This is a genomic window from Streptomyces sp. NPDC008092 (assembly GCF_042957285.1).
In the GTDB taxonomy this organism is placed as follows: Bacteria; Actinomycetota; Actinomycetes; order Streptomycetales; family Streptomycetaceae; genus Streptomyces.
Genome location: NZ_JBIBHY010000013.1, coordinates 173015 through 230002, shown reverse-complemented (window position 1 = coordinate 230002; position 56988 = coordinate 173015). Strand labels below are relative to the sequence as shown.

Below are 56988 nucleotides of genomic sequence, written 5' to 3'. Positions count from 1 at the left end.
TGCCCAGCCGGTTGTGCAGGGCGTTGTAGCCGACCTCGGTGACGGGCCCGAGCCCGAGGTTGAGGGAGCCGCCGCAGAGCCAGCTGGGGACGGCGGTGCCCAGCTGGTACTTGGCCTGGAAGCCGAGCGCCTGGCGCAGCCGCTCGCCGACGTCCGTGCCGTACAGGTCGGTGCCCTGGATCCGGCTGGTCTCGGCGACGTGCGAGATCGCGGAGATGCCGTACCCGGTGTGCGTGAAGTCCCGGCAGGTCTCCTGGGTGAGGCCGGTGACGAAGGTGGACTGGCCCTGCCAGTAGGAGACGATCTTGGCGGTGGTGTCGAGGTTCTGGCTCGGCACGGTCTTGGGCACCGACCCGTCGGAGGCCAGGTAGACGTAGGCGGCGGTGCGGGTGCGGAACTTCGCCATGGCCGTGTCGTACGACGTCTTGTCCTCCAGGAAGACGGAGATGCCGACGGCGGCCTCCATCATCGACAGCTCCCAGTTGCCGTTGGAGTTGGAGCCCTTGATGACGGTGGGGAGGTAGACGTTGCGCAGCATGGTGGCGAAGCGGGCCTCGTTCGACCAGGTGCCGGTGTACGTGTACCGGATGATCTCGGCGGCCTTGGGCCAGGAGGAGCCCGCCCAGCCGGTCTGCAGGGGCGCGTTGCTGTTGGTGTGGCTGGTGATGGTGGCCGACCAGGCGTCCATGATCTGGATGGCCTTCTGGGCGTACCGGGCGTCCTTGGTGATGTACCAGGCGAGCGCGTCGGTGTAGGCGGCGATCGCGTCCTCGCGCTCGTCGGTGCAGCCGTAGTTGGGGTTCGAGTACGAGCCGCACTCGACCGTCGCCCAGGGTGTGGGGGTGCGGTTCAGGTCGGCGTACTTGCTCGCCAGCATCTGGTCGTAGGCCGACTTCCAGGGCTGGGCGCCGGCCAGCACCTCGGTGCGGGCGAAGTCGAGCTGGGCCTTGGAGACGGTGACCCCGGGGTGCACGAAGGTGCTGGGGGCGGAGTGGGCGGCGGGGGCCGTGAAGACGCCCAGGAGCAGGGCACCCGCGGCCGCGAGCAGGGGGATGCGACGCACAGCGACTCCGTTCTTGTATGTGAACGTTGAGCGCCTCTGTGAACGTAGGCGTGAATCGAGACCGTAGGTACGGACCAGACTTCCGTCAAGGTGTGAAGTAAGCGGGAGTCATTCACACCGGAGCACCCGGGCATGTGAAAGGGCCGCACCCCGGTGTGGGGTACGGCCCTCGTCGCCTGCCTGTTCCGCTAGCGGACCTCGGTGATCTCCGGTCCGCGCTGGAGCTGGCCCATGCCGCCGGAGAAGCGCGAGGACTCCTCCTGCTGGACGCCCTCGGGGACCATCTGGGCATCGTTGGGCAGCTTCAGGACGATCGGGTCGCGGGGCGCCATCGGGCCCTCGCCACGGACCACGACGGTGTCCCGGAAGATCTGCTCCAGGAGGCCGGCCGCCTGCGGCTGGACCGCGCCCTGCCCGGAGATCACCCCGCGCAGGAACCAGCGCGGACCGTCCACACCGACGAACCGCACGACCTGGAAGCCGCCGGTGCCGTCCGGCAGCTGCACCGGCACCTGGGCGCGCAGCTCCCAGCCCAGCGGACCCTCGACCTCGTCGACGATGCCGCCCTGCTGCGTGATGCCGGTCGCGATCTCCTCGCGGACCTCGCCCCAGATGCCCTCGCGCTTGGGCGCGGCGAAGGCCTGCAGCTGGATGGCGCTGTCGCGCAGCACGACGGTCGCCGCGACGATCGCGTCGCCCGCGACCTCGACCCTCAGCTCCATGCCGTCCACGCCGGGCACGAACAGACCGCCCAGGTCCACCCGGCCCTCGCCGGCCTCACGCACCTCGGTGTCGTCCCACGGCCCGTCGGGCCGGGGCTCCGGCTCCAGACGAACGCGCTCGCGCTCGCCCTCTTCCTCGTCCGCCTCGGTGTCGACGCTGTCGACGACCTGCTCGGCCTCGCCGGCCGCGTCCTCGGCGGCACCCTTCTTCTTGCGACGTCCGAACACGTCACTGTCCTTCCCGGTCGGATACGACCGAAGCGTATCGATTCCCACCCGTCCGACCGCCCTCGGCGGCCTGACCGCTTGTGCCGCTCACATCGCCCACCGCGGCATGACCGCCGGTGGACCCGAAGCCCCCCTCGGCCCGCGCCGAGCCGGGAAGTTCCGCCACCTCCTGGAAGCGGACCCTCTCGACCTGCTGGACGACCAGTTGGGCGATCCGGTCGAAGCGCTCGAACCGCACCGCCTCGCGCGGGTCGAGATTCACCACGATCACCTTGATCTCCCCACGGTACCCGGCATCAATCGTCCCCGGGGCATTCACAAGGGCCACACCGCACCGGGCGGCGAGCCCCGAACGAGGGTGCACGAAGGCCGCGTACCCCTCCGGGAGGGCGATCGACACTCCCGTCGGCAGCACGGCCCGTTCTCCCGGCGCCAGCTCGCACGCCTGTGTGGTGCGCAGATCGGCCCCGGCATCACCGGGGTGCTCGTACGCCGGAAGCGGTACGTCGGGGTCGACGCGGCGCACGAGGACGCCGAGCGGGCCGGCCGTGCGGGCCGGGGCCAGGGGGTCTGCGGGGTTCACGGATTCACCTCGAAGGCGCGGGCGCGCCGGGCCTGGTCGGGGTCCTTCATGGCGGCCTGGATCTCTTCCTCGCGGCCGTTGTCGACGAAGTGCTCGACCGGGACCTCGATGAAGAGGGCGTCGGCGCGGACGGCTACGGGCCCCGTGGGGCCGTCCATGCGTCCGGTGGCGGTCGAGTAGATCTTCCGGCCGGCCACGGCGACCACCTCGGCCTCCAGGTGGAGCGTGGTGCCCACGGGCACGGGCCGCACGAAGTCGGTCTCCAGCCGTCCCGTCACGGCGATCTTCCGCAGCAGCCAGTTGAGCGAGCCCAGCGTCTCGTCCAGGGCGGAGGCGAGCACGCCGCCGTGCGCGAGGCCCGGGGCGCCCTGGTGGGCGGGGCGCACGGTGAACTCGGCGGCGAGGGAGACGCCCTCGCCGGCGCGTACCTCCAGGTGCAGCCCGTGGGACTGCCCGTGCCCACACCCGAAACAGTGTTCGTAGTGTGCACCGATGAGCTCACCGGGCGCGGGCGCGTCGGGGTGCCGCTCCGGTTTCCGGGCACTGGCAGGGGGCTGAAGAGCTGCGGAACTACCACTCACAGGCGCAGACCTTACCCGCGCGTCCAGTGAATCCGGACACCGTGCCAAGCTTGGCTCCATGCAGCTCTCCGCCACCCCGTACGAAGAACGCCTCACCGCCCCCCGGTCCTGGTGGTTCATCAGCTTCCTGGTCGGCGTCTCGTTCGCCCTGATCCTGCTGCCGTTCGGCACCCTGCCGATGCTGGGCGGCCTGGTCGGCGGCACCGCGGCGGCAGCGGTGGTGGCCAGCTCGTACGGTTCCCCGCGGATCCGGGTCGTCGGCGACTCGCTGATCGCGGGCGAGGCGAAGATCCCGGTGTCGGCCCTGGGCCCGGCGGAGATCCTGGACCCGGACGAGGCGCGCGCCTGGCGCACGCACAAGGCCGACGTCCGCGCCTTCCTCCTGCTGCGCTCCTACATCCCGAGGGCCCTCCGCGTGGAGGTCACGGACCCGGCCGACCCCACCCCGTACCTGTACCTGTCGACCCGGGAGCCGGAGGCCCTGGCGGCGGCGATCGAGGCGGCGAAGACCAGCACGAAGGCCTGAGCGGGTCGGGCTGCGCCCGCTCCGGTCTCGGCAGCACCCCAGAGGGGCGCGGGGCGCTCCGCCCGCGCACCCGGAACGCCCGTCAGCCCCCGAAGTCCTCCGGCAGCTCCGCGATCGGCAGCGGCTCCGCCGGCTTCTCCAGCGGCGGCAGCTCCGGCAGTTCCTCCCACGGCACCTGGATCTTTCTCAGGTCCGTCCGGATCCGCGCCGCGAGCTTTCTGGTGTCCCGGCGGTTCATGACCGCCCCCACCGCGGCGCCCACCATGAACGGCATCAGGTTCGGCAGGTCCCGCACCATCCGCTTCATGATCTGCTGGCGCAGCTCGCGCTTCATGTGCCCGCCGAGGGCGTTGTTGATCGTCGACGGCTTCATCACGTCGATGCCGCGCTCCCCCGACCAGGAGGACAGATACGCGGTGCTGCGGTCCTTCAGGTTCCCCGGCGGGCGCACGCCGTAGACCTCGTGGAGCTCGGCGATCATCTTCAGCTCGATCGCCGCGACCCCGGTGATCTCCGCGGCCAGCTCGGTCGGCATCGCCGGCGGCACCGGCAGCATCGCCGCAGCCCCGACTCCGGCCCCGACCGCCGAGGTCGCGCCGGCCGCGCCCGCCACCAGTTTGTCGGCGAGCTGCTCGGGCCCGAGGCCCGGGAACTGCCGGCGCAGGGTCGCGAGGTCGCGTACGGGGACACGCGGGGCGATCTCGATGATCCGGTCCGCCAGGTACCCCAGCCCCGCTTTCGCCCGGCTGCCGCCCTTACGGGCGCCTTCCCGGGCCATGTCCACGGCCCTGTCCCGGATGGCCGCGACCCGTCGCCTGGCGACGGGCGCGGACCGGTCCGTCGGCGCCGGGAGGTCACCCCGGCCGGCCGCCGGTTCGAGCGAGGCTCCCGGGTCGGGTGAGCCCCGCTCGGCATCACGCGCGCGCGGGCCGTCGGACGGCCCGGAGTCCGCTCCCGGCAAAGGGAAACGGCGCTTCCGAGGTGGGGTCGAGCCAGTCATGCCCGACCCGTCCTCAGTCGCAGTCGCGGCAGATCGGCTGACCGTTCTTCTCCCGGGCCAGCTGGCTGCGGTGATGCACCAGGAAGCAGCTCATGCAGGTGAACTCGTCCTGCTGCTTGGGCAGCACCCGGACGGCCAGCTCCTCGTTCGAGAGGTCCGCTCCGGGCAGCTCCAGGCCTTCTGCGGCCTCGAACTCGTCGACGTCCACCGAGGACGTTGACTTGTCGTTCCGCCGGGCCTTCAGCTCTTCAAGACTGTCCGAGTCGACGTCGTCGTCGGTCTTGCGTGGAGTGTCGTAATCGGTTGCCATGTCGCTCTCCCCCTCTGGGTGTCTGCGGTGTCTCCAGCGCACGTAACGCGTGAGAGGCCGGACTTGTGCCCGACCCGAGGCGGAGATTTTGCCTCACATCAAGGTCTGTTACTCAATCGACACCCAACCGGACCCCCCAAGAGTGATCAGGTTGAATGGCGATGGGGACCGTACACGGTCCTGCCGAGGCACTTCAAAGGCGCCTCACCCTGTACTTCCCGTGATCAAGACCCCTGAAAACAGGGATTTTCCCGGCTTTATTCCCCTAGCCATGATCACGCAGAGTAGATGGCCGGAAATCCGCCCTTGTGATCGATCACACAGAGGGGAATGTGCCGCGCCGCTGGAAAATTCAGCGCAAAGCGAACATCCCCCGCGTGTGTCGCGATCTTGTAACGGCGTCAGACCGGCAACGTGACCCGCATCACGAGTCCTCCGCCCTCTCGCGGCTGGGCCACGATGTGCCCGCCGTGCGCCCGGGCCACGGACCGCACGATGGACAGGCCGAGGCCCACACCCTTGTCGCTGCCCGTTCGCTCGGTACGGAGCCGTCTGAAGGGCTCGAAGAGGTTGTCGATCTCGTACGCCGGGACCACCGGACCGGTGTTCGCCACGTAGAGCACCGCCTGCCCGTGCTGGATCTCGGTGTTGACCTCCACCCAGCCGTCCTCGGGCACGTTGTAGCGGACCGCGTTCTGCAGCAGGTTCAGGGCGATCCGCTCCAGGAGCACGCCGTTGCCCTGGACCACGGCCGGTTTCCGTACGCCCCGGATCGTCACGCCCTTGGCCTCCGCCTCGGCGTGCACCTGGTCGACGGCCTGGGAGGCCACCTCGGCCAGGTCGACCGGTTTGCGCTCGACGATCTGGTTGTCGCTGCGGGCGAGCAGCAGCAGGCCCTCCACGAGCTGCTCGCTGCGCTCGTTGGTGGCCAGCAGAGTCCTGCCGAGCTGTTGCAGCTCCACGGGCGCGCCCGGGTCCGAGAGGTGCACCTCCAGGAGCGTGCGGTTGATCGCCAGGGGCGTGCGCAGTTCGTGCGAGGCGTTGCCGACGAAGCGCTGCTGGGCGGTGAAGGCCCGTTGCAACCGCTCCAGCATGTCGTCGAAGGTGTCCGCGAGTTCCTTGAGCTCGTCGTCCGGGCCGTCCAGCTCGATCCGGCGGGACAGGTCCGAGCCGGCCACCGCGCGGGCGGTGCGGGTGATCCGGCCGAGCGGGGACAGCACCCGGCCGGCCATCGCGTAGCCGAACGCGAAGGCGATCACGGCCAGGCCCAGCAGAGCGAGGAGCGAACGGCTGAGCAGGTTGTCCAGGGCCACCTGGCGCTGGTGGTCCACGCACTGGGCGATGGCGTTGTTGAAGTCCTGCAGCGACACGGTGTTGGAGTTGGCCGTGGCGGCCATGTTGATCGCCGGACAGTTGTCGCTGGAGACCTGCAGCCCGTCATACTTGACGATCTTGAACAGCGGCTGGTTGCCGGTACTGATCGCCTGGGCGGCCAGCAGATAGATGATCGACAGCAGCAGGATGCCGGCGATCAGGAACATGCCGCCGTACAGCAGGGTGAGCCGTATCCGGATGGTCGGGCGCAGCCACGGCAGGACCGGCTGCTGCCTTCTCGGGTCCCAGGTGGGCTTGGGCGGTGCCTGCGGGGGTGCGGGAGTGGTCGCCACGGTCATCAGATCCGGTAGCCCGAGCCGGGAACGGTGACGATCACCGGGGGTTCGCCCAGCTTGCGGCGCAGCGTCATGACGGTCACGCGCACGACGTTGGTGAAGGGGTCGGTGTTCTCGTCCCACGCCTTCTCCAGGAGCTGCTCGGCGGAGACCACCGCGCCCTCGCTGCGCATCAGCACCTCCAGCACCGCGAACTCCTTCGGCGCCAGCTGGACCTCCTTGCCGTCGCGGAAGACCTCGCGGCGGTTCGGGTCCAGCTTGATGCCGGCGCGCTCCAGGACGGGCGGCAGCGGCACGCTGGTGCGGCGGCCCAGGGCGCGCACGCGCGCGATGAGCTCGCTGAAGGCGAAGGGCTTGGGAAGGTAGTCGTCGGCGCCGATCTCCAGGCCCTCGACGCGGTCGCTGACGTCACCGGAGGCGGTCAGCATCAGCACGCGGGTGGGCATGCCGAGCTCGACGATCCGGCGGCAGACGTCGTCGCCGTGCACGAGGGGGAGGTCGCGGTCGAGGACGACCACGTCGTAGTCGTTGACGCCGATGCGCTCCAGGGCGGCCGCACCGTCGTACACGACGTCGACGGCCATGGCCTCCCGGCGCAGTCCGGTGGCCACCGCATCGGCGAGCAGTTGCTCGTCCTCGACGACGAGTACGCGCACGTCGCTTGTCCTTCCTCTGTCCACCCGCGTAGCGCGCACCGGCGCACCCGGGCAGGGGGTCTCCGTGGGATGTGTGACCTCCATCCTGCCCTTTTCGGCCATAAGTCGGCAGTAAGACGGGGGCTGGACAGCCGGATCCGAGGCGGCCGGGCGGGAATGCGGGATTTTCTCCTGCGGTTGAGGTTTCCACGGAGAGGAGCGGGGGGAGGACGGCATGTACACCCCGCGATCACGCTCTGCATGTGCCGCAGCACCATGCGGTACGTACACCGCCGCTACAGCAGAGTGGACGATGGGGGTGTCCGGCACCGTCGCCGCCCGGCCGGGCAGCGCTGGGCACCCGCGAGAGACGTGATCGCCCCTTCCGAACGGCACACCCCCGTGCCACCGACCCACGACCCAGGACGAGGGGGCGCAGCATGGACGCATTCACCGCAGGACTTCTGCAGCGCATAAAGGCGACCGAGTCCGACATCACCCGGGCTCGTGACGAGGGTGACGACTTCCTCGTCGAAGTGGAGCAGGCCGAGCTCGACGACCTGCGCCGCCTCGCAGCCGAACACGGTGTGGAAGTCGGCGCGACCAGCGTCTGACAGTCCCGCAGCACCGCAGCACGAGAACAGGGCCCCGGCGAATCCAGCGCCGGGGCCCTGCTCGTACCTGATCCTTTCCCACCGCAACCGCGTTCGATTCCTCTCGGCCGGCAAGGCACGAGATCTTTTTCCCGAGACCGGCTGCGAGCGCCGGGACCTCTCGGACCCGGGTGTTCCGACAGCGCCCCTACGGCGTGCCCCCTCGGCCCCGGCGTACGGCGTTCCTCAGTCGTGCCAGGCTCCGAAGTCCTCCAGGAGGCGCTGGAGGGGCTCGAAGACGCCCGGGGTGCCGGCGACCGTCAGGGCGCGTGCGGGGCGCTCTCCGGGGCGGCCACCGGTCAGGGCGCCGGCCTCCCGGGCGATGAGGTCGCCCGCGCCCCAGTCCCAGGCGTTGAGGCCGCGCTCGTAGTAGCCGTCCAGCCGGCCGCAGGCCACGTCGCACAGGTCGATCGCGGCCGACCCGCTGCGGCGGATGTCGCGCAGCAGGGGGATCAGCCGGGCCGCGACCTCGGCCTGGTGGGTGCGGACGGCGGTGACGTAGTTGAAGCCGGTCGACACCAGCGCCTGGTCCAGCGGCGGCGCCGGGCGGCAGCGCAGCTCCCGCTCCCCGTCCCACGCCCCGGTCGCCCAGGCCCCGCCGCCGCGCACCGCGTGGTACGTCTCGCCGCGCATCGGGGCCGCCACGACGCCGACCACGGTCTCCCCGTCCTGCTCGGCGGCGATGGAGACCGCCCAGGTCGGCAGCCCGTACAAGTAGTTCACGGTGCCGTCGAGGGGGTCGATCACCCAGCGGACGCCGCTGGTCCCCTCCGACGACGCGCCCTCCTCGCCGAGGAAGCCGTCGTCGGGGCGGTGCCCGGCGATCAGGTCGGTGATCAGTTTCTCCGCCGCGATGTCCATCTCGGTCACCACGTCGATCGGGCTGGACTTGGTCCGGGCCACGGCGAGGTCGGCCGGACGGCCGTCCCGCAGCAGTTCGCCCGCGCGGGCGGCCGCCTCCCGGGCGAGGTCCAGCAGGTCCGTGTGCAGGGCGTCGGTCACGGGGCTCCTCACGCGTAGGGGCTGTCGGCACCGGCCGCGGCCGGGCGGGGGGCGCGGGCCGGGCAGCAGCCGACCGGGCAGAGGTCGTGGCTCGCGCCGAGTGCGCCCAGGGCGCACGGCGTGATCTCCCGTCCGCTCTCCGCGGCGGCGCGCTCCAGGACCAGCTCGCGGATCGCGGCGGCGAACCGCGGGTCGTCCCCGACGGTCGCGGACCGGCGGACCGGCAGACCCAGCTCCGCGGCCTTCGCCGTGGCCTCCGTGTCGAGGTCGTAGAGGACCTCCATGTGGTCGGAGACGAACCCGATGGGGGCCATGACGACCGCCGGGACCCCGGCGCCGTGCAGCGCCTCCAGGTGGTCGCAGATGTCCGGCTCCAGCCACGGGATGTGCGGGGCGCCGGAGCGGGACTGGTAGACGAGCCGCCAGGGGTGGTCGGTCCCGGTGCGCTCCCGGACCGCGTCCGCGATCAGCTCGGCCACGTCCAGGTGCTCCTCGACGTACGCGCCGCCCTCGCCGTGCGTCTCGGCCGGGCCCGAGGTGTCGGCGCTCGCGGTCGGGATGGAGTGGGTGGTGAAGGCGATGTGGGCGCCCGCGCGGACGTCGTCGGGGAGGTCGGCGAGGGATGCAAGCACCCCGTCGATCATCGGGTCCAGGAAGCCGGGGTGGTTGAAGTAGTGCCGCAGCTTGTCGACCTTCGGGAGTTCGAGGCCCTCGGCCTCCAGCGCGGCCAGCGAGTCGGCGAGGTTCTCGCGGTACTGGCGGCAGCCCGAGTAGGAGGCGTAGGCGCTGGTGGCGAGGACCAGGATGCGGCGGCGGCCGTCGGCGACCATCTCGCGCAGGGTGTCCGTCAGGTACGGCGCCCAGTTGCGGTTGCCCCAGTAGACCGGCAGGTCGAGGCCGTGCTCGGCGAAGTCCTTGCGCAGGGCGTCCAGCAGGGCGCGGTTCTGGTCGTTGATCGGGCTGACCCCGCCGAACAGGAAGTAGTGCTGCCCGACTTCCTTGAGACGTTCCTTCGGGATACCGCGCCCGCGCGTCACGTTCTCCAGGAACGGAACCACGTCGTCCGGGCCTTCCGGGCCGCCGAAGGAGAGCAGGAGCAGGGCGTCGTAGGGGGTGGCTTCGAGCGCGTCTGACATGTGCCGATCCTGCCACCCGGCACTGACGGCCCGGAAACAGGAGCGTGAAGAGTCGGATTCGGGAGGTTTATCCCCGGTACCGGACGGGTGCAGGACAGCGACCTCACTCGTAAGCTGTATCAGCCGCAGTCACGCCTTACTCGCACATCCGTCGGAGACCCCCGTGCCCAGCCCCTATCGCGCTCTGTTCGCCGCCCCCGGCAGCAAGGGCTTCTCCGCCGCGGGCTTCGTCGGCCGGATGCCGTTGTCCATGATGGGCATCGGCGTGGTCACGATGATCTCCCAGCTCAGCGGCCGGTACGGGCTCGCGGGCGCGCTGTCGGCCACCATGGCGCTGTCCGCCGCCGCGATCGGGCCGCAGGTGTCCCGGCTGGTCGACCGGCACGGCCAGCGCCGCGTCCTGCGCCCCGCGACCCTGCTCGCGCTCGCCGCGGCGGCCGGGCTGCTGCTGGCCGCGCACTTCGGATGGCCGGACTGGGTGCTGTTCGTGTGCGCCGCCGGGATCGGCGCGGTGCCGAGCCTGGGCGCGATGATCCGGGCCCGCTGGGCAGCCCTCTACCGGGGCACCCCGCAGCTGCACACCGCCTACTCGTTCGAGTCCGTCGTCGACGAGGTGTGCTTCATCTTCGGGCCGATCCTCTCCATCGGCCTGTCCACGACCTGGTTCCCGGAGGCGGGCCCGCTGCTCGCCGCCGGCTTCCTCGCCGCCGGCGTCTTCTGGCTGACCGCCCAGCGGGCCACCGAGCCCGAGCCGCACCCGCGTGACCACCACGGCGGCGGCTCCGCGCTGCGCGCGCCCGGCCTCCAGGTGCTGGTGGCGACCTTCGTGGCCACCGGAGCCATCTTCGGGGCGGTCGACGTGGTGACCGTCGCCTTCGCCGACGAACGCGGCCACAAGGCCGCTTCCAGCATCGTCCTGGCCCTGTATGCGGCGGGTTCCTGCGTGGCCGGGGCTGTCTTCGGGCTCATGCGGTTCGGGGGGAAGCCGGAACGCCGGTGGCTGCTGGGCATATGCGCGATGGCCGTGAGTATGATCCCCCTCCTACTGGTCGGAAACTTGCCGCTTCTGGCCGTGGCGCTGTTCGTTGCGGGCCTGTCCATCGCACCGACGATGATCACGACGATGTCCCTCATCGAAAAGCACGTACCTCGCGCGAAACTCACCGAGGGCATGACCTGGGTGAGCACCGGCCTCGCGGTCGGGGTGGCGCTCGGCTCCTCGGTCGCCGGCTGGGTGATCGACGCGGCCGGCGCCCGTGCCGGGTACGGGGTTCCGGCCGTGTCCGGAGCCGTCGCGGTCGCGGTCGGTTTCCTCGGGTACCGCCGGCTCAGCAGGCCGGTCACGGGTCGGGGAGGCACCGTTGAGCAGTACAGCGAGCGGGAAGAGCGGCACGTGGCGTAACTGGGGAGGGAATGTCACCGTCCGCCCCGCGCGGGAGGTCGTGCCCGCCTCCGTGGACGAGCTGGCGGCGGCCGTACGGCAGGCGGCGGAGGACGGCCTGAAGGTGAAGGCGGTCGGCAGCGGCCACTCCTTCACCTCGATCGCCGCGACCGACGGTGTCTCGATCCGCCCTCAACTGCTCACGGGCATACGCGACATCGACCGCAAGGCCATGACCGTCACGGTCGAGGCCGGTACCCCGCTCAAGAGACTCAATATGGCCCTGGCCCGTGAGGGCCTGTCGCTGACCAACATGGGCGACATCATGGAGCAGACGGTCTCCGGGGCCACCAGCACCGGCACCCACGGCACCGGCCGCGAGTCGGCCTCGCTCGCCGCACAGATCAGGGAACTCGAACTGGTCACCGCCGACGGCTCGGTGCTCACCTGTTCGGAGAAGGAGAACCCCGAGGTCTTCGCGGCGGCGCGGGTCGGTCTCGGTGCCCTGGGCATCGTCACCGCGATCACGTTCGCGGTGGAGCCGGTCTTCCTGCTCGCCGCGCGCGAGGAGCCGATGCCCCTGGACCGGGTTCTCGCCGAGTTCGACCAGCTCTGGACCGAGAACGAACACTTCGAGTTCTACTGGTTCCCGCACACCGGCAACACCAACACCAAGCGCAACAACCGCAGCGCGGGCCCGCCGCAGCCGGTGGGGCAGCTGGCCGGCTGGTTCGAGGACGAGTTCCTCTCCAACGGGGTCTTCCACGCCGCGCAGCTGTTCGGCCGCGCGGTGCCCGCCGTCGTCCCGACGGTCGCCCGGATCTCCAGCACGGCACTGTCCGCCCGGTCCTACACGGACATTCCGTACAAGGTCTTCACATCCCCGCGCCGGGTGCGGTTCGTGGAGATGGAGTACGCGGTGCCCCGCGAGGCATTGGTGGACACGCTGCGGGAACTCAGGGCGATGGTCGACCGTTCCGGTCTCAGGGTGAACTTCCCGGTCGAGGTCCGCACCGCCCCCGCCGACGACATCGCCCTGTCCACCGCGTCCGCCCGGGACAGCGCCTACATCGCCGTGCACATGTTCCGGGGCACGCCGTACCAGGCGTACTTCACCGCCGCCGAGCGCATCTTCACCGCGCACGAGGGGCGTCCGCACTGGGGCAAGGTGCACACCCGGGACGCGGACTACTTCGCCGAGGTCTACCCGCGCTTCGGCGAGTTCACTGCGCTGCGGGACCGGCTCGATCCGGACCGGCTGTTCCAGAACGACTATCTGCGGAGGGTTCTGGGGCAGTAGCCGCGGAGTCACCGGCGGAGGCGCCGGGCGTGGGGGCCGTGCTCGGCTCCGCGCTCGCGGACCCGCTCGGTGACGGTGCCGGGCCGGCGGTCCCGTCGCTCCCGGGGGTACCGGACGCCCCCGGGGAGGACGACGGCGACGGAGTGGTCGAAGTGGCCGTACCGGCACCGGAGTTCGCACCGGAGGAACCCGAAGTCCCCGGAGAATCCGTGGTGTCGGAGGAGCCGGAGCCGCCGGACGAACCCGAAGACCTGGCGTCACCGGTGACCGCGCCGCCGACCGTCGTGCCGGAGCTGCCGCTGAAGCTGTTGCCGGAGACGAGTTCCCAGGCCGTGACGCCGGCCATGGTGACCGCGAACACCAGGGCGGCCGCGACCAGCGGGCGGCGCCGGGTCCGCACCCGGGCGCGGTAGACGGTGCCCTCGGTGAACGCGCCGGGCTCCGGGGGCGCTTGCTCCCGGGGGCGCGCGGTTCTGGACGCGGTCACCGTCGCGTCGCGGAACTGTTCGCCGGTGCGGCTGAAGAAGTGCTGGAACACCGAGCCGCCGCAGGTGGCGATCACACTGACGACTCCGGCGCCGAGGATCGTCCCGTACACCCCGAAGTAGGAAGCGAGTTTGGCGGCCACCACCGCGGCCACCGCGCCGCCCGCGACCTGGGGCACGCTGAGGTCGATCCGCTTCGAACTTCCCTTCACCTCCTCCCCCGTACTGGTCTCGTCACCGGAACCGGGCCTTTCACGCATTACCGAACCTTGCCTGCCCTTCCCGTACTTGTTCGATCGACTGCACAAGAAAGGGACGTACGGACGAAACCATTAGTTCCGTTTCTGAGGATTGCGTGAAGTACGCCACGTTCAAGATCGCCCGATACGGGCAAACAACGGCCGGGGAGCGGTTGTTGCCAGAAGTTGGGCGGCGCGCCAATCCACGCACGTGGCCCGAATGGAGTACTGTTGCGAGCCCTGGGCCCGGTCTCCCGCCAGGGCGTCCGAGGCCTTGCAGGACCGCCGGGAGGGGGCTAGTTGCACAGGGTGACGGAGTTGGTCACTTAGCGTTGCGAATAGGTAACCGTGCCATAACGGCGGTGCAGGGCCCGTGCCCGACACGCCGGGCAACTCGGCAAGGTTGTGGCAGGCTGCACCCGGGCAGGCCACACTCGACTAGCGGAAGCAGCGACGCACGTGACGTCGGCAGGCACCACCCGGGAGGTCCCCATGCCCGAACTGCGTGTCGTGGCCGTCTCCAATGACGGCACACGGCTGGTGCTCAAGGCTGCCGACTCTACGGAGTACACCCTTCCGATCGACGAACGGCTCCGTGCCGCCGTACGCGGCGACCGGCCCCGGCTCGGCCAGATCGAGATCGAGGTCGAGAGCCATCTCCGGCCCCGAGACATCCAGGCGCGGATACGAGCGGGCGCGACGGCCGAAGAGGTCGCGCAGCTCGCCGGGATCCCCGTCGACCGGGTGCGGCGCTTCGAGGGTCCGGTACTGGCCGAGCGCGCCTTCATGGCCGAGCGGGCCCGCAAGACGCCGGTCCGCAGGCCCGGCGAGAACTCCGGGCCGCTGCTCGGCGAGGCCGTGCAGGAGCGGCTGGTGCTGCGCGGCGCCGAGAAGGACACCGTGCAGTGGGACTCCTGGCGCCGCGACGACGGCACCTGGGAAGTCCTGCTCGTCTACCGGGTCGCGGGCGAACCGCACTCGGCGAGCTGGACCTACGACCCGCCCAGGCGGCTCGTCCAGGCGGTCGACGACGAGGCGCGCTCGCTGATCGGCGAGTCCGAGGACCTCGCCGTACCGGAGCCCAGCTTTCCGTTCGTGCCGCGCATCGCACGGCTGCCGCGCGACCGGCCGCTGGACCGTTCCGGCGACCGGGACCGCGAGCGGCCGAGCCTGCCCGCGCAGTCGTCCGATCCGGTCGAGGAGACGGCCGGCGAACGGGACTCCCTGACCAGCCTGCTGGAGGCGGTGCCGAGCTTCCGGGGCGACATGGTGGTCCCGGAGCGCCCGGTGGAGGTCCCGGAGGAGCCCGCTCCGGAACCGGCCGCGGAGGAGCCCCCGGCCCCGGCAGCCTCGGCCGGCTCCGCCTACGCGGACGTCCTCATGCCCCGCTCCGTCGGCAGCCACCGCGACCGGCTGATCGGTGCCACCGACCGCCAGGCCGAGGCCGACGGCGTCCGCCCCGGCCGCCGTGCCGCCGTGCCGAGCTGGGACGAGATCGTCTTCGGGACACGGCGCAAGAAGCAGGAGTAGAACCGGAACAGGCAGCGGAAGGCGGGGGCGCGCGTGCGTGCCCCCGCCTTCCGCTGCGCCTGCGCTACTGCGGGTCGGGGCCGACCGCCACCGGACGGGACGGGTCGGCGGACCACTCCGACCACGAACCGACGTACAGCGCCGCCGGGACGCCCGCGACGGCCAGCGCCAGCACCTCGTGGGCGCCGGAGACGCCCGAGCCGCAGTACACGCCCACCTCGGCCCCCTCCGAGGCACCCAGGCCCTTGAAGCGGTCACGGAGTTCGGCGGCGGGCAGGAAGCGGCCGTCCGGACCGACGTTCTCGGTGGTCGGCGCCGACACGGCGCCCGGGATGTGGCCGCCGACCCGGTCGATCGGCTCCACCTCACCCCGGTACCGCTCCCCCGCGCGGGCGTCGAACAGCACACCCGAGCGAGCCAGCGCCGCCGCCCCGTCCGCGTCGAGCAACTGCCCGGCACCCGGGGCCGGTTCGAAGTCACCCTCGGCCGGCTCGGTCACGTCCGCCGAAAGAGCACCCGTCCAGGACGGCAACCCGCCGTCGAGGACCCGCACGTCCGGGTGACCCGTCCAGCGCAGCAGCCACCAGGCACGGGCCGCCGCCCAGCCCTGTCCGCCGTCGTAGACGACGACCGGCCGGCCCGCCGACACCCCCGCGCGCCGCATCGCCGCACCGAAGACGGCCAGGTCGGGCAGGGGATGCCGGCCGTTCCCGCCGGGCGGCGAGGCGAGTTCGCCGTCCAGGTGCACGTAGACGGCGCCCGGCAGATGCCCGGCCGCGTAGGCCGCCCGGCCGTCGAACGGCGGGGTGCCGGGCGGGGTCAGCTGCCAGCGGACGTCGAGCAGGACGGGCGGATTCGGCCCGGTCAGGTCGTCGGCGAGTTCGGTTGCGTCGATGATGGCTTCCATGGCCCCATCCTTACGCCAGGGGTGGCCGCATCGTCCAGGTACGACTACTCTGCTCGGCCGGACAGGCTCGATCACCGGGCGTACGGGATCGGGCACATGCTGTACGGCTGATGGACACCCGACGGCAATCGGCCGGAAACGGGCGAGAAACGGCAGACCAGGCATCCTCGCGGCGGAGCCGCCCCACGGGCGTGGACGCAGGTCACCACGGAGGGTGCCGGGAACGGCACGGGGCGTGCCCGCGGCTGCGGCGCAGCCGGTCCGGAGAGCGGAAGCGACACGGCCACCGCGAGGGGCCGAGGAGAGAGTGACGATGACCGAGGTACGGGGATCGGCGGGCGCGAACGGCGGCACGCACGCTCGGCGCGCGCCCGGCACCCCCTGCTGGGTGAGTCTGATGGTGCACGGCTTGACCGCGACCGAGGAGTTCTACGGAACCCTGTTCGGCTGGGAGTTCGAGCCCGGCCCCCAGCAGCTCGGCCCGTATGTCCGGGCGCTGCTCGACGGGCAGGAGGTGGCGGGCATCGGGCAGCTGTCGCCGGACCTGCATCTGCCGATCGCCTGGACGCCGTACTTCGCCTCGGACGACGTGGACCTGACGGCCGAGACGGCCCGGCTGTGCGGCGGCACGGTGGGCGTCGGCCCGCTGGACGCGGCCGAGGCCGGGCGGATGGCCATCGCCTCCGACCCCTCGGGCGCGGTGTTCGGGATCTGGCAGGGATCGGCCCACCTCGGCACGGCCCTGACCGGCGTCCCGGGCACACCGGTCTGGGACGAGCTGCTCACCTTCGAGACGTCGAGCGTCGCCAAGTTCTACGAGACGGTGTTCGGTTACGAGGAGGAGCCGGTGGTGTCCGCCGACTTCGACTACGTGACCCTGCACGTCGGGGGCCGTCCGGTGGCCGGCATCCACGGTGTCGGCCTCGCGCTGCCCCGGGACCGGGGGCCGCACTGGCTGACGTACTTCGAGGTGGCCGACGCGGACGCGACCCTGCGGGAGGTCGCCGAGCTGGGCGGGCAGGTGCTGAAGCCGGCCCGGGACAGCGCGCACGGGCGGGTCGCGACGGTGGCCGACCCGGAGGGCGCGGTCTTCTCGGTGATCCAGAGCCCGCGCTGAGCCGTCGCCGGCGTGGGACGGCGCAAGGCAACCCGTCCCACGCCACGGCGTCGCCGGCCAGTGCGCACGGCACGCGCCGACGCCGATCCGTACGGTCCGCGGGTCGCGGTCGCCGGGGGCAGGCCGCCTCAAGTCGCGCGTGCGGATGCGGGATCGGCAAGGCGTCCCGGATCGAACCCTGGGAACGGGCGGGCGGTCGGCGGGATCAGCTGGTGACGCCGCCGTCGACGACGAGGTCGTGGCCGACGACGAAGCTCGACTCGTCGGACGCCAGCCACAGCACCGCGTTGACGATCTCGTCGGTCGTCGCGACGCGGGCGATCGGCACCGTCGTGGCCAGCCGGGCCGCCCGGTCGGCGGCGGTCTCCCCGGGCCGCAGCGACATGCCGGTGTCCGTGGCACCGGGGCTCACCGCGTTGATGCGTACGTTGTCCCTGATGTGGTCCAGGGCGGCGACCCGGGTGAGGGTGCTCACGGCGGCCTTGGACGCGGCGTAGGCGGCCATGCCGGGGCGGCGCCCGTGGTACCCGATGTTGGACGCGGTGTTGACGATGACGCCGCCGCCGTGCGCCCGCATGTGCCTGATCTGCTGCTGCATGCCGAGCAGGACGCCGGTCAGGTTGACGTCCAGTACGGACTGCCACGCCGACAGGTCCAGGTCGGCGACCGGGGCGGGCCTGCCGAAGACGCCCGCGTTGTTGTGCGCGACGTGCAGGCCGCCGTAGCGCTCCACCGTGGTGCGCACCAGGCGTTCCATGTCCTCGGGCCGGGTGACGTCGGCGACCACGGCGCCGGCCGTGCCGCCGTCCTCGCCGACGAGCCGCACGGTCTCCTCGACGGACTCCGGCCGGGCGCCGGCGGCGACCACGGTGGCGCCCTCCCGGGCGAAGGCCCTGGCACTGGCCCGGCCGATGCCGGCTCCGGCCCCGGTGACGATGACGACCTTGTCCTTGAAACGGGCGGTCATGGGGGGTGCTCCTTGGTACCTGTCGTCGTGGACGGGAAATCAGGGCGCCCGCACGGCAGACGTTCCACGGCCGGCGTCCCGCGCTGTGCGCGCCGCTCGTGCGCGCACGCGCCCCGGCCCGATCCTTCCGCGGCGACCCCGGCGGACGACAGGTGATCAGACCACACATCCGGCCGGGAACCGGGGTGACCCGACCACCGCCCCTGCCCACTCTCCGGGGCGGGCGCGGACCGCGGTTGCCGCCGCGGATCCCCATGCTTAGGCTCTCTAAGGAGCTGCTTGCCTGATCACGGGGGAACATGGTGGAGGGACCGGTGCCGGCCACGTCGCCGGATGCGATGTCCGTGCTGGAACTGCTCGCCGAAGGGGCCCCGGCAGCGCGGTTCGACGAACTGCTGCGCACCGCCCGGCGCGAGGAACTGCCCGGCGACACCCTGGCGGAACTCGACCACGCCGTCCGCCTGGCCTCGTCCGTCCAGGCCCGGATCGGCCACGCGCAGCAGCGGGAGGCCGGGCTCGCCGCGCTCGTCGACACCGCCCACGACCTCACCCTGGTGCACGGCGTGGACGCGCTGCTGCACGAGATCGCCCGACGGGCACGCCGGCTGCTGAACGTCGACATGGCCTTCGTCGGACTGCGCAACGCGGGCGACGAGGGCGGGGCCTCCTCCATCCGCGCGGCGGAGGGCGGGACCACCGCGCGCGGCGTGGGCCTGGAGACCGCCGGCGACCGGGGCCTCGGCGGTCTCGTCCAGCGGAGCGGGGCGCCCGCCTGGAGCCCCGACTACCTGACCGACACGGCCGTTCCGCACTCCCCCGACATCGACGCCGTCGTACGGGCCGAAGGTCTGCACGCCGTCCTGGCGGTTCCGCTCGGCCACGGCACCGCGGTCTTCGGCACCCTCTACGGCGCCGACCGGAAGGTGCGGTACTTCACGCCGGACGAGATCAGCCTCCTGCGGTCGCTCGGCAAGCTCGCGGGCGTCGCCCTCGAACGCGTGCGGCTCCTGGAGGAGACCCGCGCCGAGGTGACCGAGCTGGCACGGGACACCTCCCGTGCCAGGAGCAGCCTCGACGTGCAGCACCGCGTCGAGGCCGCCTACATCCGTCTGATCGACCTGGTGCTCGGCGGCTGCGACCCGCAGACCCTCGCCGAGGCGGCGGTCCGGGAGCTGTCGGGGGCGCTGGTCGTCAGGGACTGCGTCGGACGCGAGGTCGTCGTGACCGGCACACCGCCCGGACTCGCCGAGGACGACGTGCTCAGGTGGACCTACGACGCACACGCCGCCGGCGGTCCAGTGCCGATGTCCGGGGGCGGCTGGGCCGCGCCGGTCACGGCGGGCGGCGAGAACCTCGGGACCGTGCTGCTGGTCCCCGACGAACCCCTCACGGACGGCTTCGGCGTGCGCTTGCTCCAGCTCACCGCGCGGGCGGTCGCCCTCATCCTGTTGCTGCAGCGCACCTCGACGGTGGCCCACGACCAGATCCGTGACGAGCTGCTGGACGAGCTGCTCGGCGACGTCGGGCCGCAGCCGCGCCGGCTGGTCGCGCAGGCCCGCCGGCTCGGCCTCTCCCTCGGCGATCCGCATGTGATGGTGGTGGCCAGGCCCGAGGGAGGTCCGGCCGGCCGGGCCGCCGCGTGGGCGTCGTCGTACGCCCATCGCGCGTCCGGACTCGCGAGGTTCCGGGACGGCCGGGTGACCCTGCTGCTCCCCGGCGAGGACCCGCTCGCCGCGGCCACCGCCGTGTCCGCTGAGCTGACGCCCGTCGTCGGGCATCCCGTCACGGTCGGGGCGGCCGGGCCGGTATCGGACCCGGTGCACGTGGCACGGGCCCACCGCGAGGCCCTCAGCTGCCTGGAGGCGCTCGTCGAACTGGGCAACCCGGGCGGTGTCGCCACCCCGCAGCAGATGGGCTTCCTCGGCGTCCTGCTCTCCGAGACCCACGGCATCGGCGACTACGTCGAGGCCGTGATCGGTCCCGTACTGGACTACGACACGCGGCGCTTCACCGACCTGACCGGGACCCTCGACGCGTACTTCGCGTCCTCCGCCAGCCCGACGCGCGCGGCGGCCGGCCTGCATGTCCATCCCAACACGGTGTCCAGACGGCTGGAGCGCATCGCCGAACTCCTCGGAGCCGACTGGCTGGAACCCGAACGGGCACTGGAGATCCAGCTCGCCCTGCGGCTGCACCGGACCCGGCGCACCTTGCGGCACCGGCAGGTGACCTCCGGGGCGGCGAGCCCATGAGGGACTCGGACCGGCCTGCTTGAGGTGCAGGGGTGCAGGTCCGTCCGCAGCATGGCCGCCCAGCGCCCGCGGGCGTCACCTCGTCAAACCGAGGGAACCGGCAGGACGTCAGGGGACAGCACGCCGGCCTGGGCCGAAGCGCTGGTCATCCGGCGGAGGTGGTGTCTGCGGCACAGCACCTCGTAACCGATCTCCTCCGCCGGGCGGTTGACGTCGCCCACGACCACCTGGGCACCCTCGACCACCATCGCTCCGCCCACCGTGCGGGCGTTGTGCGTCGCCCGGGCCCCGCACCAGCACAGCGCCTCCACCTGGAGGGTCTCGATCCGGTCGGCCAGCTCGATCAGGCGCTGCGAACCCGGGAACAGCTTGGTACGGAAGTCCGTGGTGATCCCGAAGGCGAAGACGTCCAGCCCGAGATCGTCGACCACCCGGGCCAGCTGGTCGATCTGCCCAGGCGCGAGGAACTGGGCCTCGTCCACGATCACGTAGTCCACCTTGCCGCCCCGGGACAGCTGCTCGACCAGATAGGTGTACATGTCCATGCCCTCGGCCGCCTCGACCGCCTCGGTCACCAGTCCCAGCCGCGAGGACAGCTTGCCCTCCCCGGCCCGGTCGTCGCGCGTGAAGATGACACCCCTCAGTCCCCGGGCCGACCGGTTGTGCGCGATCTGCAGCGCCAGCGTCGACTTCCCGCAGTCCATCGTTCCGGAGAAGAACACCAGCTCGGGCATGGGGAGTTGAACACCTTTCGATCAGTGGTGGGGCAGGACGGGGCGGAACGTCAGGAGCGTACTTCGAGCAGCGGCACGAGCTGCTCGGCGGGGGTCATCGAGCCGTGGTTGCCGACCATCGCCGACTCCTTGGGCTCCCGCTCGGAGGCGATGATCAGGACGTCGTCGTGCGCGGCCGCGACCACGTCGCCGATCCGCTCGTACACCCGCGCCTCGAACCGGTCCGGCGGGCCGAACCAGCCCGCCGCGATCGCCTCGTCCCGCGAGGCCACCCAGAACTGCTCACCGAGCACCTCACGCCAGCAGGTCAGGACGTCGTTCGCGGCGCCGGGCACCGCGTAGACGTGCCGGGCCCGGCCCTCGCCGCCGAGCAGGGCGACGCCTGCCTTCAGCTCCCAGTCCTCGTCGAAGTCGATGCGGTGCTGTTCGTCGAACGGGATGTCGACCATGCCGTGGTCGGCGGTGACGTACAGCGCGCTGCGCGCCGGGAGCTGCTCGGCGAGCCGCTGCACCAGCCGGTCGACGTGCATGAGCTGGCCGCGCCAGGTGTCGGAGTCCACGCCGTAGCGGTGCCCGGCGCCGTCCAGTTCGGCGTAGTACGTGTACACCAGGGCACGGTCGGCGGCGGCGAGCTGCTCCGCCGCGAGGTCCATCCGCTCCTCGCCGGTCAGCCGCCCGTGAAACGTTCCGCCGCTGAGCGCGACCTTGGTGAGCGGGGTGTGCTGGAAGGTCGGGGAGGAGACCTGGGCGGCGTGCACCCCGGCGTCGGCGGCGAGCTGGAAGACGGTGGGGTACGGCTGCCAGGCGAACGGGTCCGACCAGGGCTGCCAGCGGAGCTGGTTCATCAGCTGGCCGGTGGCCGGGTTGCGGACCGTGTAGCCGGGCAGGCCGTGGGCGCCCGGGGGCAGGCCGGTGCCGACGGAGGCGAGGGAGGTCGCGGTGGTGGCCGGGTAGCCGGCGGTGATCGGCCGTCCCGTGCCGCCGCGCGAGCTGCCGAGCAGCGAGGTCAGGTAGGGCGCCTCGTCCGGGTGGGCCTTGATCTGCTCCCAGCCGAGCCCGTCGATCAGGAAGACGCAGTTGCGGTCGGCGGGCGTCAGCTCCGTGATCGACGCGGTCATGCCGGGTACGGCCATGCCGGCGGCCAGGGTGGGCAGCAGGTCGGCGAGGGAACCGCTGCCGTACTCGGGCAGCGGCGCGGAGCCGAGGGCGAGGGGTTCCGGATGGTCCCAGGCGGCGTACGCCATCAGTGCGCGACGTCCGCGGTCGCCTCGGAGATGGCCTGGGCGAAGGCGAGCGCCTGGCGCACCGTCTCCGGGCCGTCCCCTGCCTCGCTGACCCGCAGGCTGAGGTCGTCGGCGGTGGAGTTGCCGGTGTAGCCGTGGTCGGCCTCGCAGTTGGGGTCGCCGCAGGCGGCGGGCTCCAGGTCGATGCGGGAGACGGCGCCCCAGCCGATGGTCAGCACGATCTCGCGGGGCGGGGTGCCCGGCGTGTACTGCTCCGGGTTGGCCACGACCCGGCTCACCACGACCGACGAGATCCGGCCGAGCTTGACCGACTCGGTGGAGGTGGTGGCGTACGGCGTCGGGGAGGTGCTGTCGGCGGCCTGCTCGTCGGTGTGGCTGACGATGAAGCGGTTGCCGGTGAGGACGAGCACGGTCACGTGCCGCCGCACCTCGTTCTGGTCGAACGTCGTCTCCTGGTGGACCAGGTACGACCGGATCGGCTCGCCGCCGATGGCGGCCTCCACCGCCTCGGCCACGAGGGCCGGGTAGTAGCCGCTGCGCTCGATCGCGACACGCAGCCCCTGGGTCGTCGTACTGGTCTTGGCCATGGCGTCCATCCTAATCCGTGGTCAAGGGGACCCGGGCCAGTCGTGCGCGGCCGCGTCCGGCGCCGCCGCCGTCGCGCACGGCCGTGTCGAACGCCGCCGGGGCGTGCGGGTGTTCGTCCCGGCCGGCGGGCGGGTCAGTAGGCGGGCAGGGTGCGGGGGCCCAGATCGTCGCGGGCCGGCGGTGGCGCGAGGCGCACAGTGGCCCCCAGGACGCTCACGCCCTGCCGGGCGACGACGACCGGCTCCAGGGTGACCGCGACGACCTCGGGGTGGTCGTCGACCAGCCGGGAGACCCTGAGCAGCAGCTCCTCCAGGGCGGGCGTGTCGACGGGGGCCGAGCCGCGCCAGCCGAACAGCAGGGGCGCGGTCCGGATCGACCGCACCAGTGAGGTGGCGTCCCGGTCGGTGACCGGAACCAGCCGGTGCGCCATGTCGCCGAGCAGCTGCGAGGCGGCCCCGGCGAGACCGAAGGACACCACGGCCCCGGCGGCCGGGTCGATCACGGCGCGTACGACGGTGTCGACACCCCGCGGCGCCATCCGCTGCACCACCGGCCGCAGCTCCTCGGGCGGCCCGTACAGCTCGCTCAACTCGTCGTACGCCCGGCGCAGTTGCTCTTCGTCGGCCAGGTCGAGCCGTACACCGCCCAGGTCGGCGCGGTGGCGCAGGTGGGGGGCGGTGGCCTTGAGGGCGACGGGGTAGCCGAGGGCGCGGGCGGCGTCGGCGGCGGCCTCGGGGGTGGGGGCGGGCAGTGCGCGGTGCACGCCGATGCCGTACTTGCCGAGGAGCCGGCAGGTCTCCTCCACGCCGATGGTGAGCCCCTCGCCGCGTTCGAGCAGCGCGCCGATCAGCTCGGCGGCGCCCCGCTCGTCGATGTCGTCGTACCCGGGCACCTTCCCTGGCTCGGCGGCCTCTCGCTGCCACTGCGCGTACTTCACAGCCTCGGCGAGCGCCCGGACGGCCCGCTCGGCGGCGGGGTAGGCGGGGATGAGGCGGGAGCAGGGGCGCGAGGTCCGGGGGGCGGGGGGCTTCGCCTGCACCTCGGTGGGCGGGCGTTCCGCAGGGCGGACCGGGTGGGCACCGCCACCGGTGCCGGGTGCCGTCGCACTCGCGGCAGGCGCGGTACGGCCCGCGGCCGAAAGCGCCTCGGCCAGCCCCCCGAGCTCCACGTGCACCACGAGCACCGGCTTCCCCGGAACCTCTTCGGCCGCCGACCGCAGCGCCTCCGCCAGCTCCGCGTCCCCCACCGCCCCCTCCCCGATCGTCGGAATCGCCGTGACGACCACCGCGTCGCACGACTCGTCGGCCAGCGCCTGCGCCAGCGCCCGGTGGAAGTCCCCCGCGGTCGCCCGCGTGGTCAGGTCCAGCGGCCGGGCCGGCCGCAGGCCCTCGGCCAGGCACCGGTCGTACGTCAGCAGCCCGAGCGACTCCGAGTTGCCGAGGATCGCCACCCGCGGCCCGGCCGGCAGCGGCTGCCGGGCGAGCAGCAGCCCCGCGTCGACCAGTTCGGTGATCGTGTCGACGCGGATCACCCCGGCCTGCCTGAGCAGGGCGGACACCGTGGCGTGCGGCAGCCGCGTCGCCCGCACCGCGTGGCCGGGCGGCGCCTGCCCGGCGCCCTGCACCACGACCAGCGGCTTCGCCGCCCCCGTCCGCCGCGCGAGGCGGGTGAACTTGCGCGGGTTGCCGATGGACTCCAGGTACATGAGGACGACGTCGGTCTCGGGGTCGTCGTACCAGTACTGGAGGACGTCGTTGCCGGAGACGTCCGCGCGGTTGCCGGAGGAGACGAAGGTGGAGACGCCCGTGGTGCCGGTCACCCCGCCGCCGCGCCGGTGCAGCCGGGAGAGCAGGGCGATGCCGATGGCGCCGGACTGGGCGAACAGGCCGATGCGGCCGGGACGGGGCATCTCGGGTGCGAGGGAGGCGTTCAGCCGGACGCCGTCCGCGGTGTTGATGACCCCGAAGGCGTTGGGGCCGATGATGCGCATGCCGTACGTGCGCGCCTGCCGGACCAGCGCACGCTGGCGCTCACGGCCGTCGGGGCCGCTCTCCGCGTACCCGGCGGCGAGGACGACGAGCCCCTGGACGCCGTGCTCGCCGCACTCGGTGACGACCTCGGGGACATGCTCGGCGGGTACGGCGACGACCGCGAGGTCGACAGAGCCGTCGATGTCGCGCACGGAGCGGTGCGCGGGCACCCCGTCGACCTCCTTGAGATCGTCCGGGAAGGCCCGGTTCACGGCGTGCAGGGAGCCGGTGAAACCGGCGTCCCGGAGGTTGCCGAGGACGCTGCGGCCGACCCCGCCGGGCGTGCGGCCGACCCCGATCACGGCCACCGAACCGGGAGCCAGCAGCCGTCGTACCGAACGGGCCTCCGCGCGCTGCTCGCGGGCGCGCTGCACGGCGAGGGAGCGGTCCGTGGGCTCCAGGTCGAACTCCAGGCGGACGACACCGTCCTCGAAGCTGCGCTGCTGGGTGTAGCCCGCGTCCATGAACACCTTGATCATCTTGGTGTTGGCGGGCAGCACCTCGGCGGCGAAGCGGCGGATCCCGCGCTCGCGCGCCACGGCCGCGATGTGTTCGAGGAGGGCGGAGGCCACCCCCCGGCCCTGGTGGGCGTCCTGGACGAGGAAGGCGACCTCGGCCTCGTCGGCGGGCGCGGAGGCGGGCGTCCCGCCGGGGCCAATGCGGTCATAGCGTACGGTTGCGATGAACTCGCCGCCGATGGTGGCCGCGAGCCCCACCCTGTCCACAAAGTCGTGGTGCGTGAAGCGGTGGACGTCCTTGGCGGAGAGCCTGGGGTAGGGCGCGAAGAAGCGGTAGTACTTCGACTCGTCCGAGACCTGCTCGTAGAAGCTGACCAGGCGCTCGGCGTCATCGACGGTGATGGGCCGGACGCGCGCGGTACCCCCGTCGCGCAGCACCACGTCAGCTTCCCAGTGGGACGGGTACTCGTGCCGGTCCTGCGGGTCCGCCGGGGTCTGCATGGGCCCCAGAGTACGGCTCGCGTCCGGCAACGGTGCGAGGCAGTCTGTGGAGGACGTACGTCGGACCGAGGCCGCGGTCCGGCGACACACCCGGAGGGATCCATGTCCACTCCGGGCATGCTTCACGATATGGGAAACTGGTCTAGACAACCCTGAACACCGAAGGGCAGCATCACATGGCTGAGCGCCGCGTCAACGTCGGCTGGGCCGAGGGCCTCCACGCCCGCCCCGCTTCCATCTTCGTCCGAGCCGCCACGGCCGCAGGCGTCCCGGTGACGATCGCCAAGGCCGGGGGCAACCCCGTCAACGCGGCCTCCATGCTGGCTGTCCTGGGGCTGGGCGCCCAGGGCGGCGAGGAGATCGTCCTCGCCTCCGACGCCGAGGGTGCGGACGCCGCCCTCGACCGCCTGGCCAAGCTGGTCGCCGAGGGTCTCGAGGAGCTCCCCGAGACCGTCTGAGCGCCCGGCGCCCGCACGTCCGGGGCCGCGCCACTCCCACCGGGGGCGGCGCGGCCCCGCCGTTTCCCCGCCGCCCGGCCGCACCGTCTCAGCGCCGCCCGTACCGGGCCGCCCGTCATGTGCCGCAATTCCATGACGGCCGCACATGACTTCACGACCGGGCCGCGCATCCCTTTACGGCGGCCCGCCCCTGACTTTGTGAAGAACTCCGGCGCCCGGCTTTACCGCGGGCACACACGGAGAGCGCGACCGCGAATTCCCGGCGCGCGTGAATTCGGGCAGCAAAAATACGCCCCGCCGAATAACACCTCTTTGTATACGGCGCGCGTGTTAATGCCGCAGGCCCGACATGTTTACGGGATGTTGCGAAGTCCTCACACCGTTCGCCCGTTCGGCGGCGCCGGGAAATCGCAGCCGGTGGGAGACCGTGGAGCGCTCGGTGTGCAGGGCCGTGATCGCCCGGGCGCGGTCGCCGTCGCCGCGCGCCACCGCGTCCACGATGGCGCCGTGCTCCGCCCAGGACTCCACGGGGTTGGCGGGCGTCTCCACGGTGTACATCCAGGCGATCTTGTGGCGCAGCTGGGTGAGCGTCGAGGTCAGGGCGTGGCTGCCGGAGGCCTGCGCAAGGGTCTCGTGGAACCAGCCGCCCAGGGAGCGCAGGTCCTCGCTGTTGCCCCGCCTGGCCCGCTCCTGCCCCAGCCTGACCAGTCCGCGCAGCACCTTGAGGTGGGCCTCGGTGCGGCGCTGGGCGGCCCGGGAGGCGCCCAGCGGCTCCAGGAGCATGCGCATCTCCAGCAGGTCGGCGGCCTCCTGCTCGGTCGGTTCGGCGACGCAGGCGCCCGCGTGCCGGCGCGTCACCACGAAGCCCTCGGCCTCCAGGGTGCGCAGGGCCTCACGGACGGGGACGCGTGAGACCCCGTAGCGGCGGGCCAGGAGTTCCTCGGTGAGCCGGCTGCCGCGCTCGTAGACACCCGCGACGATGTCGTCCCGGATCGCCGTGCATACCGAGTGCGCCGGAATACGCATGACCGACCTCCGCCTTAATCCCCGTGAAACGCCGCCGAGTGGCGCTCGTTCCGTGACTCTATTGCAATGAGCCGCAATTTCCGACGGGGGGCCGGAATCCAGGGATATATTTTGGACAGTGGGGGCACGAAAACGACGAAAGCCCCGGCGGTGGGCCGGGGCTTCCGAAGATCTCACGGGTTGTCGTCGCCGGGCCGCCAGCGTGTTGCCCCGCCGGGTTCGCCCTGGTGGTCGGGTGCGGGTGCGTCGTGGCTGGTCGCGCAGTTCCCCGCGCCCCTTTCAGGGACGTTACGCGCAGCGCCCCTTCAGGGGCACGGGGAACTGCGCGAGCAACCCCCACGCACCCGCACCCGGCACAGCACGCTCGGCCCGTCGGTCTCGGCGCCGGACCCGCGTCCAGCTCCGTCAGACGTTCACGCCGTGCTTGCGGAGGTAGGCGACCGGGTCGACGTCGGAGCCGTACTCGGGGGTCGTACGGGCCTCGAAGTGGAGGTGCGGTCCCGTCGTGTTGCCCGTCGAGCCGGAGAGGCCGATCTGCTGGCCCGGGGTGACCTTCTGGCCCACCGAGACGCCGATGGACGAGAGGTGGCCGTACTGGGTGTACATGCCGTCGGCCATCTTGATGACGATCTCGTTGCCGTACGCCCCGCCCCAGCCGGTGGAGACGACCGTGCCGGTGCCGACCGCGTGCACGACCGTGCCGCCGGCGGCGTGGAAGTCAATGCCGGTGTGGGCGCCGGAGGACCACAGGGAGCCGCCGGTCTTGTAGCCGGTGGAGACGTAGGAGTCGCTGATCGGCGCGACGAAGGTGTTGAGGCGCTTACGCTCGGCCGCGCGGGCGGCGCGCACCTCGGCCGCGCGCTCCTTCTTCGCCTCGGCGGCGGCCTCCTTGCGGGCGGCCTCCTCGGCGGCCTTGCGGTCGGCGGCGGCCTGCTGCGCGGCCGCCTGGGCGTCGATCTGCTCGGCGACGGAGTCGCTGATCGTGATGACCGGGGTGAGGCCGGTCTGCTCGACGGAGTTCTCGGCGGCGAGCGCCGGAGCGGCCGAGACGGTGCTGATGACACCCGTGGTGGTGAGGGCCGCGATACCGGCGGCCTGCGCGGTGGTGCGCTTCACCCGGCCGGGACGACGGTGCTTCCCGGAGGCGCACATGAACGCCATGTAGTGGCTGGTCCTTTCCTTCCCTCTCGCCTACCGGGTTAGCTGACGGGTTCGGAGCAGGAAGGTCTCCTACGGGCCCCCTCGCGACACGCGCGGGCACCCGATTCACCCCAGGGACTGCGTGGGTCCCCGGCTCCCCTGGCTCGCGCCGTACGGGGACTCGGCGATGGCTGTCCGGTGCCGCGGACGCGGCGCGATGCCTGACGGACAGCCCGGAAGAACCTACGAGGACCCGCCTTCGATGCTCAAACGGATCACTGCTTTTGTCGCGTATCCCACAGGGCAGACAGGCAACCTCCGCCCCAATTCGGACATTCCAGAGCCCTGGTGGCCGGGAGGTCACCAGGGCTCCGCACACGCGCGTGCCGCTACTCCGCGGCGACGACCGTGACTTCGCCGATCCCGAGCGCCTCCACGGGCTCCTTGATCTGCGCCGCGTCCCCGACGAGGACGGTCACCAGGCGGTCCACCGGGAAGGCGTTCACGACCGCCGCGGTGGCCTCCACGGTGCCGGTGGCGGCCAGTTGCCGGTACAGCGTGGCCTGGAAGTCGTCGGGCAGGTACTGCTCGACCTGGTCGGCCAGGGTGCCCGCGACGGCCGCCGCCGTCTCGTACTTGAGCGGCGCCACCCCGACGAGGTTCTGCACGGCCACGTCGCGCTCGGCGTCCGTGAGGCCCTGGGCGGCGAGCGTGCGCAGCACCGTCCACAGGTCCGACAGCGCCGGGCCGGTGTTCGGGGTGTCCACGGAGCCGCTGATGGCGAGCATCGAGATCCCGGTGCCGTCGGGGGCGGACCGCAGGACCTGCCCGAAGGAGCGGACGCCGTAGGTGTAGCCCTTCTCCTCGCGCAGGACGCGGTCCAGGCGGGAGGTGAGGGTGCCGCCCAGGCAGTAGGTGCCGAGCACCTGGGCCGGCCAGACGCGGTCGTGCCGGTCGGAGCCCACCCGGCCGATGAGCAACTGGGTCTGGACGGCGCCCGGACGGTCCACGATGACGACCCGGCCGGTGTCGTCGGCGGTCACGGTCGGGACCGGGCGAGGCTGCCCGGTGGCGGCCCGCCAGGCGCCCAGGGTCTCGCCGAGCAGCTCGTCCAGGTCGATGCCGGTCAGGTCGCCGACGACGACCGCGGTGGCCGTGGCGGGGCGGACGTGCCGGTCGTAGAAGGCCCGTACGGCGGCCGCGTCGATCTTCTCGACGGTGTCCTCGGTGCCCTGGCGCGGGCGGGAGATCCGCGTGGCGGCCGGGAAGAGCTCCTTGTAGAGCTGCTTGGCGGCCCGGCGGCTGGGGTTGGCCAGCTCGTGCGGGATCTCGTCGAGGCGGTTGCGGACCAGCCGTTCGACCTCGCTGTCGGCGAAGGCGGGCGCCCTGAGCGCGTCGGACAGCAGCCCGAGGCCCTTGGCGAGCCGGGAGGCCGGGACCTCCAGGCTGATCCGGACGCCGGGGTGGTCGGCGTGCGCGTCCAGGGTGGCGCCGGCCCGCTCCAGCTCGGCGGCGTACTCCTCGGCGGAGTGCTTGTCGGTGCCCTCGGAGAAGGCGCGCGCCATGATGGTGGCCACGCCGTCCAGACCGGCCGGCTCGGCGTCCAGGGGCGCGTCCAGGAGCACCTCGACGGCGACGACCTGCTGGCCGGGGCGGTGGCAGCGCAGCACGGTCAGGCCGTTGTCCAGGGTGGCGCGCTCGGGGGCCGGGAAGGCCCAGGGCTTGGCCTCGCCCGGCTGCGGCTGGGGGTGGAAGTCCATGGTGGCGAGTTCGGTCACTTGGCCGTCTCCTCGTTCTCGTTGCCGGCCTCTACGGTGGCTTCCTGCTCCGGGTCCTCGCCGCGCCCCGCCTCCTGGGTGTGCTCCGCGGACTCCGCGGACAGCGGCTCGTAGACGAGCACCGCGCGGTTGTCGGGGCGCAGGCGGGCCTTGGCGACCTCCTGGACCTCCTCCGGGGTGACCGTCAGGACGCGCTGGACGGCGGTCAGGGCGAGCTGCGGGTCGCCGAACAGGACGGCGAAGCGGCACAGTTCGTCCGCGCGGCCCGCGACGGTGCCGAGCCGGTCCAGCCACTCGCGCTCCAACTGGGCCTGGGCGCGCTCCATCTCCTCGGGCGTCGGGCCCTCCTCGGCGAACCGGGCGAGCTCCTCGTCGATGGCGGCCTCGATGACCGGCACCTCGACGTCACCGGAGGTCTTCACGTCCAGCCAGCCCAGGGAGGGCGCCCCGGCCAGCCGCAGCAGGCCGAAGCCGGCCGCGACGGCCGTACGGTCGCGCCGCACCAGGCGGTTGTAGAGGCGGGAGGACTCGCCGCCGCCGAGGACGGTGAGCGCCAGGTCGGCCGCGTCGGACACGCGCGTGCCGTCCTCCGGGAGCCGGTAGGCGGCCATCAGCGCCCGTGCGGGGACCTCCTCCACGACGACCTCGCGCAGCTGCCCGCCCATGATGTCGGGCAGCGAGCCGTCGCGCGGAGCCGGCTTGCCGTCGTGCGCCGGGATGGAACCGAAGTACTTCTCGACCCAGGCGAGCGTCTGCTCCGGATCGATGTCGCCGACGACCGAAAGAACGGCGTTGTTGGGCGCGTAGTAGGTGCGGAAGAACGCGCGCGCGTCCTCCAGGGTGGCCGCGTCCAGGTCCGCCATCGAGCCGATCGGCGTGTGGTGGTAGGGGTGGCCCTCCGGGTAGGCGAGCGCGGTCAGCTTCTCGAAGGCCGTGCCGTAGGGGACGTTGTCGTAGCGCTGGCGGCGCTCGTTCTTGACGACGTCGCGCTGGTTCTCCATCGACTCGTCGTCCAGGGCGGCGAGCAGCGAGCCCATCCGGTCGGCCTCCAGCCAGAGGGCGAGCTCCAGCTGGTGGGCGGGCATGGTCTCGAAGTAGTTGGTGCGCTCGAAGCTCGTGGTGCCGTTGAGCGAGCCGCCGGCGCCCTGGACGAGCTCGAAGTGGCCGTTGCCCTTCACCTGCGCGGAGCCCTGGAACATCAGGTGCTCGAAAAGGTGAGCCAGGCCGGTACGGCCCTTGACTTCGTGCCGGGAACCGACGTCGTACCAGAGGCAGACCGCCGCGACCGGGGTCAGGTGGTCCTCGGAGAGCACCACGCGCAGACCGTTGGCCAAGCGGTGCTCGGTCGCTGCCAGGCCTCCGGAGCCTGTCTCGGCCGTGGTCGTGTGACCCATGGGCATGTACGTCCCTTCGCTCGCGGAAGCGGTCCCGAACCGCGGTTTTTCTACCGGTCCTGCCACTGTATGCAAGCGTGCGGGGGCCGGGCGAAGTTCCCGCACGACGTACGCCCACAGCGGATCGTGCGGGCGGATCGCGTAGCCTGCGTCCGACCGCCTCGAATGTCTCCGGGCCGCGCTCAGGGCGGCTCACGGGCACCGGGGCGGGCCGCGGAGACCGGGTCCTGGCCCGGGTTGTCAGTACCGCGGTCCACAATGGTCCGCGTCAGATCCCGTTCACGCATGAGCAAGGAGCCGGCAGCGATGGCCCGCCGCAGCACGAAGACCCCGCCGCCCGACGACTCGTTCGAGGAGAGGATCCTCGACATCGACGTCGTGGACGAGATGCGCGGCTCCTACCTTGAGTACGCGTACTCGGTCATCTACTCGCGCGCCCTGCCGGACGCCCGCGACGGCCTCAAGCCGGTGCACCGCCGCATCGTCTACCAGATGAACGAGATGGGGCTGCGTCCCGAGCGCGGCTACGTGAAGTGCGCGCGCGTGGTCGGCGAGGTCATGGGCAAGTTGCACCCGCACGGCGACTCGTCGATCTACGACGCGCTGGTGCGCATGGCCCAGCCGTTCTCGATGCGGGTCCCACTGGTCGACGGCCACGGCAACTTCGGCTCGCTGGGCAACGACGACCCGCCGGCCGCCATGCGGTACACCGAGTGCCGGATGGCCGAGGCGACCAGCCTGATGACCGAGTCGATCGACGAGGACACGGTCGACTTCGCGCCCAACTACGACGGCCAGGAGCAGGAGCCGGTGGCACTGCCCGCCGCGTTCCCGAACCTGCTGGTCAACGGCTCGTCGGGGATCGCCGTCGGCATGGCGACGAACATGCCGCCGCACAACCTCGGCGAGGTCATCGCGGCCGCCCGCCACCTGATCCGCTATCCGAACGCGGACCTGGACACGCTGATGAAGCACGTCCCGGGCCCCGACCTGCCCACCGGCGGCCGGATCGTCGGCCTGGAGGGCGTCCGGGACGCGTACGAGACGGGCCGCGGCACCTTCAAGATCCGGGCCACGGTGACGGTGGAGACGGTGACGGCCCGCCGCAAGGGCCTGGTCATCACCGAACTGCCCTTCACGGTCGGCCCCGAGAAGGTCATCGCCAAGATCAAGGACCTGGTCAACGCCAAGAAGCTGCAGGGCATCGCCGACGTCAAGGACCTCACCGACCGCGAGCACGGGCTGCGCCTGGTCGTCGAGATCAAGAACGGCTTCGTGCCGGAGGCGGTCCTGGAGCAGCTCTACAAGCTGACGCCGATGGAGGAGTCCTTCGGCATCAACAACGTGGCCCTGGTGGACGGCCAGCCGCTCACCCTGGGCCTCAAGGAGCTGCTGGAGGTCTACCTCGACCACCGCTTCGACGTGGTCCGCCGCCGCAGTGAGTTCCGCCGCACCAAGCGCCGCGACCGCCTCCACCTGGTCGAGGGCCTGCTCACCGCCCTCGTCGACATCGACGAGGTCATCCGGCTGATCCGCTCCAGCGAGAACAGCGCGGAGGCCAAGCAGCGCCTCATGGAGCGCTTCTCGCTGTCGGAGATCCAGACGCAGTACATCCTCGACACGCCGCTGCGTCGCCTCACCAAGTACGACCGCATCGAGCTGGAGGCGGAGAAGGAGAAGCTCACCGCGGAGATCGCCGAGCTGACCCGGATCCTGGAGTCGGACGCGGAGCTGCGCAAGCTGGTCTCGGCCGAACTGGCCGCGGTCGCCAAGAAGTTCGGCACCGAGCGGCGCACGGTCCTGCTGGAGGCGTCCGGCGCCCCGGCGGCCGTGGTGCCGCTCCAGGTCGCCGACGACCCGTGCCGGGTGCTGCTGTCCTCGACCGGCCTGCTGGCGCGCACCACGAACGGCGAGCCGTTCCCGGCGGACACCGACGGCGGGCGCGCCAAGCACGACGTCATCGTCTCGGCGGTCCCCGCGACCGCGCGCGGTGAGATCGGCGCGGTCACCTCGACGGGCCGCCTGCTGCGGATCAACGTCGTCGACCTGCCCCAGCTCCCCCGGACGGCGACCGCCCCGAACCTGGCCGGCGGCGCCCCCCTCTCCGAGTTCCTCTCCCTGGAGGACGGCGAGTCGGTGGTCTGCCTGACCACCCTGGACGAGTCCTCGCCGGGTCTCGCCCTCGGCACCGAGCAGGGCGTGGTCAAGCGTGTGGTGCCCGACTACCCGTCCAACAAGGACGAGTTGGAGGTCATCACCCTCAAGGAGGGCGACCGGATCGTCGGCGCGATGGAGCTGCGCACCGGCGAGGAGGACCTGGTCTTCGTCACGGACGACGCGCAGCTGCTGCGCTACCAGGCCTCCCAGGTGCGGCCGCAGGGCCGGCCGGCGGGCGGTATGGCGGGCATCAAGCTCACCGAGGGCGCGAAGGTCATCTCCTTCACCGCGGTCGACCCGGCGGCCGACGCGGTGGTCTTCACGGTGGCCGGCTCGCGCGGCACCCTCGACGACTCGGTGCAGACGACGGCCAAGCTGACCCCGTTCGACCAGTACCCCCGCAAGGGCCGGGCCACCGGCGGCGTGCGCTGCCAGCGGTTCCTGAAGGGCGAGGACTGCCTGTCCTTCGCCTGGGCGGGCCCGGTCCCGGCGAAGGCGGCCCAGAAGAACGGCACCCCGGTCGACCTCCCGGAGATCGACCCGCGCCGCGACGGCTCCGGCGTGTCGCTGACGAAGACGGTGTCGGTGGTGGCGGGCCCGGTCTAGGCCCCGTACCCGTCGTACAGGTCGCCGTCGGGGCCCTCCGCCAGGCCCTGGACGTAGCGCAGGACGCCCCACATGCCGTGCTCGTCGGCGTGCGGGGCGTCGTTCGCGCACGCCTCCAGCTGTTTGCGGAGCGCGGCCGCGTCGATGCCGGAGCCGATCAGCACGAGCTGCGTGAGCCGTTCCTCGCCGGGTCCCCAGGCCTCCGGGTAGAACCGCAGGAACCGCCCCACGGCGTGCACGGCGTACCGGTTGCCCGTGTCGTGCGGCCCGAAGTCGACGTACCCCTTGATCCGGTAGAGCCCCTCGGGACGGCTGTCGAGGAAGGCCATCAGCCGACGGGGGTCGAGGGGTGGCGCGGAGGTGAAGGACAGGCTGTCGTAGGCGCTGTGCAGGTGTCCCGCGTGCGCGTCGCCGTCGCCACCGCCGTGGTGGTGGTCGTGCAGGTCGTCGAAGGACAGCTGGCCGATGCGCTCCTCGCCGGGCCGGCAGTCGAACAGGAACTCGGGGTCGACACGGCCGTAGGTGGCCGGTACGACGGCGGCGGCCCGGTCGGCGAGCGACCGCACCAGCGCGAGGACGCGCTCGCCGCCCTGCTCGGCCCGGTCGATCTTGTTGACGACGACCAGGTCGGCGAGGGCGAGGTGCCGGTCGATCTCGGGGTGCCTGGTACGGGTGTCGTGGAACTCGGCGGCGTCGACGACCTCGACGAGGCCGCCGTAGACGATGCCGGGATGCTCGCTGGCGAGCAGCATCCGGACGAGTTCCTGGGGTTCGGCGAGACCGCTGGCCTCGATGACGATGACGTCGACACCGGTGCCGGGGCCCGCGAGCCGCTCCAGGTAGACGTCGAGTTCACTGGCGTCGACGGCACAGCACAGGCACCCGTTGCCGAGCGAGACCGTCGAGTCGCCGAGGGCCCCGGCCACGGCCATCGCGTCGATCTCGATGGCCCCGAAGTCGTTGACGATCGCCCCGATCCGGCTGCCCCCGCTGCGGTGCAGCAGGTGGTTGAGGAGCGTGGTCTTCCCGGACCCCAGGAATCCGGCGAGGACGACTACCGGGATCTGCCGGGGGGTGGGGTGGTGCTCCAACGGGGGCCTCTTTCGCGCGGGCGGGGTGGCGGGCCGGTCCAGGATAGGAAATCCCACCGGACCGGACACCGCGCCCCGTTCCGGCTACGCGACGACGGCGTCGGTCACCTCCGGTTCCGGCCCCACGTACCGCGCCACCGGCCGGATGATCTTCGAGTCCGTCGCCTGTTCCAGGATGTTGGCGCTCCAGCCGATCGCGCGGGCCGCCGCGAACGTCGGGGTGAACATCTCCCGGGGCAGGCCGCACAGTTCCATGACCACGCCCGCGTAGAACTCGACGTTGGTGTGGAGTTCGCGGCCGGGCTTCAGTTCCGCGAGGATGCGCTCGACGTGGCGTTCGACCTCCACGGCGAACTCGACCCGGGGGCCGCCGAAGTCCTGGGCGATCTCGCGGAGCATGCGGGAACGGGGGTCCTCCGTGCGGTAGACCGCGTGCCCGAAGCCCATCACGCGGTCACCGGCGAGGACCCGGGCACGGATCCACGGGTCGATCCGGTCCGGTGTCGCGATCGCGTCCAGGGTGTCCAGTGCGCGGCTGGGCGCACCCCCGTGCAGCGGCCCGGACAGGGCGCCGACGGCACCCACGAGGCAGGCCGCGACATCCGCGCCCGTCGACGCGATGACGCGTGCGGTGAAGGTTGACGCATTGAATCCGTGGTCAATGGTCGAGATCAGGTACTGCTCGACCGCACGCGCCCGCCGGGGGTCCGGTTCCGCGCCCGTCAGCATGTAGAGGTAGTTGGCCGCGTACGGCAGGTCCTCGCGCGGTTCCACCGGGTCGAGCCCCTGCTCCAGCCGGTACAGCGCCGTGAGCAGCGTCGGCACGGCCGCACAGGCGGCGACCGTGTCGGCCCGGCGCCGGTCCGCGTCGATGTCGTACACCGGCCGGAATCCCTTGGCCGCGCCGAGCAGCGACAGGGCGGTGCGCAGGCCGGCCAGCGGGCCGGACGTGCGGCTCGCCGCGGCCACCGCGGGCAGGGCCGTCCGGACCTCGGCGGGCAGGCGCCGGAGCGCGGCGGTCTCGGCGGCGAAGACGGCCGCGCGCGCCGGGTCGGGGAGCCGGCCGTGGACCAGGAGGTGCCAGACGTCCTCGAAGCCACGGGTACGGGCGAGTTCGACCGCCGAGTACTGGCGGTAGTGGTAGAAGCCCTCGCTCCCCCGGACGTCGCCCACCTCGGTGTCCGTGACGACGACGCCGGCGAGCCCGCGTGGCACCTCGACGAGGGGCGACGCACTCCTGTTGACGGTCATGACCTGCCTCCGTTTCCCTCCCTGAACTTGATTCGACTGTCCATCATTGACGAAGATCCTGTCAACGTTGATTGAATCAACCTTGCAAAATCAACCTCATAGCTCCGCGAAGGCGATGAACGCCGGTTGCGGTACATGCGCCTCCGTCAGCGCGGACAGCGTCCCGTCGTCGCCGTCGACCGCGTACGAGCGCACCAGGTCGGCCGGACGGTCGGCGACGAGCAGGAACGTGCCGGACGGATCGAAGGCGAAGCTGCGGGCCGCGAGGCCCGGGTGGCGGGAGCGGGCGAGGCGGACGTCTCCCGCCCTTGTGAGCGTGGCGTCGTCGGCGACGCGGAACCAGGCGACGGAGTCCTCTCCGCGGTTGTTGACGTAGACGAACCTGCCGTTCGGGTGGACGCGTACCTCCGCCGGTTCGTTCGGGCCCCGGTGGTCCGGCGCGACGGTCGGGACCCGGTCGACCGGGCACAGCCGCCCGGTCTCCCGGTCGAACGCGAACGAGGCCAGGGCGGAGGCGAACTCGCAGGTGACGTAGGCCCGGTCGGAGCCGGGGTCGAAGGCGATGTGCCGGGGGCCGGTCTCCGGCGGGCACGTGTACGTGTGCACGAGGTCGAGCGTGTCGCCGAGCGCGTGCACGAGGATGCGGTCGGTGCCCTTGTCGGCGACCAGCACGTACCGGCCCGAGGGGTCGACCACCGCACAGTGCGCATGGGCGCTCGACTGGGCGTGGCCGCCGGCCTGCGGCGAGGAGTTCGGGTCCGGGCCGTGGCCGGGCAGCACCCGTACGTCCCGGAGCGGGCCGATCCGGCCGTCCGGTTCCAGGCCGTAGAGCAGTACGGTCGAGTCGTCGTAGAGGTACCCGACCGTCCAGGTGCCGTCGTCCGCGCGGAAGACGTGTTCGACGTGGTCGAAGTCGCCGTGGTTGGCGGAGACGAGGACGCCACGGCGCTCGTCGAGCGCGAGGTAGGTGGGCCGGGGGCCGGGTGCGGGGCGGGAGTTGAGCCGGGTGAGGCTGCCGTCCCCGGCGGACACGGACAGGGCGTGCACGCTCGCGGGCGGCTCGACCGGGCCCCTGCCGTCGTTCTTGCGCTCGTCCACCGCGTACAGCGTGCGGGTGGCCGGGGCGTAGACGAGGTAACCGGCCTCCCGGGGCTCGGTGACCCTGCTCAGCGGGGTGAGCTCGCGGCCGTCCCGGCTGACGCCGAGCGCGGTGATGCCGCCCGCGCCGGCGTCGGAGGGGCTGCCGTAGCTGCCGACGTAGGCGACGAGGCGAGGTGTCGGTTCCGTGGTGCTCATGCGGCCAGCAGCCTCCGCAGCATCTCCTGGTGGCGGCGGACCTGGTCCACCTCGTCCATCAGGTCTTCCCGGCCCCGGTCCTGGGAGTAGCGCTGCCCCTCGTACTCGGAGTTGACGTAACCGTCGAAGCCGCCGGCCTTCAGCGCCCCGATCGCGGCGTCGTAGTCGATGGCGATGTCCTGGTACTGACCGGGGCGGCCGGGGATCTCGGACATGTTGTTGAACTTGCCGTGCACGTGGATGACATGGGGGGCGATCCGGCGGAGCGTCTCGGCGGAGGTCCGGGAGAGCGTCAGCGCCTCGGCCACGGTCCTGAAGTCGATGTCCGCGGGATCCTGGACGCGGTCGCGCGTGTACTGCCCGACCCCTTCGAACACCTCCAGGAACGCGGGTTCGCACGCTCCGGTGCTCAGGAACCGGTTGAAGTCGGAGCGCAGGTTGCCGGCGGTGTGGCGGTGGACCGCCGTCAGGTCGAAGGGGGCCGCGCCCCGGCGGATGTCCAGGGCGAGGTCCACGGACGCCCGGGAGGCCTCGGGCCGGGCGCCACGGCGTTCCAGCCAGGCCAGCTGGACCTCCGAGGGACGGAACTGGAAGATGCCCAGGTCGGGCACGATGCCGAGGTGCCTGGTGCCGGTGCGCTCGACGATGTCGAGGAGGTCGCCGACCTCGGGGCCCTCCAGCCTCATGGGCTGGTGGATCTCCTTGCCGAGCCGGATGTCGAGCTGTTCGGCCAGCGGCAGGGCCGCGACGAGGATCTCGACGGGCACGACGGACAGGACCCGGACGTTGGCGAAGCCGAGGGACTTGGCCAGCCGGATGTCGTGGCGGAGGCGGTCCGCGCACTCCTCGTAGGTCATGACGTGGTCCCGGAACTGCAGGACGTCCATGCCGACGTCCATGGCTACGGGCCTGGTGCCGTAGGCGTCCATCCACGCGAACCACCGGCGGCGGAAGTCCTCGCCCGGCTCCGGGTAGCGCAGGGACATCTCGTCGATCAGCTCGATGCCGTCGGCGCCGCCGAGGTTCCGGCCGACCTCGCGGATCTGCTCTTCGAGGCTGAGTTCCCCGAAGAACTGGGACTGCTGGTAGCTGTAGAGGGACACCCCGCGCTGGATGGTCATCGGGTCTTCTCCGGCTCGGTCACGGTCGGCTCGGCCACGGTCGGCTCGGTCATGGTCGGCTCGCTCGGCTCGGTCAGGGGAAGGGCGTAGGCGACGATCTCCGGGGTCTTGTCGGAGCCCGCTCCGGAACCCGGCTTCGGCGGGTTCCGCACCCATTCCTCGTCGGTCGGCAGGTAGCCGTAGGCGGCCAGGACGGACTGCTGGAAGCGGACCTCGTGCACGCCGGGAGCAAGTCCGCCGGGAGCGGCGACGTGCAGGACCGCCTCGTCGTCGTAGTCCCAGTGCTCGTGGACGGCGGTGCGGATCTCGTCGAAGGTCCGGGGCGGCCGGGCGTTGATCTCGAAGGTCTGGGCGGTCGTGGGGTACTCGGTCCCGTCGACCGCGAGGTAGTAGCCGTTGTGGAGGGAGAGGTAGCAGCCGCGGTAGTTCGCGTGGCGGACGGCGAGCGTGAAGCCCACCGTCCGGCCGTCGCGGACCTCGTTGCGCAGGCTGTCGGGGCGGATCAAGAAGTTCTCGAACATTCCTTGCACCAGGTGAGGTCGGGGAGGTCAGGGGGATCAGCGCTGGCGGTGGAGTGACCCGTCCGCGTGCTCGCGGGCGATGAACTCGCAGGCGCGTGCGGTGAGGGCCATGATCGTCAGCGTCGGGCCGACCCCGCCGTTCGACACGTAGCAGCTGGCGTCGGTGGCGAAGAGGTTGGGCACGTCCCAGGCCTGGTTGTGGGCGTTGAGGACCGACCTGGCCGGGTCGTCGCCCATCCGGGCACCGCCGCACTCGTGGATCGCGGCGCCCATCGCCAGGCTCCGCTTGATCCCGAGCCGGAAGACCGCCCGGCTGACCGGGTCGGCGTCGGGCCAGATCTTCTTCGAGTCCAGGCCTAGTGCGGAGGCCGCGAAGTTGACCCGGTAGCCGCTCGCCTCGGCCATCTCGCGCAGGCCGCGGACCTGGGCGCGCATCAGGGCCCGCTCGTTGTCGGTGATCGCGAGGCGGATCCGCGGGACGGGGATGCCCCAGGCGTCCGTGCGGCGCGGGTGCAGCGTGATGCGGTTGTCGTGGTACGGCAGCATCTCGCCGAACCCCATCAGGCCGACGACCCCGCCGGCGCCCTCCGGGACGGGCATCCGGCCTATCGTGCCCTGCACCGACCAGCCGCGGGCGAACGCGGGGTTGGCGGTGTGCGCGTCGACGTTGTCGAAGTGCGGGATGTAGACGCCGCCGATCGGCGGGTAGTACGGGTCCGGTGGCGCGGGGTCCTCCGTCGCCTCGGCACCGGGGTGGTGCGGATCGTCGCCGAACAGCAGGCTCGGGGTCTGGTCCATGAAGTAGCGGCCGAGGAGTCCGGAGGAGTTGGCGAGCCCACCGGGGTGTGCGGTGCCGCCGGAGTTGAGCAGCAGCCGTACCGTCTCGATGGCCGAGGCGCACATCACCACGACGTCCGCGTGGACCCGGTGCTCGGTCCTGGTGTTGCGGTCGATGAAGACGGCACCGTCGGCGAGGCCCGTCCTCGAGTCGACCGTGATCCGGTGCACGATCGCGTCCGTGCGGGTGGTCAGCCGTCCCGTCGCGCGGGCCGCGACGATCCCGAGCGGGACCCGGTGCAGGTTGGGGGCCGCGTAGCGCCACGGTACGACGTGCCGGTTCGCCCACCGGCCCTCGACCGTGGCCTTGAACTCCTCCTCCGCCGTGGTGAGCGGCGACGGCCCGCGGTAGCTGCCGTCGGGGAGGTTGGGCAGCCCGTCGGACGTGCCGTAGAGGCCGGTGAACTCCTCGACCCGGTCGTAGTAGGGGGCGAGGTCCGCGTAGGAGACGGGCCAGTCCTCGCCGTGCCCGTCCCGCGACGCGGCCTTGAACTCGTGGTCGGAGGACCGGAGCAGCACCCGCCCGTAGGCGTGCAGGCGGCCGCCGAGCTGACGGCCCCGGATCCAGAGGAACTCGCTGTCGGAGGCGTACGGGTGCTGCCGGTCGTTGACGAGGAACGGGCTGGTCTGGTCCTTGAACATGGCCCGGCGGGCCTGGATGTGCTGCCCCCTCAGACCGGCGCGGAGCCGGCCGCCGAGGCCGATGCTCATCGCCTTGGGCGCCGACGGGGGCGCGGGCGTGAAGTCGGCCGCGGTGATGTCGCGGCCGGCCTCCAGGAGGAGCACCTCCAGGCCGCGCTCGGTCAGTTCCTTGACGGCGATGCTGCCGGCGGCGCCGGAGCCGACGACCAGGGCGTCGTAGCGCTTGTCGAGGGTGGTCATGCCCGGCACCCGCCTTCGACGACGGTCAGGTCAGGGATGTCTTGTGTCCTGTGCACAGTGGTTCGGCTCTTTCCGCTTCGAGGTCACGGGCCGCCCGTCGGGGCGGCTCCGTGTGGACGGCGACGGCGGTGGCCGCCGTCGGGCCGCGGACCTCGCGCAGACCGAGCCGTCTGCTGCGCTCCCAGGCGCCGAGCGCGGGCGCCGGAGCCGGACGGGGCACCGAAGCCGGACGGGCCACCGAAGCCCGACGGGCCGCCGGAGCCGGACGGGGTGCCGTGCGAGGGGGCTTGCGGGCCGGGGTGGTGCCGGCCTGGTGCTGTCGCATGGTCCTCGTCCCTTCCCTCTCCGCTCGCTGGTCTGTTCCCGTCCGGTCCGTCATGGCGGTGCTCAGGCGCGGAGCGGTACGGCTTCCCGGCTCCGGGGCCCGCGGAACAGCAGTCCCCACAGCAGGGCCGCGAGCGCCGCCGTGGCGATGGGCAGGGACCAGACGGCGGTCCAGTCACCGGGGGTGCCGTGCGCGCCCACGGTCGCGTTGTAGATCTCGCCGGAGACGGACGAGCCGATGAAGGCGCCGATCCCGGAGACGACGAGGATGAGCATCCCCTGGGCCTGGGCGCCGAGTTCGACCGGCGCGACCTGGCCGATGTACATCGCCGCCAGGACGAGGAAGAAGTCGTTGCAGACGCCCTGGAGCACGATCGCCGTGATCGCGAGCCAGTTGCCGCTGTGCGCCGCCTCGATGAAGAGGACGAACCGCACCGCCCACATGCACATGCCCGCGAAGATGGCCCACTTCATCCCGACGCGCTTGAGCATGAAGGGGATGGTCACGATGAACGCGACCTCGGAGGCCTGTCCGAGGGCGAGCACACCTGCGACGTTGCCGATGCCGAGGGCGCCGAGGTAGGTGGACGCGTAGGTGTTGTAGACGCCGAGCGAGACGGAGGTGAGCACGGCGCAGCCCATCAGCACGGCGAAGTCGCGGTGGCGCAGCAGCCGGAAGGCTTTGGCGCCCACCAGGTCACCGACGGCGAAGCGCACGCTCCGCGCGGGCGGCGGGGTGGCCGGCAGCGTGAAGGAGTAGAGGCCCAGGGCGAAGCTCGCGACGGCCGTCACGTAGAAGACCCCGACCGAGGCCGACAGGCCGAGCCAGCCCACGGCGAATCCGGCCACCACCCAGCCGACGGTGCCGAAGACCCGGATGTAGGGGAAGTGCCGTTTGTCCGAGCCGAGGTGCCGGAAGGCGATCGCGTTGGCCAGGCCGAGAGTGGGCTGGAAGAACAGCATGTAGACGAAGATCAGGGTGAGGGCGAGGGTGCCGCTGCCGGCGCGTACGACGGCCGGCAGCGTCAGCATCACGGCCCCGCCCGCCAGATGCGCCACGCCGAGCCCCTTCTGCGAGGGGAGGAAGCGGTCGCCGATCGCGCCGAGCAGCATCGGGGAGACGATCGCGGCGACCGCCGCCAGGGTGTAGGCCGTGCCGATGACGGAGGCCAGGCCGTTCGTGGCGAGGACCAGGCCGAAGGTGGCGAACCAGGAGCCGAAGACCACGAATTCGAGCAGCATCATCACGACGAGCTGTACGAATGTCTTCCTGTTGCCGCTGTGCGGCTCTTCGGCCGTCGCACGCGAGGGCGCGGCCGACTGTGACGTCTCATCAAAGCTCGTCGGGTGACTCGTCATTGAGATCCTTTTGACAACCATTCGGGTTCCGAACGTTTCCCCACCGGCAAGAGGGGTCGACCAAGTCGACTTCCAGGTGGTTTTCAGCGATCAGTGCCCGCAAGGGGGATGTTGTCGCGCCGCAGGGGCCCGCTGCCCCGCGCGCCGAGCGCGTCTCGCGCTTACCGATAAGCGTCCTGCTTGGTGCGCGGCGGAGCCTGTTGCACTCCGCGACGCCCTAGCTCCCGGTTATCGTATGATTTCCGCAGTGTTTGTCAACGATTTCAGTCGCGACTATTCACATCTCGAATGATTCGGGCTTGGCGAGCGGTCTTCGAGGGCTTCGCCCAGGCGGGAAGCGTGCTGACGCCCTGTCCGGTCTCCGCGAGCACGGCGGCGACTCCGCCGAACAGGGTCGCGTCGTCGCCGAGCCGGGCCGGGCAGACCCGGATCGACGGGGACACGGCGCGCAGGCTGTGCATCTCCACCGAGGACTGGATGCCGTCGAACACCAGGGCCCCCGCCTCGCTCAGCGTCCCGCCGACGGCGATCACGCTGGGCGCCATGAGCTTGGCGGTGCTGGCGAAGGCCCGGCCCAGATGGCGTCCGGCCTCGTACAGCACCCTGCGGCAGGCGGGGTCGCCGCGGCGCGCGCCGTCGACGACCTCGCGCAGGCTGCCGCGGGAGCTCCCGGACGCTTCGAGCGCGAGCAGGATCGACCGCTCGGAGACGAACGTGGTGAGGCAGCCGCGGCTGCCGCAGAAGCAGACGGGGCCGCCGGGTTCCAGGACGATGTGGCCGATCTCGCCGGCCAGGCCGTCACCGCCGCGGTAGATCCGGCCGTCGATGACGAGCCCGCCGCCGACCCCCGCGGCGCACATGACGTAGAGGAAGTCGGCGGCGCCCTGGCCCGCTCCCCAGGTCCACTCGGCCAGGGCGGCGAGGTTGGCGTCGTTCTCCGCGGTCACGGGCATGCCGAGGCCGTCCTCCAGGGTCTTGGCGACCGGGAGGTCCGTCCACTCGGGGAACTGCAGCCGCGCCCAGGAGGCGACGGTGCCGGTGGCGCGGGCGAGAGGTGCCTGCATGCCGACGGCGACGCCCGCGACGTCCTGCGGACCGAGGCCGGCCTCGGCGGTCAGGGAGCGCACCAGGTCGACGACGAGGGCGGGGCTGCCGCCCTCCCCCGGCAACGGCACGGAGGCGTCGAGCCGGACGCGGCCGCCGAAGTCGAAGAGCGCCGCGCGCATGGCGGCGACGTTCACCTGGACCGCGACGACCGCGGCGTGGCTCGCGACCAGGGCGACGAGCGACTCCCGGCCGTTGACCGGCCGCACCTCGGCCACGCCGTCCGCGCGCAGCGTCTTGACGATGGCGTTGACCGTCGCCGGAGACAGCTGGGTCCGGCGGGCCAGGGCCGCCTGCGAGGAGGGTCCGTCCAGGCGCAGGGCGTCGAGCACCCGCCGGACGTTCCCCTGCCGGACGCCGGACGCCGGCTTGGCGGACCTGGCCGGCCTGGCGCCGCCGTCGTGCGGTGTGCTGGTGTCATCCTCGCCGTGAGCCACGGGACGACGATACGACCCGCCGGGCCTGGGCGGAGGGCATGGGGCCGGGCGGAGGGCATGGGGCCGGGCCGCTGGGCGGCTGGGCGGCTGGGCGGCTGGGCATGGGGCCGGGCGGCCGGGCGGCCGGGCGGGGTCAACGGCCGGGTACCCCGCCCGGCGCGCTCACTGGTTGCTGAACGCCGAGTCGAAGGACGCCTTCGGCAGGGGCCACAGGGCGGAGCGGATCCGGCCGACGGCCTCGGCCGCGCCGTGCAGCCGGTCCATGCCCGCGTCCTCCCACTCCACCGAGACGGGGCCGTCGTAGCCGATGGCGGCCAGCGCGCGGAAGGCGTCCTCCCAGGGCATGTCCCCGTGGCCGACGGAGACGAAGTCCCAGCGCCGGCGCGGGTCGCCCCAGGGCAGGTGGGAGCCGAGGATCCCGGCGCGTCCCGACGGCGGCCGCAGACGGGTGTCCTTGCAGTCGACGTGGTAGATGCGGTCGGCGAAGTCCGTGATGAAGCCGACCGGGTCCACGCCCTGCCAGATCATGTGCGAGGGGTCCCAGTTGAAGCCGAAGGCGGGGCGGCGGCCGATCGCTTCGAGGGTGCGCTCGCTCGTCCAGTAGTCGTAGGCGATCTCGGACGGATGGACCTCGTGGGCGAAGCGCACGCCCTCGGCGTCGAAGACGTCGAGGATCGGGTTCCAGCGGCGCGCGAAGTCCTCGTACCCCTCGTCGATCACCGCCTGGGAGACCGGCGGGAACATCGCCACGTACTTCCAGATCTTCGAACCGGTGAACCCGACGACGGTGTCGGCGCCGAGCCTGCGCGCGACTCGGGCAGCGCGCTTCATGTCCTCGGCCGCGCGCTGCCGGACGCCCTCCGGGTCGCCGTCGCCCCAGATCTCCGGGCGCAGGATCGCCTGGTGGCGGAAGTCGATGGGGTCGTCGCACACGGCCTGGCCGCCGAGGTGGTGGGAGATCGCCCAGACCTTCAGCCCGTGGCGCTCCAGGATCGCCTGCCGGTGGGGCAGGTAGTCGGGGTCGGCCTCGGCGCGGGCCAGGTCCAGGTGGTCGCCGGAGGCCGCGATCTCCAGACCGTCGTACCCCCACTCGCCCGCCAGTCGCGCCACCTCCTCGAACGGCAGGTCCGCCCACTGACCGGTGAAGAGGGTGACCGGCTGCCGGGCCGTCTCCCGGCTCTGTGCCTGGCTCTGGTTCATGTGCGGCCTCCTTGGCGTTTCCGACACTTTAGCTTACGATGAGCAAAAGTCGACCTTACGGGCGTCGTCGCTCTCCGTTTTTTCGATCTGTTCACGCGTTAGCTCCTCCGGATCCGGAGGAGGGAAGAGGTGTGTGTCATGCGCGTCGGTGTCATCGGTACCGGCTTCATGGGGGCCGTGCATACCCGGTCCGCGCTCGTGGCGGGCGGCGACGTGGTGGGCGTGGTCGGGTCGACGCCCGGGAAGGGCCGCCGCGCCGCCGCGGAGTTCCGGGCCGGCCAGGGCTTCGACTCGGTCGAGGACCTGCTGCGGCACGGGGTGGACGTCCTGCACGTGTGCACGCCCAACGCCACGCACGCCGGCTTCTGCCGTGCGGCCCTCGCCGCCGGCGTGCCGGTCGTCTGCGAGAAGCCGCTGGCCACCGATGCCGGTACCGCACGCGAACTCACCGAACTGGCGGCGGAGCGCGGGCTGGTCACCGCCGTGCCCTTCGTCTACCGCTACTACGCGTCCGTGCGGGAGGCACGCGAGCGGATCCGGCGGCCGGGGCACCGGCCGCCCTGGCTGATCCACGGCAGCTACCTGCAGGACTGGCTCGCCGACACCGAGGCCACCAACTGGCGGGTCGACCCGGCGGACGGCGGTGCCACGCGCGCGTTCGGGGACATCGGGGTGCACTGGTGCGATCTCGCCGAGTTCGTGACCGGACAGCGGATCACCCGGGTGAACGCCTCCTTCGCCCGAGCGGTTCCGGCCCGGCCGGCGGCGGACGGCACCCCGCGTCCCGTCGAGACCGAGGACGGCGCGGTCGTCCTCCTGGAGACCGACGCCGGCGCGATCGGATCGGTGGTGGTCAGCCAGGTCTCCGCCGGGTACAAGAACGCGCTGTCGTTCTCCTTCGACGGGCCGGACGCCAGTTACGCGTTCCGCCAGGAGACCCCGGAGTCGCTGTGGATCGGCGGCCGCGACGCCAACGAGGTGCTGCTGCGCGACCCGAACCGGCCCGGGGCTCCCACCGGCCGGGCGGCCGGTCTGCCGTCCGGGCATCCGCAGGGCTACTACGAGGCCTTCGCCGACTTCGTGGCCGACGCCTACGCGGCGGTCCGCGGCGAACAGGTCACCGGGATGCCGTCCTTCGCCGACGGACTGCGGGCGGCAGAGCTCGCCGAGGCGGTCGTCGGCTCGGCACGCGGCGGCGGCTGGGTCGACGTTCCCGCGACGGGGTGAAGAGGCTGGCGGAGGCGGGGTGTAGGCGGAGGCGGAGGCCGAGGCGGGGCGGAGGCGGAGGCCGAGGCGGGGTGTAGGCGGAGGCCGAGGCGGGGCGTAGGCGGAGGCCGAGGCGGGGTGATGGTGAAGGCGTCGGCGGGGTGAAGGGGTCTGCGGAGATGCGCTGCCGAGCCGCTACCGCGCACCCGCCAGCGGCGCGTCGAGGGGGAGCGGCCCGGTGGAGTCCCCGGTGCGGGCGCGGATCCCGCGCGGGCTGCCGCGCCGGAGCCACTGGTCGAGCAGCTCCGGGCGCAGCAGTTCGTCGATGGCCAGCGCCGCCGCTCCGACGACCCCCTCGGCGCGGCCGAGGTCGACCCGGGCGATGACGAGTTCGTCGGTGGCCAGCGGCAGGGACCGTCTGGCCACGACCTCCGCGACGGGGTCCCGGAACACGTCGCCGGCCTGCGCGAGCACACCGGCGAGGTAGACCGTCGACGGGTTGAAGACGCTGACGAGGGTCGCCAGTTGCCCGCCGACCAGCTCGCCCGCCCGGGTGACCAGCTCGGTGCTGACCCGGTCGCCGGCCCGGCAGCCGTCGAGCACGTCGGTGACGGCCAGCGGCGCGTCCCGGCGCTCCGGACGCTCCAGGCGCTCGGCCAGGAAGGGGCTGCGCCCCTCCAGGGCCGCGGCGCGTGCGTCACGGGTGAGGGCCCAGCCGCCCGCGAACGCTTCGAGGCACCCGAACTTGCCGCACCGGCACCGGTGCCGGGACTCCTCGGCGACGATGGTGTGCCCGAGGTCGCCGGCCGCGCCGCGCGCTCCCCGGTGCAGCCGGCCCCTGGACATCAGGCCCAGGCCGATCCCGGTACTCGCCTTGACGAGCAGGAGGTTGTCGCCCGCGGTCGCCCGGGTCCGGCTCCAGGCGCCGAGCGCCATCAGGTTGGCGTCGTTGTCGACCCAGGCCGGCACGTCGTAGTGGGCTTCGAGCCGGTCCCGGAGCGGGAAGCCGTGCCAGCCGGCCATGATGGGCGGCCGCACCGGCATCCCGCGCGCGAAGTCGACCGGCCCGGGGACGCCCACGCACACCCCCCACAGGCGCTCCCGCAGCTCCGGGCTCAGCAGCCGCCCCGCCAGCCCGACCAGCGTGGCCAGGGACGCCTCGGGGCCCGACTCGATGTCCCACGGCACCCGGCGGTCCGCGAGCAGGGTCCCGTCGAGGTCGGTCACCGCGGCGTGCAGATGGGTGGCTCCGAACACCGCGCCGAGGACGGCCCCGCGACCGGACGCGATCCGCAGGATGCGGGAGGGCCGGCCGCCGGTGGAGGGGGCCGGTTCGCCCTCCGCCACCAGGCCGAGCCGGATCGCGTGGTCCACCCGCTGCGTGATGATCGTCCGGCCCAGCCCGGTCTGCCGGCCGAGGTCGGGCCTGGTCACGGCCGCTCCGCTCCTGATCAGATCCAGGACCAGGGAGAGCGTTCGGGTGTGGTCGGTCATGCAGTGAGCTTATGGTCCGGACGGCCGCCGTCGTCACCGGCGGCCGGGGGGGGCGGGGGCTCCGCCGACGAGGCTCCACCGGCGTTTCACCGCGTGCGAAGCTGACCGCATGGAAACGCCACCCGACCGGCTCGGCGAGATGCCGCCGTTGAGCGACCGCGCGACACCGGCCTACCCGATCGCCTCGGTGGAGAACACGCTCCGCATCCTCCTGCTGCTGCGGGAGCGCAACCGCCTGACCCTCGCTGACGTCGCCGCCGAACTGGACATCGCCCGCTCCAGCGCACACCGCCTGATGGCGATGCTGTCCTACTACGACTTCGTCCGCCAGGACCCGGCGTCGCGCTCCTTCCGGCCCGGCGCCGCGCTGGTCGACGTCGGCCTGTCCGCCGTACGCGCCCTCGACATCCGGGCCCTGGCCAGGCCGGTGCTCACCGAACTCGCCGCGGCCACCGAGATGACCGCCCACCTCGCGCTCCCCCGGGGCCGGGACGTCCTCTACGTCGACGGGGTCGAGAGCCGCCGCACCATCAGGGCGGCCCTGCGCACCGGGGACACCCTGCCCGCCCACGTCACCGGCGTCGGCAAGGCACTGCTGGCGACCCTCACCGACGACCAGCTGCGCCAGCTCTACCGGGACGCGCCGCCGCAGGCCGTCACCGACCGGTCCGTCTCCACCGTGGCGGGCCTGCTGGCGGAGATGCGGACGGCACGGGCGGCCGGTTACGCCGTCAACCGGGGCGAGAGCGAGCCCGGCGTGCTGTCCGTCGGCGTGGCGGTCGCCCTGCCGGAGCCGGGCATGTTCGCCGGTATCGGGCTGGTCTGCCCCGAGGCCTCGGTGGCCCCCGACTGGGAGTCACGGATCGGGGCGCGGCTGAAGTCCGCGGCCACCGAGCTGTCGAAGGACATGGGCGCCTACCGCTTCTGAGCCGCCCTGAGTCAGCCCTGAGCCAGCCCTGAGCCAGCCCCCTGATTGTTGACAATTTCGTCTCCACCTGTTGCCCGGCCACCCCATGCCGTTTTATCGTTCTGCACAACAGACGAGCGTTCTAGTCATCAGACAGATTCTTCGGGCATCAGGCACACGGAAGGCGCGACATGAGCCAAGAGAGCGTCGAGCAGGCGATCCAGCGGTGCGGCGGAGCGGTGGCGCTGCTGCGGAACTCACCGATCCGGCCGCACACCTTCCCGGTCGCCGCGGAGTTCACCAACTGGCGCACCGAACAGCGGGCCTGGCGCGAGTCGGTGGCGCTGCTCGACCAGTCGCACCACATGACGGACCTGTACATCGAGGGCCCCGACGCGCTGCGGCTGCTGTCGGACCTCGGGGTCAACAGCTTCGCCCGGTTCGGCCCGGGCCACGCCAAGCAGTACGTCGCGGTCAACCACGACGGGCAGCTCATCGGCGACGCCGTCCTGTTCCACCTGGAGGAGAACCGGTTCGACCTGGTCGGGCACCCGATGGTCCTGGACTGGGTGCAGTACCACCTGGAGACGGGCGAGTACGACGCCACGACCGAGCGCGACGACAACTCCTACGACCGGGAGGCCGGCCGCCCGCCCAGGGTGTACCGCTACGAGGTGCAGGGCCCGAACGCGGTCGGCCTGCTGGAGCGGGTCACGGGAGCACCGGTTCCCCCTGTGGGGTTCTTCCGCATGACGACGTTCACGATCGCAGGCCGGCAGGTGCGCGCCCTGCGCCACGGCATGGCCGGGCAGCCCGGGTTCGAGCTGTTCGGCCCCTGGGAGGAGGGCGCGGAGGTCCTGGCGGCCGTCCTCGCCGCCGGCTCCGAGTTCGGTCTGGTCCGGGCCGGTGCCAAGGCGTACTCCACCGCCAACCTGGAGTCGGCCTGGGTGCCGGCGCCGTTCCCGGCCGTCTTCTCCGGCGACAGGCTCAAGGGCTACCGCGAGTGGCTTCCCACCTCGGCGATGGGCTCGCTCGGCGGCTCGATGGACTCCGAGGACGTCACCGACTACTACGTGACGCCGTACGACATCGGCTACGGCGGCATCGTCGCGTTCGACCACGACTTCGTCGGCCGCGAGGCCCTGGAGGAGATCGCGAAGAACCCGCGCCGCACCAAGGTAACCCTGGTGTGGAACGCCGAGGACGTCGCCGCCGCCGTCGGCTCGCTCCACCGGTCCGGCGAACTGCCCGCGAAGTACATCGAGTTCCCCAAGGCGCGTTACGCCCTGCACCAGAGCGACAAGGTGCTCGCCGGCGGAGAGCTCGTCGGGATCTCCATGGACGTCGGCTACACAGCCAACGAGCGGGCCATGGTCTCGCTGGCCACCGTCGACCTCGCCCACAGCGAGCCCGGCACCGAGGTCACCGTGGTGTGGGGCGAGAGCCCCAACTCGGCCAAGCCGGGTGTCGAGGCGCACCGCCAGGTGGAGATCCGCGCGACGGTGGCGCCGGCCCCCTTCGTCGGGTTCGCGCGCGGCGCCTACCGCGACCGGTAGTCCCGCCCACGCCACCTCCCCCTGCGCCGATGCGAGCAAGGAGCACGATGACCCCTGTTTCCACCCCCGCACTCACCGGAGCCGCACTGCTGCTGCGGGACTTCTCCCTGGAGATGACGGGCAAGGACACACCCAAACTGGAGGCCGCCAGGGAGTCCGTCCCCGAGGGCACCCGCGTCAACGTGACGTATCTCGGCAACGAGGACCTGCCGGTACGGCGGACCGCGGCCCGGGCCGCCCGACGCCTCGGGTTCGTCCCGGTCCCCCACGTCTCGGCACGCCGGCTGGGATCGCGGCGGGACCTGGCGGAGTTCCTCGCCGCCCTGCAGGCCGACGGCACCGAGCGGCACGTCTTCGTCGTCGGCGGCGACCCGGCACACCCGCACGGCCCCTACGGCGACTCGCTCTCCGTCATCCGTTCCGGACTGCTCCGGAAGCACGGCGTACGGCAGGCCGGCATCAGCGGATACCCGGAGGGCCATCCGCAGATCCCGGAGGCGGCACTGTGGGCGGCCCTCGAACAGAAGGCGGCGGCCCTCGCCGAGGAGGGGCTGACCGGCGACGTCATCACCCAGTTCGGCTTCGACCCCGACGCGGTGCTGGGCTGGATCGAGCGGCTGCGCGAGCGGGGCATCGGCCTGCCGGTCCGCGTCGGCGTGCCCGGACCCGCCGGGGTGCGGAGGCTGCTGTCGTACGCCACCCGGTTCGGGGTCGGGACCAGCGCGTCCATCGCCCGCAAGTACGGGCTGTCCCTGACCAACCTGATGGGCACGGCCGGACCGGACCTGTTCATCCGCACCCTGGCCGAGGGGTACGACCCCGCCGCGCACGGCGAGGTGAAGCTGCACTTCTACACCTTCGGCGGACTGGACGCGACCTCCGCGTGGATCGCCGGCTTCCGCACCGAGCAGGGCTTGTCATGACCGTCGCCCGGCAGGCCCCGGCGATCACGGCGAGCGGTACCGCACCGGGCCGGCGCGCCTCGCTGATCGTGCGGGGCACGGACCGTGTCGGCATCGTCGCCGCCGTCGGCTCCCTCCTCAGCGCCCGGGGCGCCGACATCGTCTCGCTCGACCAGTACTCCGACCCTGCCACCGGGGCCTTCTTCCAGCGCACGGTCTTCTGCCTCGACGGTCTGCGGGCCGCCCTGCCCGGCATCCGCGCGGAACTGGAGGAAGGGCTGGCAAAGGACTTCGACCTCGACGTCACGCTGCGGGACCTCTCGGTGCCGAAACGGATGGCCGTCTTCGCCTCCAGGTCCGACCACTGCCTGCTCGACCTGCTGTGGCGGCACCGGCGGGGCGAACTCCCGGTGGGCATCGCCATGGTGATCTCCAACCACCCCGACACCGCCGAGGAGGTACGCGGCTTCGGCGTGCCCTTCTTCCACGTGCCGTCCTCGGGCCCGGAGAAGTCGGCCGCCGAGGCCGAACACCTGCGGCTCCTCGGGGACAACGTGGACTTCGTCGTGCTGGCCCGCTACATGCAGATCCTCTCCGGCGACTTCATCGAGCGGGTCGGAGTCCCGATCATCAACATCCACCACTCCTTCCTCCCCGCCTTCATCGGCGCCGGACCGTACGCCAGGGCCAAGGAGCGGGGCGTGAAACTCGTCGGCGCGACCGCGCACTACGTCACCGAGGACCTCGACGAGGGCCCGATCATCGAACAGGATGTCGTCCGCGTCACCCACGCCGACACCGCCGCCGACCTCCGGCGCCGGGGCTCCGACGTGGAGCGGGCGGTGCTCTCCCGGGCCGTGCTGTGGCACGCCGAGGACCGGGTCGTCCGGCACGGCAACCACACCATCGTGTTCACGTGATCCGGTGTCCGCTGCCCACTACCCACTGCCCAACACGATCTCCATGAACGCAATCTCCATCAACGCAATCTCCATCAACATTGATCGAGTCAATCCATGCCGAAGCGGCTACGGTGACGCCCATGCGCGATCAACACCCCGCTCCCGGCAGTCCCGCGCGGCGGCTGAGCACCAGGGAGACCGCCGAGCTGCTCGGTGTGAAGCCCGAGACCGTGTACGCCTACGTGAGCCGGGGCCAGCTCAGCAGCAGACGCGAGCCCGGGGGCCGCGCCAGCACCTTCGACGCCGGGGAGGTGGCGGCGCTGGCCCGGCGCAACAGGCGGGAGGCCGCCGGGAGTGCGGGCTCCGGCGGTGATCTGTCGGTGCGCACCCGGATCACGCTGATCGACCAGGACCGGTACTTCTTCCGGGGGGTCGACGCCACGGAACTCGCCGCCCGCCACTCCTACGAGGAGGTGGCCGAGTGGCTGTGGACCGGCCGCATGACCCCGGGCGTGACCTTCACCGCCCCGGAGGCCACGGCCGCGGCCGCCCGGCGGACCGTCGACGCGCTGCCCGAGCACACCTCGCCCACCGACCGGCTGCGGGTCGCCACGATCGCCGCGGCGGCCGAGGACCCGCTCCGCTTCGACCTGTCCGAGGAGTCCGTCCTCGGCACCGCGCGCGTGCTGATCCCCACCCTCGTCGCCGCGCTCCCGGTGCAGCGCCGGCGGGGGCACGACGACGGCCCGCTGGCCCACCGCCTGTGGCGCCGGCTGACCGGAATCGACCCGGGCGACGCCGAGCTGCGCGTCCTGGACACCGCGCTCGCGCTGCTCGTCGACCACGACCTGGCCGCCTCCACCCTCGCCGTCCGGGTCGCCGCCTCCGCCCGCGCGCACGCCTACGCGGCCGTGTCGGCGGGGCTCGGCGTGCTCGAAGGCCCCCTGCACGGCGCCTCCAGCGGCCTCGCCCACCGGTTGCTGCTCGACGTCCTCGACCAGGGCACCGCCGTCACGGTGATCGCGGACGAACTCCGCGCGGGCCGCCGTATCCCCGGCCTCGGGCACCGCCTCTACCAGGGCGAAGACCCACGCGCGCGTGCGCTGTTCGCACTGCTGGAGGATGTTCCCCGCGCGGAGCCCGCCCTGCTCGCGGCCCGGGACATCGTCGCCACGACCGCCCGGCACACCCCGCTGCACGCCAACGTCGACCTGGCGCTCGCCGTGTTCACGGCCTCCTGCGGCATGCCGGCCACCGCGGGCGAGACGATCTTCGCCGTCGCCCGGACGGCGGGCTGGATCGCCCACGCCCTGGAGGAGTACGGCGAACGCCCGCTGCGCATGCGGCCCAGCGGCCACTACGTGGGCCCGAAGCCGCCGCAGCCGCTGCCGTAACGCCCCTTGGGCGATCCCTCCGAACCCGTCCGGCGAACCCTCCGGCAGCACCCTCGAAGGCGCGAACGGACGAGGCCGGAAGTCACCCCGGGCAAAGTCAGGTTAGGCTCACCTCTGTGAGTAGGTGCGCGACCGTCTCCCGGATGCTCGACGAGCCCGTTTCGGGCACCGCGGCCACCGCGACGACATGGCTGCTGCTGGAACAACCCGGCCCGTGGGGTCCCAAGGCGCTCACTTCGAGCCATCTGGACCCCGCACTGGGCCGCGCCCTGGAGGCGGCCGCCCAGGGGACCGGCGTGCGGATCGCGCTCATCCGACGCCCCGGCCGCCACGCCGACCCCGGCACCCCCGCCCCACGGCAGGTGTACATCGCCCACACGGTGCCCGGGAATGTCTGGCTGCACAGTGCCACCACCCGCGACCCGAGCCGGCTGCTCGGCCTCGACTTCACGGCGCTCGGCGCGGGCGACCACCGTTCGTTCGGCGCGGCGCTCGGCGGCCGGCCGCACCAGGGCAGTCCGCTCGCGCTCGTCTGCACCAACGGCAGGCGCGACCGCTGCTGCGCCCTGCTGGGCCGCCCGCTCGCCGCCGAGCTGGCCGCGTCCGGGGTGGAGGGCACCTGGGAGGTCACCCATCTGGGTGGTCATCGCTTCTCGCCGACGCTGCTCGTCCTGCCGTACGGCTACGCGTACGGCCGCGCCGAGGCCCATGCCGTCAAGGAGGTCCTGCACGGCATCCACGAGGGCCGTGTGGTGCTGGAGGGGTGCCGCGGCTGCTCCGCCTGGGAACGCCCCGGCCAGGCGGCCGAACTGGCTGTGCGCGAGGCGGCGGACGAGTACACGGCGGGCGTGCTGAGCGTCGTACGGACCGAGGGCGCGGCCCCGCGCTGGGAGGTCACCGTCGCCCACACCGACGGCCGCCGCTGGCGGGTGTGCGTGGCCCAGGGCGCCTCACTGCCGCCGCGCCCGGAGAGCTGCGGGGTGTCGGTGCTGGGGTCGCCGGCCCGGATGGACGTGGTGTCGGTGCGGGAACTGCGGACGACGACGGCACTGGCGGGCTGACCCGACCTCTCCCAAGAACTGGTCAAGAGATCCACAGAACTGGTCAAGAGATCCACGCCACACCCCCTTAAGGACGGCGTACCCGCGCACGTACCGTCGTGGGTATGAGCCCCACGCCCCCTGTGCGCCGTCTGCGTCCCCGGCTGCCCCGGAAGGTGTTCTCGCAGATCCTGCTGATGCAGCTGGCGATCGCCGCGGGCGTCGCCGTGCTCGCGACCGGGCTCTTCCTGGCCCCCCTGAGCAAGCAGCTGGACCAGGAGGCGATGCGCAGGGCGCTGGCGATCGCCCAGACCACGGCGCAGGACCCGCAGATCGCCGAGGGCGTCCTGACCACCGCGCCGACCGTGGACGGGCCGGTGCAGCAGGAGGCGGAACGGATCCGGTTGGCCACCAACGCCGAGTACATCGTGGTGATGGACCGGGGCGGTTTCCGCTGGTCGCACACCACTCCCTCGGAGATCGGCCGGCACGTGTCGACCGACCCCACGGAGGCGCTGGACGGCAAGGAGGTCATGCAGATCGACAACGGCACCCTGGGCCGCTCCGCGCGCGGCAAGGTTCCGCTGTACGACACGCAGCACCGGATCATCGGGGCGGTCTCGGTCGGCATCGCCTACGACAGCGTGCGGGCGCGGCTGCTCAGCACGATCCCCGGGCTGTTCGCCTACGCCGGCGGTGCCCTCGCGGCCGGCGCGCTGGCCGCCTGGCTGATCTCCCGGCGGGTCCAGCGGCAGACCCGCGACCTGGCCTTCTCCGACATCTCGGCGCTGCTCGCGGAGCGCGAGGCGATGCTGCACGGCATCCGCGAGGGCGTCGTCGCCCTCGACCGCGGCGGCCGTGTCCGGCTCCTGAACGACGAGGCGAGACGGCTTCTGGGCATCGGTGACGAGGCCGTCGGCCGGTCCCCCGACGAGGCGCTCGGCGCGGGCCGTACGGCCGACGTCCTGGCCGGCCGGGTCACCGGCACCGACCTGCTCACCGTGCGCGGCCAGCGGGTCCTGGTCGCCAACCGCATGCCCACGGACGACGGCGGTGCGGTCGCCACCCTGCGCGACCGCACCGAGTTGGAGCAGCTGGGCCGTGAACTCGACTCCACGCGCGGCCTGATCGACGCCCTGCGCGCCCAGGACCACGAGCACGCCAACCGCATGCACACCCTGCTCGGGCTGCTGGAGCTGGAGATGTTCGACGACGCCGTGGAGTTCGTCGGCGAGGTGGTCGGCGACCACCGGGTCACCGCCGAGCAGGTCACGGAGAAGATCCAGGACCCGCTGCTGGCCGCCCTGCTGGTCGGCAAGGCCACCGTCGCGGCCGAGCGCGGGGTCGCCCTGTGGGTGTCCGACCGCACCCGGCTCCCGGACCGGCTGATCGACCCCAGGGGGCTGGTCACGGTCGTGGGCAACCTGGTGGACAACGCGCTGGACGCGGTCGCCGGTACGCCGCACGCGCGCGTGGAGGTCGAGTTGTGCGCGGAGGGCCGCGCGGTCGTCCTCCGGGTGCGGGACACGGGGCCCGGGATCCCGGCGGCACAGCGGGAGCTGGTCTTCACCGAGGGCTGGTCCACCAAGAAGCCGCCCGCGCACGGCAAGCGCGGCATCGGGCTCTCCCTGGTGCGCCGGCTCGCCGAACGGCAGGGCGGCAGCGCGACCGTGGGCGAACCGGAGGGCGGGGGCGCGCAGTTCACGGTCGTGCTCCCCGAGGCACTGACCGAGGCGGTACTGGAGCCGGGACGGGAGCCGGAA

The 56988-nt window shown here is 72.3% G+C and carries 49 protein-coding genes and 1 riboswitch (2 of these 50 only partly in view); of the genes, 17 read left to right on the top strand and 32 right to left on the bottom strand.

Annotated features, from left to right (window positions below; genetic code table 11):
* The 4 genes from ACFZB3_RS36320 to ACFZB3_RS36305 form a co-directional block, all read right to left on the bottom strand.
* A protein-coding gene (locus ACFZB3_RS36320) for an alginate lyase family protein (protein WP_391383436.1) crosses the window boundary here: on the bottom strand, positions 1-1063 show its 5' portion. Its footprint begins 107 nt before the window's first position; only the first 1063 of its 1170 coding nucleotides appear in the window; the start codon lies at positions 1061-1063; the stop codon falls past the left edge of the window.
* A 188-nt stretch (positions 1064-1251) separates the two neighbouring features.
* The gene (locus ACFZB3_RS36315; RefSeq protein ID WP_189262384.1) at positions 1252-2013 is read right to left on the bottom strand and encodes a DUF3710 domain-containing protein; all 762 of its coding nucleotides are present in this window, start codon (positions 2011-2013) and stop codon (positions 1252-1254) included.
* A 1-nt stretch (position 2014) separates the two neighbouring features.
* Positions 2015-2596: a dUTP diphosphatase gene (gene dut, locus ACFZB3_RS36310; RefSeq protein WP_391383432.1), complete on the bottom strand. Its 582-nt coding sequence runs from the start codon at positions 2594-2596 to the stop codon at positions 2015-2017.
* A complete protein-coding gene (locus ACFZB3_RS36305) occupies positions 2593-3177 on the bottom strand; it encodes a hotdog domain-containing protein (RefSeq protein WP_391383429.1) in 585 nt (194 codons plus the stop codon). The genes dut and ACFZB3_RS36305 overlap by 4 nt, the downstream gene beginning before the upstream one ends.
* A gap of 58 nt (positions 3178-3235) precedes the next feature.
* On the opposite strand from ACFZB3_RS36305, the gene ACFZB3_RS36300 reads away from it, so the two are divergent.
* On the top strand, positions 3236-3703 hold the full coding sequence (locus ACFZB3_RS36300) for a DUF3093 family protein (RefSeq protein ID WP_391383426.1): 468 nt from the start codon (positions 3236-3238) through the stop codon (positions 3701-3703).
* Between the two features lie 82 nt (positions 3704-3785).
* Here the strand turns inward: ACFZB3_RS36300 and ACFZB3_RS36295 are convergent, their stop codons facing one another.
* The 4 genes from ACFZB3_RS36295 to ACFZB3_RS36280 all read right to left on the bottom strand — a co-directional run bounded on the left by ACFZB3_RS36295 (position 3786) and on the right by ACFZB3_RS36280 (position 7339).
* Positions 3786-4703, bottom strand: coding sequence for a hypothetical protein (locus tag ACFZB3_RS36295; protein WP_391383423.1), 918 nt, complete (start codon positions 4701-4703; stop codon positions 3786-3788).
* A 13-nt stretch (positions 4704-4716) separates the two neighbouring features.
* Positions 4717-5013: a DUF4193 domain-containing protein gene (locus ACFZB3_RS36290; RefSeq protein ID WP_003997302.1), complete on the bottom strand. Its 297-nt coding sequence runs from the start codon at positions 5011-5013 to the stop codon at positions 4717-4719.
* Positions 5014-5414: 401 nt separating this feature from the next.
* Positions 5415-6680, bottom strand: coding sequence for an ATP-binding protein (locus ACFZB3_RS36285; RefSeq protein ID WP_391383421.1), 1266 nt, complete (start codon positions 6678-6680; stop codon positions 5415-5417).
* 5 nt (positions 6681-6685) lie between these two features.
* The gene (locus ACFZB3_RS36280) at positions 6686-7339 is read right to left on the bottom strand and encodes a response regulator transcription factor (protein WP_007387794.1); all 654 of its coding nucleotides are present in this window, start codon (positions 7337-7339) and stop codon (positions 6686-6688) included.
* A 419-nt stretch (positions 7340-7758) separates the two neighbouring features.
* On the opposite strand from ACFZB3_RS36280, the gene ACFZB3_RS36275 reads away from it, so the two are divergent.
* The gene (locus ACFZB3_RS36275; protein ID WP_167450044.1) at positions 7759-7932 is read left to right on the top strand and encodes a hypothetical protein; all 174 of its coding nucleotides are present in this window, start codon (positions 7759-7761) and stop codon (positions 7930-7932) included.
* 225 nt (positions 7933-8157) lie between these two features.
* On the opposite strand, the gene ACFZB3_RS36270 is transcribed toward ACFZB3_RS36275, so the two are convergent.
* Both ACFZB3_RS36270 and ACFZB3_RS36265 read right to left on the bottom strand, forming a co-directional pair.
* Positions 8158-8973 carry an inositol monophosphatase family protein gene (locus ACFZB3_RS36270; RefSeq protein ID WP_391383416.1) on the bottom strand — a complete coding sequence of 272 codons (816 nt, stop codon included), beginning with the start codon at positions 8971-8973 and terminating at the stop codon, positions 8158-8160.
* Between the two features lie 8 nt (positions 8974-8981).
* Positions 8982-10109, bottom strand: coding sequence for a ferrochelatase (locus ACFZB3_RS36265; protein ID WP_391383413.1), 1128 nt, complete (start codon positions 10107-10109; stop codon positions 8982-8984).
* A 163-nt stretch (positions 10110-10272) separates the two neighbouring features.
* Here ACFZB3_RS36265 and ACFZB3_RS36260 point away from each other — a divergent pair, with 163 nt between their 5' ends.
* Both ACFZB3_RS36260 and ACFZB3_RS36255 read left to right on the top strand, forming a co-directional pair.
* A complete protein-coding gene (locus ACFZB3_RS36260) occupies positions 10273-11511 on the top strand; it encodes an MFS transporter (RefSeq protein ID WP_391383411.1) in 1239 nt (412 codons plus the stop codon).
* Complete coding sequence (locus ACFZB3_RS36255; protein ID WP_391383408.1) at positions 11471-12790, top strand: D-arabinono-1,4-lactone oxidase; 1320 nt, start codon at positions 11471-11473, stop codon at positions 12788-12790. Before ACFZB3_RS36260 ends, ACFZB3_RS36255 begins: the two co-directional genes overlap by 41 nt.
* On the opposite strand, the gene ACFZB3_RS36250 is transcribed toward ACFZB3_RS36255, so the two are convergent.
* Complete coding sequence (locus tag ACFZB3_RS36250) at positions 12714-13535, bottom strand: hypothetical protein (RefSeq protein WP_391383405.1); 822 nt, start codon at positions 13533-13535, stop codon at positions 12714-12716. The genes ACFZB3_RS36255 and ACFZB3_RS36250 overlap by 77 nt on opposite strands.
* Positions 13536-14006: 471 nt before the next feature.
* Between ACFZB3_RS36250 and sepH the strand changes: the two genes are divergently transcribed.
* Complete coding sequence (gene sepH / locus ACFZB3_RS36245) at positions 14007-15044, top strand: septation protein SepH (protein WP_391383402.1); 1038 nt, start codon at positions 14007-14009, stop codon at positions 15042-15044.
* Between the two features lie 64 nt (positions 15045-15108).
* Here the strand turns inward: sepH and ACFZB3_RS36240 are convergent, their stop codons facing one another.
* Positions 15109-15951: a rhodanese-like domain-containing protein gene (locus tag ACFZB3_RS36240; protein ID WP_391383399.1), complete on the bottom strand. Its 843-nt coding sequence runs from the start codon at positions 15949-15951 to the stop codon at positions 15109-15111.
* A 313-nt stretch (positions 15952-16264) separates the two neighbouring features.
* Between ACFZB3_RS36240 and ACFZB3_RS36235 the strand changes: the two genes are divergently transcribed.
* Positions 16265-17068 (top strand): VOC family protein, encoded by an 804-nt coding sequence (locus tag ACFZB3_RS36235; RefSeq protein ID WP_391383396.1) that lies wholly within the window; start codon positions 16265-16267, stop codon positions 17066-17068.
* A gap of 205 nt (positions 17069-17273) precedes the next feature.
* Here the strand turns inward: ACFZB3_RS36235 and ACFZB3_RS36230 are convergent, their stop codons facing one another.
* Positions 17274-18035, bottom strand: a complete 762-nt coding sequence (locus ACFZB3_RS36230) for a glucose 1-dehydrogenase (RefSeq protein WP_391383393.1) — start codon at positions 18033-18035, stop codon at positions 17274-17276.
* Between the two features lie 314 nt (positions 18036-18349).
* Between ACFZB3_RS36230 and ACFZB3_RS36225 the strand changes: the two genes are divergently transcribed.
* The gene (locus ACFZB3_RS36225) at positions 18350-20287 is read left to right on the top strand and encodes a helix-turn-helix domain-containing protein (protein ID WP_391383390.1); all 1938 of its coding nucleotides are present in this window, start codon (positions 18350-18352) and stop codon (positions 20285-20287) included.
* Between the two features lie 83 nt (positions 20288-20370).
* Here the strand turns inward: ACFZB3_RS36225 and ACFZB3_RS36220 are convergent, their stop codons facing one another.
* The 4 genes from ACFZB3_RS36220 to ACFZB3_RS36205 form a co-directional block, all read right to left on the bottom strand.
* A complete protein-coding gene (locus ACFZB3_RS36220) occupies positions 20371-21021 on the bottom strand; it encodes a thymidine kinase (RefSeq protein ID WP_391383386.1) in 651 nt (216 codons plus the stop codon).
* Positions 21022-21071: 50 nt separating this feature from the next.
* Entirely contained in the window at positions 21072-22265 is a 1194-nt protein-coding gene (locus ACFZB3_RS36215) for an alkaline phosphatase family protein (protein ID WP_391383382.1), read from the bottom strand.
* Positions 22265-22861, bottom strand: a complete 597-nt coding sequence (locus ACFZB3_RS36210; protein WP_391383379.1) for a DUF5998 family protein — start codon at positions 22859-22861, stop codon at positions 22265-22267. Before ACFZB3_RS36210 ends, ACFZB3_RS36215 begins: the two co-directional genes overlap by 1 nt.
* Positions 22862-22986: 125 nt before the next feature.
* Positions 22987-25842: a GNAT family N-acetyltransferase gene (locus tag ACFZB3_RS36205; RefSeq protein ID WP_391383376.1), complete on the bottom strand. Its 2856-nt coding sequence runs from the start codon at positions 25840-25842 to the stop codon at positions 22987-22989.
* A gap of 176 nt (positions 25843-26018) precedes the next feature.
* Here ACFZB3_RS36205 and ACFZB3_RS36200 point away from each other — a divergent pair, with 176 nt between their 5' ends.
* On the top strand, positions 26019-26300 hold the full coding sequence (locus tag ACFZB3_RS36200; RefSeq protein ID WP_030563197.1) for an HPr family phosphocarrier protein: 282 nt from the start codon (positions 26019-26021) through the stop codon (positions 26298-26300).
* A gap of 330 nt (positions 26301-26630) precedes the next feature.
* Here ACFZB3_RS36200 and ACFZB3_RS36195 read toward each other — a convergent pair whose 3' ends face one another.
* The 4 genes from ACFZB3_RS36195 to ACFZB3_RS36180 form a co-directional block, all read right to left on the bottom strand.
* Positions 26631-27326 carry an FCD domain-containing protein gene (locus ACFZB3_RS36195; protein WP_391383372.1) on the bottom strand — a complete coding sequence of 232 codons (696 nt, stop codon included), beginning with the start codon at positions 27324-27326 and terminating at the stop codon, positions 26631-26633.
* 405 nt (positions 27327-27731) lie between these two features.
* On the bottom strand, positions 27732-28487 hold the full coding sequence (locus ACFZB3_RS36190) for a peptidoglycan DD-metalloendopeptidase family protein (RefSeq protein WP_391383369.1): 756 nt from the start codon (positions 28485-28487) through the stop codon (positions 27732-27734).
* Between the two features lie 12 nt (positions 28488-28499).
* A riboswitch (cyclic di-AMP (ydaO/yuaA leader) is annotated at positions 28500-28663 on the bottom strand.
* A gap of 192 nt (positions 28664-28855) precedes the next feature.
* Positions 28856-30244 (bottom strand): insulinase family protein, encoded by a 1389-nt coding sequence (locus ACFZB3_RS36185; RefSeq protein WP_391383367.1) that lies wholly within the window; start codon positions 30242-30244, stop codon positions 28856-28858.
* Positions 30241-31644 (bottom strand): insulinase family protein, encoded by a 1404-nt coding sequence (locus tag ACFZB3_RS36180; RefSeq protein ID WP_391383364.1) that lies wholly within the window; start codon positions 31642-31644, stop codon positions 30241-30243. The genes ACFZB3_RS36185 and ACFZB3_RS36180 overlap by 4 nt, the downstream gene beginning before the upstream one ends.
* Before the next feature lie 300 nt (positions 31645-31944).
* Here ACFZB3_RS36180 and ACFZB3_RS36175 point away from each other — a divergent pair, with 300 nt between their 5' ends.
* Entirely contained in the window at positions 31945-34401 is a 2457-nt protein-coding gene (locus tag ACFZB3_RS36175; RefSeq protein ID WP_391383754.1) for a DNA topoisomerase (ATP-hydrolyzing), read from the top strand.
* On the opposite strand, the gene ACFZB3_RS36170 is transcribed toward ACFZB3_RS36175, so the two are convergent.
* The 10 genes from ACFZB3_RS36170 to ACFZB3_RS36125 all read right to left on the bottom strand — a co-directional run bounded on the left by ACFZB3_RS36170 (position 34398) and on the right by ACFZB3_RS36125 (position 45824).
* Complete coding sequence (locus ACFZB3_RS36170) at positions 34398-35492, bottom strand: GTP-binding protein (RefSeq protein WP_391383361.1); 1095 nt, start codon at positions 35490-35492, stop codon at positions 34398-34400. The two genes, ACFZB3_RS36175 and ACFZB3_RS36170, sit on opposite strands and share 4 nt — an antisense overlap.
* Positions 35493-35576: 84 nt before the next feature.
* Complete coding sequence (locus ACFZB3_RS36165) at positions 35577-36743, bottom strand: citrate synthase (RefSeq protein ID WP_391383358.1); 1167 nt, start codon at positions 36741-36743, stop codon at positions 35577-35579.
* Positions 36744-36839: 96 nt separating this feature from the next.
* Positions 36840-38039, bottom strand: coding sequence for a beta-propeller fold lactonase family protein (locus ACFZB3_RS36160; protein WP_391383355.1), 1200 nt, complete (start codon positions 38037-38039; stop codon positions 36840-36842).
* Entirely contained in the window at positions 38036-39160 is a 1125-nt protein-coding gene (locus ACFZB3_RS36155) for a sugar phosphate isomerase/epimerase family protein (protein ID WP_391383352.1), read from the bottom strand. The genes ACFZB3_RS36160 and ACFZB3_RS36155 overlap by 4 nt, the downstream gene beginning before the upstream one ends.
* Positions 39157-39681: a DUF6379 domain-containing protein gene (locus tag ACFZB3_RS36150; protein ID WP_391383349.1), complete on the bottom strand. Its 525-nt coding sequence runs from the start codon at positions 39679-39681 to the stop codon at positions 39157-39159. Before ACFZB3_RS36150 ends, ACFZB3_RS36155 begins: the two co-directional genes overlap by 4 nt.
* 36 nt (positions 39682-39717) lie before the next feature.
* Entirely contained in the window at positions 39718-41400 is a 1683-nt protein-coding gene (locus ACFZB3_RS36145; protein WP_391383346.1) for a GMC oxidoreductase, read from the bottom strand.
* Positions 41401-41425: 25 nt separating this feature from the next.
* A complete protein-coding gene (locus ACFZB3_RS36140; protein ID WP_391383343.1) occupies positions 41426-41725 on the bottom strand; it encodes a hypothetical protein in 300 nt (99 codons plus the stop codon).
* 62 nt (positions 41726-41787) lie between these two features.
* On the bottom strand, positions 41788-43083 hold the full coding sequence (locus ACFZB3_RS36135) for an MFS transporter (RefSeq protein ID WP_391383341.1): 1296 nt from the start codon (positions 43081-43083) through the stop codon (positions 41788-41790).
* 263 nt (positions 43084-43346) lie between these two features.
* Positions 43347-44624, bottom strand: a complete 1278-nt coding sequence (locus tag ACFZB3_RS36130) for an ROK family protein (RefSeq protein ID WP_391383338.1) — start codon at positions 44622-44624, stop codon at positions 43347-43349.
* 162 nt (positions 44625-44786) lie between these two features.
* Complete coding sequence (locus ACFZB3_RS36125; protein ID WP_391383335.1) at positions 44787-45824, bottom strand: TIM barrel protein; 1038 nt, start codon at positions 45822-45824, stop codon at positions 44787-44789.
* Between the two features lie 138 nt (positions 45825-45962).
* On the opposite strand from ACFZB3_RS36125, the gene ACFZB3_RS36120 reads away from it, so the two are divergent.
* Positions 45963-47051, top strand: coding sequence for a Gfo/Idh/MocA family oxidoreductase (locus ACFZB3_RS36120; protein WP_391383332.1), 1089 nt, complete (start codon positions 45963-45965; stop codon positions 47049-47051).
* Between the two features lie 174 nt (positions 47052-47225).
* Here ACFZB3_RS36120 and ACFZB3_RS36115 read toward each other — a convergent pair whose 3' ends face one another.
* Complete coding sequence (locus ACFZB3_RS36115) at positions 47226-48524, bottom strand: ROK family protein (protein WP_391383329.1); 1299 nt, start codon at positions 48522-48524, stop codon at positions 47226-47228.
* A 109-nt stretch (positions 48525-48633) separates the two neighbouring features.
* On the opposite strand from ACFZB3_RS36115, the gene ACFZB3_RS36110 reads away from it, so the two are divergent.
* From ACFZB3_RS36110 to ACFZB3_RS36080, 7 genes are all read left to right on the top strand, one after another.
* Entirely contained in the window at positions 48634-49452 is an 819-nt protein-coding gene (locus ACFZB3_RS36110; RefSeq protein WP_391383326.1) for an IclR family transcriptional regulator C-terminal domain-containing protein, read from the top strand.
* Positions 49453-49622: 170 nt separating this feature from the next.
* Entirely contained in the window at positions 49623-50987 is a 1365-nt protein-coding gene (locus ACFZB3_RS36105) for an aminomethyl transferase family protein (protein WP_391383323.1), read from the top strand.
* Between the two features lie 47 nt (positions 50988-51034).
* Complete coding sequence (locus tag ACFZB3_RS36100) at positions 51035-51910, top strand: methylenetetrahydrofolate reductase (protein WP_391383320.1); 876 nt, start codon at positions 51035-51037, stop codon at positions 51908-51910.
* On the top strand, positions 51907-52809 hold the full coding sequence (purU, locus tag ACFZB3_RS36095) for a formyltetrahydrofolate deformylase (RefSeq protein ID WP_391383318.1): 903 nt from the start codon (positions 51907-51909) through the stop codon (positions 52807-52809). Before ACFZB3_RS36100 ends, purU begins: the two co-directional genes overlap by 4 nt.
* A 122-nt stretch (positions 52810-52931) precedes the next feature.
* Complete coding sequence (locus ACFZB3_RS36090) at positions 52932-54185, top strand: citrate/2-methylcitrate synthase (protein WP_391383315.1); 1254 nt, start codon at positions 52932-52934, stop codon at positions 54183-54185.
* 116 nt (positions 54186-54301) lie between these two features.
* Entirely contained in the window at positions 54302-55246 is a 945-nt protein-coding gene (locus ACFZB3_RS36085) for a sucrase ferredoxin (RefSeq protein WP_391383312.1), read from the top strand.
* Positions 55247-55350: 104 nt separating this feature from the next.
* Positions 55351-56988, top strand: the 5' portion of a protein-coding gene (locus tag ACFZB3_RS36080; protein WP_391383310.1) for an ATP-binding protein. It continues 108 nt past the right edge of the window; only the first 1638 of its 1746 coding nucleotides appear in the window; its start codon is at positions 55351-55353; its stop codon lies beyond the right edge, outside the window.

Coding starts and splice junctions, on each gene's coding strand:
- ACFZB3_RS36250 (WP_391383405.1), bottom strand. CDS start 13,535: ATGCGTGAAAGGCCCGGTTCCGGTGACGAGACCAGTACGGGGGAGGAG.
- ACFZB3_RS36125 (WP_391383335.1), bottom strand. CDS start 45,824: ATGAACCAGAGCCAGGCACAGAGCCGGGAGACGGCCCGGCAGCCGGTC.
- ACFZB3_RS36145 (WP_391383346.1), bottom strand. CDS start 41,400: ATGACCACCCTCGACAAGCGCTACGACGCCCTGGTCGTCGGCTCCGGC.
- ACFZB3_RS36235 (WP_391383396.1), top strand. CDS start 16,265: ATGACCGAGGTACGGGGATCGGCGGGCGCGAACGGCGGCACGCACGCT.
- ACFZB3_RS36200 (WP_030563197.1), top strand. CDS start 26,019: ATGGCTGAGCGCCGCGTCAACGTCGGCTGGGCCGAGGGCCTCCACGCC.
- ACFZB3_RS36175 (WP_391383754.1), top strand. CDS start 31,945: ATGGCCCGCCGCAGCACGAAGACCCCGCCGCCCGACGACTCGTTCGAG.
- purU (WP_391383318.1), top strand. CDS start 51,907: ATGACCGTCGCCCGGCAGGCCCCGGCGATCACGGCGAGCGGTACCGCA.
- ACFZB3_RS36205 (WP_391383376.1), bottom strand. CDS start 25,842: ATGCAGACCCCGGCGGACCCGCAGGACCGGCACGAGTACCCGTCCCAC.
- ACFZB3_RS36100 (WP_391383320.1), top strand. CDS start 51,035: ATGACCCCTGTTTCCACCCCCGCACTCACCGGAGCCGCACTGCTGCTG.
- ACFZB3_RS36265 (WP_391383413.1), bottom strand. CDS start 10,109: ATGTCAGACGCGCTCGAAGCCACCCCCTACGACGCCCTGCTCCTGCTC.
- ACFZB3_RS36230 (WP_391383393.1), bottom strand. CDS start 18,035: ATGACCGCCCGTTTCAAGGACAAGGTCGTCATCGTCACCGGGGCCGGA.
- ACFZB3_RS36240 (WP_391383399.1), bottom strand. CDS start 15,951: ATGGAAGCCATCATCGACGCAACCGAACTCGCCGACGACCTGACCGGG.
- ACFZB3_RS36220 (WP_391383386.1), bottom strand. CDS start 21,021: ATGCCCGAGCTGGTGTTCTTCTCCGGAACGATGGACTGCGGGAAGTCG.
- ACFZB3_RS36135 (WP_391383341.1), bottom strand. CDS start 43,083: ATGACGAGTCACCCGACGAGCTTTGATGAGACGTCACAGTCGGCCGCG.
- ACFZB3_RS36190 (WP_391383369.1), bottom strand. CDS start 28,487: ATGGCGTTCATGTGCGCCTCCGGGAAGCACCGTCGTCCCGGCCGGGTG.
- ACFZB3_RS36140 (WP_391383343.1), bottom strand. CDS start 41,725: ATGCGACAGCACCAGGCCGGCACCACCCCGGCCCGCAAGCCCCCTCGC.
- ACFZB3_RS36105 (WP_391383323.1), top strand. CDS start 49,623: ATGAGCCAAGAGAGCGTCGAGCAGGCGATCCAGCGGTGCGGCGGAGCG.
- ACFZB3_RS36275 (WP_167450044.1), top strand. CDS start 7,759: ATGGACGCATTCACCGCAGGACTTCTGCAGCGCATAAAGGCGACCGAG.
- sepH (WP_391383402.1), top strand. CDS start 14,007: ATGCCCGAACTGCGTGTCGTGGCCGTCTCCAATGACGGCACACGGCTG.
- ACFZB3_RS36150 (WP_391383349.1), bottom strand. CDS start 39,681: ATGTTCGAGAACTTCTTGATCCGCCCCGACAGCCTGCGCAACGAGGTC.
- ACFZB3_RS36215 (WP_391383382.1), bottom strand. CDS start 22,265: ATGGCGTACGCCGCCTGGGACCATCCGGAACCCCTCGCCCTCGGCTCC.
- ACFZB3_RS36110 (WP_391383326.1), top strand. CDS start 48,634: ATGGAAACGCCACCCGACCGGCTCGGCGAGATGCCGCCGTTGAGCGAC.
- ACFZB3_RS36160 (WP_391383355.1), bottom strand. CDS start 38,039: ATGAGCACCACGGAACCGACACCTCGCCTCGTCGCCTACGTCGGCAGC.
- ACFZB3_RS36155 (WP_391383352.1), bottom strand. CDS start 39,160: ATGACCATCCAGCGCGGGGTGTCCCTCTACAGCTACCAGCAGTCCCAG.
- ACFZB3_RS36165 (WP_391383358.1), bottom strand. CDS start 36,743: ATGACCGTCAACAGGAGTGCGTCGCCCCTCGTCGAGGTGCCACGCGGG.
- ACFZB3_RS36180 (WP_391383364.1), bottom strand. CDS start 31,644: ATGCCCATGGGTCACACGACCACGGCCGAGACAGGCTCCGGAGGCCTG.
- ACFZB3_RS36115 (WP_391383329.1), bottom strand. CDS start 48,524: ATGACCGACCACACCCGAACGCTCTCCCTGGTCCTGGATCTGATCAGG.
- ACFZB3_RS36295 (WP_391383423.1), bottom strand. CDS start 4,703: ATGACTGGCTCGACCCCACCTCGGAAGCGCCGTTTCCCTTTGCCGGGA.
- ACFZB3_RS36290 (WP_003997302.1), bottom strand. CDS start 5,013: ATGGCAACCGATTACGACACTCCACGCAAGACCGACGACGACGTCGAC.
- ACFZB3_RS36090 (WP_391383315.1), top strand. CDS start 52,932: ATGCGCGATCAACACCCCGCTCCCGGCAGTCCCGCGCGGCGGCTGAGC.
- ACFZB3_RS36120 (WP_391383332.1), top strand. CDS start 45,963: ATGCGCGTCGGTGTCATCGGTACCGGCTTCATGGGGGCCGTGCATACC.
- ACFZB3_RS36195 (WP_391383372.1), bottom strand. CDS start 27,326: ATGCGTATTCCGGCGCACTCGGTATGCACGGCGATCCGGGACGACATC.
- ACFZB3_RS36300 (WP_391383426.1), top strand. CDS start 3,236: ATGCAGCTCTCCGCCACCCCGTACGAAGAACGCCTCACCGCCCCCCGG.
- ACFZB3_RS36210 (WP_391383379.1), bottom strand. CDS start 22,861: ATGGACGCCATGGCCAAGACCAGTACGACGACCCAGGGGCTGCGTGTC.